General features: G+C 68.1%; 47 protein-coding genes (1 of these 47 only partly in view). 24 read left to right on the forward strand and 23 right to left on the reverse strand.

Going from position 1 to position 57,138, the window contains the following annotated elements; translation table 11 throughout:
- Window positions 1-657: 657 nt before the first annotated feature.
- The 7 genes from BW39_RS07500 to BW39_RS07530 all read right to left on the reverse strand — a co-directional run bounded on the left by BW39_RS07500 (window position 658) and on the right by BW39_RS07530 (window position 5,358).
- Complete coding sequence (locus BW39_RS07500) at window positions 658-879, reverse strand: hypothetical protein (RefSeq protein ID WP_152547188.1); 222 nt, start codon at window positions 877-879, stop codon at window positions 658-660.
- Window positions 869-1,441, reverse strand: coding sequence for an RNA polymerase sigma factor (locus BW39_RS07505; RefSeq protein ID WP_043820832.1), 573 nt, complete (start codon window positions 1,439-1,441; stop codon window positions 869-871). The genes BW39_RS07500 and BW39_RS07505 overlap by 11 nt, the downstream gene beginning before the upstream one ends.
- Complete coding sequence (locus tag BW39_RS07510; protein ID WP_043820834.1) at window positions 1,438-1,659, reverse strand: YgaP family membrane protein; 222 nt, start codon at window positions 1,657-1,659, stop codon at window positions 1,438-1,440. The genes BW39_RS07505 and BW39_RS07510 overlap by 4 nt, the downstream gene beginning before the upstream one ends.
- Before the next feature lie 117 nt (window positions 1,660-1,776).
- Complete coding sequence (locus BW39_RS07515; protein ID WP_043820836.1) at window positions 1,777-3,009, reverse strand: hypothetical protein; 1,233 nt, start codon at window positions 3,007-3,009, stop codon at window positions 1,777-1,779.
- Between the two features lie 116 nt (window positions 3,010-3,125).
- The gene (locus BW39_RS07520; RefSeq protein ID WP_043820838.1) at window positions 3,126-3,587 is read right to left on the reverse strand and encodes a hypothetical protein; all 462 of its coding nucleotides are present in this window, start codon (window positions 3,585-3,587) and stop codon (window positions 3,126-3,128) included.
- Between the two features lie 3 nt (window positions 3,588-3,590).
- Window positions 3,591-4,199, reverse strand: a complete 609-nt coding sequence (locus tag BW39_RS07525) for a peptidoglycan recognition protein family protein (protein WP_013802750.1) — start codon at window positions 4,197-4,199, stop codon at window positions 3,591-3,593.
- 211 nt (window positions 4,200-4,410) lie between these two features.
- Entirely contained in the window at window positions 4,411-5,358 is a 948-nt protein-coding gene (locus BW39_RS07530; protein ID WP_043820840.1) for a DMT family transporter, read from the reverse strand.
- A 145-nt stretch (window positions 5,359-5,503) separates the two neighbouring features.
- Here BW39_RS07530 and BW39_RS07535 point away from each other — a divergent pair, with 145 nt between their 5' ends.
- Window positions 5,504-6,427, forward strand: coding sequence for a LysR family transcriptional regulator (locus BW39_RS07535; protein WP_043820843.1), 924 nt, complete (start codon window positions 5,504-5,506; stop codon window positions 6,425-6,427).
- Here the strand turns inward: BW39_RS07535 and BW39_RS07540 are convergent.
- Genes BW39_RS07540 through BW39_RS07550 form a run of 3 tightly spaced genes read right to left on the reverse strand, consistent with a single transcriptional unit; the run spans window position 6,424 to window position 9,708 of the window.
- On the reverse strand, window positions 6,424-7,989 hold the full coding sequence (locus BW39_RS07540) for a PhnE/PtxC family ABC transporter permease (protein WP_043820845.1): 1,566 nt from the start codon (window positions 7,987-7,989) through the stop codon (window positions 6,424-6,426). The genes BW39_RS07535 and BW39_RS07540 overlap by 4 nt on opposite strands.
- Window positions 7,980-8,804 carry a phosphonate ABC transporter ATP-binding protein gene (locus tag BW39_RS07545; RefSeq protein WP_043820847.1) on the reverse strand — a complete coding sequence of 275 codons (825 nt, stop codon included), beginning with the start codon at window positions 8,802-8,804 and terminating at the stop codon, window positions 7,980-7,982. Before BW39_RS07545 ends, BW39_RS07540 begins: the two co-directional genes overlap by 10 nt.
- A 19-nt stretch (window positions 8,805-8,823) precedes the next feature.
- Complete coding sequence (locus BW39_RS07550; RefSeq protein WP_043820849.1) at window positions 8,824-9,708, reverse strand: putative selenate ABC transporter substrate-binding protein; 885 nt, start codon at window positions 9,706-9,708, stop codon at window positions 8,824-8,826.
- A gap of 584 nt (window positions 9,709-10,292) precedes the next feature.
- On the opposite strand from BW39_RS07550, the gene lldP reads away from it, so the two are divergent.
- Genes lldP through dld form a run of 4 tightly spaced genes read left to right on the forward strand, consistent with a single transcriptional unit; the run spans window position 10,293 to window position 15,709 of the window.
- Window positions 10,293-11,975 carry an L-lactate permease gene (gene lldP / locus BW39_RS07555; RefSeq protein ID WP_043820851.1) on the forward strand — a complete coding sequence of 561 codons (1,683 nt, stop codon included), beginning with the start codon at window positions 10,293-10,295 and terminating at the stop codon, window positions 11,973-11,975.
- A gap of 20 nt (window positions 11,976-11,995) precedes the next feature.
- The gene (gene lldR / locus BW39_RS07560; RefSeq protein WP_012205183.1) at window positions 11,996-12,802 is read left to right on the forward strand and encodes a transcriptional regulator LldR; all 807 of its coding nucleotides are present in this window, start codon (window positions 11,996-11,998) and stop codon (window positions 12,800-12,802) included.
- 10 nt (window positions 12,803-12,812) lie between these two features.
- Window positions 12,813-13,952, forward strand: a complete 1,140-nt coding sequence (gene lldD / locus BW39_RS07565) for an FMN-dependent L-lactate dehydrogenase LldD (RefSeq protein ID WP_012205184.1) — start codon at window positions 12,813-12,815, stop codon at window positions 13,950-13,952.
- Window positions 13,949-15,709, forward strand: a complete 1,761-nt coding sequence (gene dld / locus BW39_RS07570) for a D-lactate dehydrogenase (protein WP_043820854.1) — start codon at window positions 13,949-13,951, stop codon at window positions 15,707-15,709. The genes lldD and dld overlap by 4 nt, the downstream gene beginning before the upstream one ends.
- A 43-nt stretch (window positions 15,710-15,752) precedes the next feature.
- Here the strand turns inward: dld and BW39_RS07575 are convergent, their stop codons facing one another.
- The 4 genes from BW39_RS07575 to BW39_RS07590 form a co-directional block, all read right to left on the reverse strand.
- Entirely contained in the window at window positions 15,753-17,261 is a 1,509-nt protein-coding gene (locus tag BW39_RS07575) for an aldehyde dehydrogenase family protein (RefSeq protein WP_034392754.1), read from the reverse strand.
- A gap of 42 nt (window positions 17,262-17,303) precedes the next feature.
- Complete coding sequence (locus tag BW39_RS07580) at window positions 17,304-18,185, reverse strand: transporter (protein WP_043820855.1); 882 nt, start codon at window positions 18,183-18,185, stop codon at window positions 17,304-17,306.
- Between the two features lie 122 nt (window positions 18,186-18,307).
- Window positions 18,308-20,431 carry a PQQ-dependent dehydrogenase, methanol/ethanol family gene (locus BW39_RS07585; protein ID WP_043820856.1) on the reverse strand — a complete coding sequence of 708 codons (2,124 nt, stop codon included), beginning with the start codon at window positions 20,429-20,431 and terminating at the stop codon, window positions 18,308-18,310.
- A gap of 582 nt (window positions 20,432-21,013) precedes the next feature.
- Window positions 21,014-23,224 (reverse strand): TonB-dependent receptor domain-containing protein, encoded by a 2,211-nt coding sequence (locus BW39_RS07590; protein ID WP_043820859.1) that lies wholly within the window; start codon window positions 23,222-23,224, stop codon window positions 21,014-21,016.
- A 125-nt stretch (window positions 23,225-23,349) separates the two neighbouring features.
- On the opposite strand from BW39_RS07590, the gene BW39_RS07595 reads away from it, so the two are divergent.
- A complete protein-coding gene (locus tag BW39_RS07595; RefSeq protein ID WP_235264162.1) occupies window positions 23,350-24,516 on the forward strand; it encodes a helix-turn-helix domain-containing protein in 1,167 nt (388 codons plus the stop codon).
- A 10-nt stretch (window positions 24,517-24,526) separates the two neighbouring features.
- On the opposite strand, the gene BW39_RS07600 is transcribed toward BW39_RS07595, so the two are convergent.
- Window positions 24,527-25,444, reverse strand: a complete 918-nt coding sequence (locus BW39_RS07600) for a LysR substrate-binding domain-containing protein (RefSeq protein WP_012205193.1) — start codon at window positions 25,442-25,444, stop codon at window positions 24,527-24,529.
- 105 nt (window positions 25,445-25,549) lie between these two features.
- Here BW39_RS07600 and eno point away from each other — a divergent pair, with 105 nt between their 5' ends.
- Window positions 25,550-26,875: a phosphopyruvate hydratase gene (gene eno, locus BW39_RS07605; protein ID WP_043820863.1), complete on the forward strand. Its 1,326-nt coding sequence runs from the start codon at window positions 25,550-25,552 to the stop codon at window positions 26,873-26,875.
- On the opposite strand, the gene BW39_RS07610 is transcribed toward eno, so the two are convergent.
- On the reverse strand, window positions 26,830-27,789 hold the full coding sequence (locus BW39_RS07610) for a class I SAM-dependent methyltransferase (protein WP_043820865.1): 960 nt from the start codon (window positions 27,787-27,789) through the stop codon (window positions 26,830-26,832). The genes eno and BW39_RS07610 overlap by 46 nt on opposite strands.
- 176 nt (window positions 27,790-27,965) lie before the next feature.
- Window positions 27,966-28,280, reverse strand: a complete 315-nt coding sequence (locus BW39_RS07615; protein ID WP_013802728.1) for a hypothetical protein — start codon at window positions 28,278-28,280, stop codon at window positions 27,966-27,968.
- A 164-nt stretch (window positions 28,281-28,444) separates the two neighbouring features.
- Between BW39_RS07615 and BW39_RS07620 the strand changes: the two genes are divergently transcribed.
- From BW39_RS07620 to BW39_RS07640, 5 genes are all read left to right on the forward strand, one after another.
- Window positions 28,445-29,164, forward strand: a complete 720-nt coding sequence (locus BW39_RS07620) for a methylated-DNA--[protein]-cysteine S-methyltransferase (protein ID WP_043820867.1) — start codon at window positions 28,445-28,447, stop codon at window positions 29,162-29,164.
- 137 nt (window positions 29,165-29,301) lie between these two features.
- Entirely contained in the window at window positions 29,302-30,093 is a 792-nt protein-coding gene (locus BW39_RS07625) for an SDR family oxidoreductase (protein ID WP_012205198.1), read from the forward strand.
- A 118-nt stretch (window positions 30,094-30,211) separates the two neighbouring features.
- Window positions 30,212-30,634: a PaaI family thioesterase gene (locus BW39_RS07630; RefSeq protein ID WP_016446794.1), complete on the forward strand. Its 423-nt coding sequence runs from the start codon at window positions 30,212-30,214 to the stop codon at window positions 30,632-30,634.
- Window positions 30,635-30,732: 98 nt separating this feature from the next.
- Entirely contained in the window at window positions 30,733-31,749 is a 1,017-nt protein-coding gene (locus BW39_RS07635; RefSeq protein WP_013802725.1) for an NADP-dependent oxidoreductase, read from the forward strand.
- A 28-nt stretch (window positions 31,750-31,777) separates the two neighbouring features.
- Window positions 31,778-32,683: an SDR family oxidoreductase gene (locus BW39_RS07640; RefSeq protein ID WP_013802724.1), complete on the forward strand. Its 906-nt coding sequence runs from the start codon at window positions 31,778-31,780 to the stop codon at window positions 32,681-32,683.
- A 3-nt stretch (window positions 32,684-32,686) separates the two neighbouring features.
- Here the strand turns inward: BW39_RS07640 and BW39_RS07645 are convergent, their stop codons facing one another.
- The gene (locus BW39_RS07645; protein WP_043820868.1) at window positions 32,687-33,397 is read right to left on the reverse strand and encodes an Lcl C-terminal domain-containing protein; all 711 of its coding nucleotides are present in this window, start codon (window positions 33,395-33,397) and stop codon (window positions 32,687-32,689) included.
- A 232-nt stretch (window positions 33,398-33,629) separates the two neighbouring features.
- On the opposite strand from BW39_RS07645, the gene BW39_RS07650 reads away from it, so the two are divergent.
- From BW39_RS07650 to BW39_RS07675, 6 genes are all read left to right on the forward strand, one after another.
- Window positions 33,630-34,865, forward strand: coding sequence for a multidrug effflux MFS transporter (locus BW39_RS07650; protein WP_013802722.1), 1,236 nt, complete (start codon window positions 33,630-33,632; stop codon window positions 34,863-34,865).
- A complete protein-coding gene (locus BW39_RS07655; RefSeq protein ID WP_043820870.1) occupies window positions 34,862-36,286 on the forward strand; it encodes an MFS transporter in 1,425 nt (474 codons plus the stop codon). Before BW39_RS07650 ends, BW39_RS07655 begins: the two co-directional genes overlap by 4 nt.
- A gap of 166 nt (window positions 36,287-36,452) precedes the next feature.
- Window positions 36,453-37,814 carry an efflux RND transporter periplasmic adaptor subunit gene (locus BW39_RS07660; RefSeq protein ID WP_043820872.1) on the forward strand — a complete coding sequence of 454 codons (1,362 nt, stop codon included), beginning with the start codon at window positions 36,453-36,455 and terminating at the stop codon, window positions 37,812-37,814.
- An 18-nt stretch (window positions 37,815-37,832) separates the two neighbouring features.
- Window positions 37,833-41,030, forward strand: coding sequence for an efflux RND transporter permease subunit (locus BW39_RS07665; RefSeq protein WP_043820874.1), 3,198 nt, complete (start codon window positions 37,833-37,835; stop codon window positions 41,028-41,030).
- Window positions 41,027-42,496 (forward strand): efflux transporter outer membrane subunit, encoded by a 1,470-nt coding sequence (locus BW39_RS07670; RefSeq protein ID WP_043820876.1) that lies wholly within the window; start codon window positions 41,027-41,029, stop codon window positions 42,494-42,496. Before BW39_RS07665 ends, BW39_RS07670 begins: the two co-directional genes overlap by 4 nt.
- 50 nt (window positions 42,497-42,546) lie before the next feature.
- On the forward strand, window positions 42,547-42,876 hold the full coding sequence (locus BW39_RS07675) for an antibiotic biosynthesis monooxygenase family protein (RefSeq protein WP_016446802.1): 330 nt from the start codon (window positions 42,547-42,549) through the stop codon (window positions 42,874-42,876).
- Here BW39_RS07675 and BW39_RS07680 read toward each other — a convergent pair.
- Entirely contained in the window at window positions 42,861-43,973 is a 1,113-nt protein-coding gene (locus tag BW39_RS07680; protein WP_043821137.1) for a DUF72 domain-containing protein, read from the reverse strand. The two genes, BW39_RS07675 and BW39_RS07680, sit on opposite strands and share 16 nt — an antisense overlap.
- 297 nt (window positions 43,974-44,270) lie before the next feature.
- On the opposite strand from BW39_RS07680, the gene BW39_RS07685 reads away from it, so the two are divergent.
- From BW39_RS07685 to BW39_RS07700, 4 genes are all read left to right on the forward strand, one after another.
- Complete coding sequence (locus BW39_RS07685) at window positions 44,271-45,398, forward strand: RCC1 domain-containing protein (RefSeq protein WP_043820878.1); 1,128 nt, start codon at window positions 44,271-44,273, stop codon at window positions 45,396-45,398.
- A 23-nt stretch (window positions 45,399-45,421) separates the two neighbouring features.
- Window positions 45,422-47,158, forward strand: coding sequence for a multicopper oxidase family protein (locus BW39_RS07690; RefSeq protein WP_043821138.1), 1,737 nt, complete (start codon window positions 45,422-45,424; stop codon window positions 47,156-47,158).
- A 179-nt stretch (window positions 47,159-47,337) separates the two neighbouring features.
- Window positions 47,338-49,698, forward strand: a complete 2,361-nt coding sequence (locus BW39_RS07695) for a Tex family protein (RefSeq protein ID WP_043820880.1) — start codon at window positions 47,338-47,340, stop codon at window positions 49,696-49,698.
- A 28-nt stretch (window positions 49,699-49,726) separates the two neighbouring features.
- Entirely contained in the window at window positions 49,727-50,566 is an 840-nt protein-coding gene (locus tag BW39_RS07700) for an HDOD domain-containing protein (RefSeq protein ID WP_043820881.1), read from the forward strand.
- Window positions 50,567-50,586: 20 nt separating this feature from the next.
- Here the strand turns inward: BW39_RS07700 and BW39_RS07705 are convergent, their stop codons facing one another.
- From BW39_RS07705 to BW39_RS07720, 4 genes are all read right to left on the reverse strand, one after another.
- Entirely contained in the window at window positions 50,587-51,819 is a 1,233-nt protein-coding gene (locus BW39_RS07705) for an SEL1-like repeat protein (RefSeq protein ID WP_043820884.1), read from the reverse strand.
- A 39-nt stretch (window positions 51,820-51,858) separates the two neighbouring features.
- Window positions 51,859-53,496, reverse strand: a complete 1,638-nt coding sequence (locus BW39_RS07710; protein WP_043820886.1) for a DUF4384 domain-containing protein — start codon at window positions 53,494-53,496, stop codon at window positions 51,859-51,861.
- Window positions 53,497-53,735: 239 nt separating this feature from the next.
- On the reverse strand, window positions 53,736-54,158 hold the full coding sequence (locus BW39_RS07715) for a hypothetical protein (RefSeq protein WP_012205216.1): 423 nt from the start codon (window positions 54,156-54,158) through the stop codon (window positions 53,736-53,738).
- Between the two features lie 98 nt (window positions 54,159-54,256).
- A complete protein-coding gene (locus tag BW39_RS07720) occupies window positions 54,257-54,742 on the reverse strand; it encodes a hypothetical protein (RefSeq protein ID WP_012205217.1) in 486 nt (161 codons plus the stop codon).
- Between the two features lie 657 nt (window positions 54,743-55,399).
- On the opposite strand from BW39_RS07720, the gene BW39_RS07725 reads away from it, so the two are divergent.
- Entirely contained in the window at window positions 55,400-56,179 is a 780-nt protein-coding gene (locus BW39_RS07725; RefSeq protein WP_012205218.1) for a LuxR C-terminal-related transcriptional regulator, read from the forward strand.
- Between the two features lie 75 nt (window positions 56,180-56,254).
- Window positions 56,255-57,138: the 5' portion of a sensor histidine kinase gene (locus BW39_RS07730; protein ID WP_235264163.1), read on the forward strand. It continues 31 nt past the right edge of the window; only the first 884 of its 915 coding nucleotides appear in the window; the start codon lies at window positions 56,255-56,257; the stop codon falls past the right edge of the window.

Here is a 57,138-nt window from a genome sequence, read left to right on the forward strand (position 1 = left end):
GGCTGGCGCTGGGGGTTTTCTGAGGGTTGCCAGCATCTTGGGTGCCCTACATATTCAGTGATCGCGATGCGGTCTTCAGTTGGGACGTGGTGCGCCGGGTGAATTTTCTGAATCACGGAAAATGGATCGCCTACAACCCACGTCATGGGCAATAAATGAACGCGAACGCGCTGAAGCGTGCGGTGCTGGGCGGAATTGTCATTATTCGGCTGAATTTTCGGGGAGCATGGTGTGAAATATGCGTGTCAAGATTGCGGTGCAGTATTTTCCAGGTTGACGCAGTGGTTCGGCAGCGAGTTGAAGTGCAGGGTATGTCATGCAAAATACGCCAAGAAGATGACTTTTGTTTCTTTTTTATTTATTGGTCCTCTTGCTTGGTTTTCCATCTGGCTTGGAATATGGAATAAGAATCCGCTGGGGATAGTTATTTTTTTGTTGTCATGTATTGGTTATGAGTATTTCTGCATAATACAGAAAAAGATTGAATATGACGATTTTCTTGAAAGAAAATAGCCAAAAGGTTTATTTCTTGTGATTTACCTGCTGCTGTGGCTGGTATCAGATGAATTTCACCATGCAATCCACGGTTGGGCTCCTGGATATGGTGCGGGCACCTGATAACCAGTCTTTCAGGAGCGCTTTTAACAGGTCGGGAAATCAGCGTCCGGCGCCTTCGCCCTTGTCGGCTTCTTGCTGCCATGTCTGAAAAAGGCCCACCAGCCAACACGCAGGGCATCCGCGCATCAGCAGTAACGCACCGCCGAAGGCGGCCAGCCTGGGCAGCAGCGGCAGACCGTCCAGCAGCATGGCTGCCAGCAAAAGGGCCGTGGCGGCTGCGCCGCGCAGCAGGTGGGTGCCCACGGAGCGGCTACAGAACATCGCGTGGCTCCTGCGGCATATCGTCCTTGATCCAGTAGCCGCTGGCCAGCAGGTGCTTGCGCACCTTGGCGCGTGCGCGGTGCAGGCGGCTTTTCACTGCTTCCACACTGAGGCCGAGCTGGGCGGCGGTTTCGGGTGCGGTAAGTTCGTGCACGTCCCGCAGGATCAGCACTTCGCGGTAGGGAGGGCTCAAGCGTTCCATGGCGTGGGCCAGGTCCAGCCGCAGGTCGTGGGGGATGGGCGCTGCGGCGAGATTCATCGGCGGTGCATCGGGCGCGTCCAGCGATTCGGTGCGGCCACGGCCGCGCAGCAGGCGCCAGCATTCGCGCTCGACGATGCGGAACAGCCAGGTGGCGAAGGCTGCCGTGGCGCGCAGCGCTCCCACGCGGCGGTACAACTGCCAAAGTGCCAGTTGCACGGCGTCTTCGGCGTCCTGGGCATTGCTGCAGGTGCGCCTGGCAAAGCGCTTGAGGTCGGGTTGGCAGACCGACAGCAGGCGGACTATGGCATCCCGGTCGCCCTGGCGCGCGGCCTCGATCAGAGGGGCGTCGGCGCGGATCATGGCGCAGTGTCCACGGGCTTGCGGCCGAACAGGGCGCAGGCCGGGCAGAACCCGGCCACGCCCGTGATGGCCAGCGTCGCCGCGCCGGCGATCAGCAGCCAGAACGAGGCGCTGCCGGGTGGGGTGACGCCCAGCAGGGCCACTGCGATCAAGGCGATTGCACCGGTTGCGCGCAGTGCGCGTTCCCATGTCGGCAGGTTGCGTTTGAGATAGAACATGAACAGGCCTTCTGAAGGGTTGAGTCCTTGCCAGGAGACGCTGGCCGCCTAGAAGGATTCAACACTGCCTGATTTTTTTAGGGTGGCTGTCTTGGTGGCCCGGTCGCCCGGTGTTGTTCAGCCGAACAGGCGCGACCAGAATCCGCCTTTTCCACCCACCTGCTGCCGGGCTCCCTGCATGTGGGCGCGTATGCCGAGCAATTGGGCATCGTCCGGATCGTGGCGCAGGGCGATCTCGACCAGTTCAGGCTGAAGGTGCGAGGCCTTGAGCTGGCCCAGGGCCCTGAGGGCGGTGACCTTGTGCGCATGAACGAAGCTCATGCTGCGAACTTCCCATTGCGCTTGCTGTTGCTGCGGCGAAAGCTGCGCATAGCGGCGCTCGGCTTCGGCCACGATGTCGAGGACGTCCTGGTGGTGGCTGGTCTCGTTGAGATAGGCGCATGCGGTCTGCGCGCAGTCCAGATACAGGCCGGTATCAAGCGCGTAGTCCTCCATCAGCAGCAGTGACAGGTCGGTGGCTTGCTTGCGGTTCCCCAGTTGCCGATAGGCATGGCGCAGGTTTTCCAGCAAGGCCTGGAAACAGGTCTGCTGCAGCCCGGCTTCAAGGACGGCTGCCGCCTGCTCGTACTGTTCCTGCGCGTTGTACAGCACGCCCAGGTTGTTGCAGCACATGGCATAGGTGTGGATGTCCAGCGCGGCGGGCACGGCCTCCTGGCCGTTTGCCGGCGTGCCGGTGCTGGCGAAGCGCTCCAGACAGCGTTCGTAGAGTGTGGTCTGCAGGCGCTCGATTTCCTGCAGGGCCGCTGCATCCGTGTCGGGGCGCTTCCACTTGCCCACGGTCACGCCGGCCGTGTAGTAGTCGGGTGCCGCCGGGCTATCAGCCAACTCGGGATAGGAAAAGATGCTGCGCCAGGGCACGGCATGCTCCATCTCGAAAATGCGGGCTTGCAAGTCCACCTGGGGCAGCAAGGCATGAGACTTGCGGTAGGCGGCCAGCGCGGGCTCGGGTTCGTCCAGCCAATAGTGGGCACTGCCCAAATAGCGGTGTCCATAGGCATTGCCTGGTGACAATGCCAGTGCGCGCTGCGCCCATTCGCCGACCTGGCGCAATGCCGCACTGCGGTCCTCGGTGAATTGGTCACTGGAATCGAGATACACCAGGCACAGCATCAGCCATGACCATTCGCTACCCTGGCCTGATTCGGCAGTGACCTGAATGCTGGTCAAGAGGCTGGCAATCGCTTCGTTGTCCAGATGGCTGAAAACCGTGGTGCCGGACCATAGCGCATGCATGCGCGCGTGGTCGCCCTGGCTGAAGGAATGCATTCCTTGGGAAATCAGTCGGTCCATGGTCTGTTGGGAATATTGTGGGAGGCGCCATCGTATCCGCTGTGCTTGACAGGAGGATGGGGCACCACTCAATCGGAGTGACAAGACGCCCGTGTAGACAATGCCTGAACAACAGGTCAAAGCCCCGTCAACTGCGGCAATGCCTTCTCGCAGGCCTTGCGGCACAGGTAGCGCAGGTCGTGATCGCCATCTTCACTGCGCAGGTAGCCGGCCCCGGCTGCGTTGATGTTCCATTCATAGACCTTGCCCGAGCGCAGCAGCCGTCCGCTGAAACTGCAGGGCAGGATGATGGATTCCTCATGGAAGCTGCCAGCCGAGACTTGCTTTGCCGTCGCGAAATAGCGGGCCACGTCGGCAGCGTCCAGGCTGACTTTCTCGCATCCCATGGTCTCGCCCGTGCCCACGGAACGGGTGACCGGGCCGATGACGGAAATGGGTGCCGCCTTGGCCGCGTGTTTGGGCGTGGATGTGGAAGTAGATGAGGCTTGCAACGGCGCATGCAGGCACAGCATCACGGCAGCCCAGGCGGCAATGCGCAGGCTGCGAGAGGGATTGTTGAAAAGCGTGCTGGATGGCATGGCTCAGGCTCCCGTGAAGATGTAGCGCAGCAATTGGGCGCCTTCCGTCGCCTCCTTGCGGGCAATGGCGCCGTGGGAGTAGACATCGGACAGCAGTTTGAGCTTGTAGTGGTCCACCAATTGCTGGGTCAGCCATTTGGTCTGGAACAGCTGCGATTGGGTGGGCGCCTCGTAATCCTTGGTCGATGGCAGGAAACGGCCTACCACCTCGATGCCCACGGAGTCGCTGTTGGCCGGATAACGCAACGGATAGGCCTTTGTGTTCTCGTGCGATGACACATTCTTGGCCCGCTTGCTGAAGCTCAGGCCCTTTTGGTGCAGCAGGGCATTGATGTTCTTGAGTTCCGTGGGATCGCAGGTGCTCTCGTTGACGCAGCGCGGCTGAAGAATTCCCACATGCCAGCAGATCTTTTCCAGACTGGCGGTTTGGTAGATCTTCCCGTCCTTCTCGATCAGAAAGTGCGCCCCCGTCTTCTGGCCGCTCTTGTAGGCATTGAGCACGCTGGCGGCCGTGGACGAGTCCGTGCGGTGTAGCACGATGGATGTGACGGACAGCAAGGCGCCGTGCTCAATGGACGGATAGGTCTTGACTTCGACGCTTTTGTCTACCATCAATCCTTTTTCGATAGTGGCCAATTATTTCTCCCTCTGTATTCCGGCTGAATGAATGCGAATGGCGGAAAGCTGGGAGAGCATACGGGCGGAAGGGATGAAAATAATTCGAAATGTACTGTGTACCTCTTTATTGGAAATATCTTGAAACAATTGGGTGGAGTTCATGAAGGATGTATGAATTCCAGAAATCTCCGGAATTCACAGGGGCTCAATGGCGGCGCAATGCAATGCCTGCGCGATGGCCCACGACTGCAACGAGGATGAAGCCCATTCCCGCCCACTGTGCGGCTGACGGCACGGCGCCAAACCAGACCAGGTCCACCAGCAAGGCCATGGCGGGGTAGACGAAGGACAGTGCCGCAATGGCGGGCGCCGGCAGCCGCTGGAATGCGGCATACATCACCGTGTACATGAAGGCCGTATGGACCAGCCCCAGGGTCAGCACCATGGAAGCGGCGCGCGCTGACAGCAATTGAGGGCTGGCTGCGGCGATATGGGTGAGCAGGGGCAGGGCCCACAGGCTCAGCACCAGTCCGCCCGCCAGCATCTGCAGCATGGCGATCTGGGCCGAGGGCATGTGGCCCAGGCGGCGCGTGGCGACCGTGGTGCCTGCGTAGAGCGCGGCGGCCAGCAGGGCCAGGGCCACGCCTATCCAGGCGCCTGTTCCAGCATGCGATGCATCCATGCCATCCAGCCCGACCAGGCCGCTGCTCAGTGCCACCCCCAGCAGGGCCAGCAGCAGCCATGGCAGCTTGCGGCGTTCAACGGGCTCGCCCTGCAGCGCCGAAAGAGCCAGCAGCATGAAGGGCTGCACGTGGTAGACCACGGTGGCCACGGCGATGGAGCTGTAGTGGTAGGCGCTGAACAGGGCGACCCAGTTCAATACCAGGGCGATGCCCCCCCCGGCCAGCCACAGCCATTCCCGGCCTTGGGGTTTGACCCATTCGCGCCGCCAGGCCAGCCACAGGCCCAGGCCCAGTGCGCCCAGCACGCAGCGGGCGAATACGACCAGCAGCGGCGGCAGCGCGCTTTCCACGACGAGCAGGCCGATGGTGCCCGACAGCGCCATGGCCAGCAGCATGCGCCAGGTGCCGCCCTGGCTGGTTCGGGGCCATGTGGGTGAGGTTGCAGAGGTGAGGCTGGGGCTGTGGGACATGGTGTCGATTCCTGGGCGCGCTTCGGTATGGAGCGCATGGCCGTATCTTGCGGACCTTGCAATCAATCAACAATCCGCCAGTCATTCAAATTAATATTGCCTGCCATGCAACAAAGACCGGAGTAGCGCCTTGCCCGATACCGCCATGCCCCTGGATGAAATGCTGGTCTTCGCCCGCGTGGTGGAGCACCAGAGCTTTGCGGGCGCGGCCCGGCAATTGGGGCTGACGACTTCGGCCGTGAGCCGCAGCGTGGGGCGGCTGGAGGCGCATTTCGGGCTGCGGCTGCTGCAGCGCACCACGCGCTCGCTGTCGCTGACCGAGGCGGGAGCCGAGATCCACCAGGCCTGCCTGCGGCTGGTGGCGGATGCCCAGGCCGTGCAGGCGCTGGCCGGTCAGCTGCGCCAGCAGCCGCGCGGGCTGCTGAAGATCAGCGCGCCGGCCGTGCTGGGTGATATCTGGCTGTCGCCGCTGCTGCCGGACTTTTGCGCGCGCTGGCCCGAGGTGCAGGTGCAGGTGGACATGACGGACCGCATGGTGGACCTGGTGGCCGAGGGGCTGGACCTGGGCCTGCGCATCAGCGTGCCGGGCCAGATCGCGCCGGGGCTGGTGGCGCGGCCGCTCAAGACCATCCGCTATGTGCTGGTGGCCACGCCCGGCTATCTGGCGCGGCATGCGCAGATCACGGAGCCCGGGCAACTGCTGGCGCATCCCTTCATCAGCCTGGGCTACGGGCAGTTCCAGAACGAGGTGGAATTGCGCCCGCTCCACCCTGCGGCCGCGCCCGCCATGCGTCTGCTGGTGAATACGCCCATCACCATTGCCAGCAGCCTGGGCATCATCCACGCGCTGCAGCAGGGGCCGGGCATAGGCGTGGTGGCCGACTTTGCGGCGCAGGCGGCGCTGCAGGCCGGGCAGCTGGCGCCCGTGCTGCCGGGCTGGGCGCTGTGCGGCAAGTACGCGCCGCGCGTGGTGCATGCGGTCTATGCGCCGACGCGCCATGTGCCGCTGAAGCTGCGGGCGCTGATCGACTACCTGGTCGAGATGGAAGGGGAGGGTGCCTCGGCCTAACCCATGCGCCTGCGCAGCGCCGCGCTGGCCCAGTCCACGGCCACGGACAGCGCCAGCATGGCGATGATGACGGTGCTGGCCTGGGCATAGTGGAACAGCGACAGCTCGAAGTACAGCAGCTGCCCCAGCCCGCCCGCGCCCACGAAGCCCAGGATGGCGGCCATGCGGATGTTCATCTCCCAGCGGTACAGCGTGTAGGCCAGCAACTGCGGCGCGGCGCCGGGCAGCGTCGCGTAGAGGAAGGCCATGGCGCGGCCGCTGCCGGACAGGCGCAGCGCTTGGGTGGGGGCGGCGGGCTGGTTCTGCAGGGCCTCGGCATACAGGCGCCCCAGCACGCCGGCCGTGTGCAGCGCCAGCGCCAGCGCGCCTGCGAACGGGCCCAGGCCCACGGCCAGGGCGGTGATGGTGGCCCAGACCAGCTCGGGCACGGAGCGCAGCACGTTGAGCACCAGGCTCCAGGGAGCGCGCCAGCGCGGCAGCGCCAGCAGCAGGCCCAGTACGGCCGCCAGCAAGGTGCCGACCACGGAGATGGCCAGCGTCTCCCACACGCCCACGGCCACCTTGCGCAGCCATTCGGCGCTGGTGTCGGGCGGGAAGAAGCTGATGACGAATTCCAGCATGGACCGGCCCGCCGCGCCCGTGAACAGCGAGGGCAGGTCCATCTCCAGCATGGCAAAGCTGGCGGCCACGCCCAGCGCCAGGGCGGCGCAGGCGAGGGCGCTGCGCCAGCCCCAGGCGCTGGCGCGTGCGGCGGGTGGCGTGTCCAGCGCGTGGCGCAGGCCGCGCGAGAGCAGGTCGGCGCCCCAGACCAGCAGCATGAAGGTCAGCAAGATGGTGGAGGCCTCGCCGCCGTTGAGCATCTTCATGGCTTGGTCCATGAGCTGGCCCAGGCCGCCCGCGCCCACAAAGCCCATGACCACCGAGGCGCGTATGGCGCACTCCCAGCGGTAGACGGTGTACGAGGTCAGCTCGCGCGCGGCCTGGGGCAGCAGGCCGTAGAGCATAGCCAGCGGCCGGCGCGCGCCCGCCTGCGCCAGGGCACGTGCGGGCGCGGGGTCGGCCGACTCCAGGATTTCCGCATAGACCTTGGCCAGCATGCCGCCATAGGTCAGTCCCAGGGCCAGCACGCCAGCGGCCGGCCCCAAGCCGAAGACGCGCACGAAGACCAGGGCCCAGACCAGCTCGGGCACGCCGCGCAGGATGGTGAGCAGGCCGCGCGTGACGGGATTGAGCGCCCGCCGCTCGCGCGCGGCGCCCGTGACCAGGTAGGCCAGCGGCACGGCCAGCACAAAGGCGAGGGCCATGCCGGCCGTGGCAATGGCCAGGGTCTCCAGCGTGGCGCGGCCCAGGTAGCCGAGGAAGTCGCGCCCGGTCTCGGGCGGCAGAAACGTGGCCAGAAAGCGGCCTATGACCTGCAGGTTGCCGGGATCGAAGAGCGCGCCCAGGCTGAAGCCCGCGCCCTGGAACAGCGGCCACAGCACGACGGCGGCCAGCACCAGGGCACCGAGGCGGCGGGGCGCGGCGGGGTCACGCAGCGCGTGCAGATCGGAACTCAACGGCATGCGGATGCGGACAGCGGTGCGGCAAAGGCGGCGGGCGCGGGTGTCCATGCAGGGCGGGAGGGATCATCGCCAGGATGCTCGGACCCATACAGCGCACGCAGGTGTTCCTGCGTGACTTCAGCCGCCGGCAGGTCGAAGGCGATGGCGCCATCGCGGATGCCCACGATGCGCGCAAAGCAGGCCAGCGCCAGGTCCATGGCATGCAGGCTGGCGACCAGGGTGGCGCCGCGCGCGGCCGCTTCGTGCACCAGCAGTTGCACGGTGGACAGGGCCAGGGCCGGGTCCAGCGCGGCCACGGGCTCGTCGGCCAGGATCAGCTCGGCCTGCTGGTAGAGCACGCGGGCGATGCCCACGCGCTGCAGCTGCCCGCCAGAGAGCTGGTCGCAGCGTGCGAACAGCTTGTCTGCCAGCTGCACGCGGGCCAGGGCCTCGCGCGCGCCAGCGGTGTCCTGTGGGTACAGCAGCGAAGCCAGCGCCTTCCAGGCCGGCCACCGGCCCAGCCGCCCGGCCAGCACGGCCGTGACCACGCGCTGGCGCGGCGGGATGGGCGGCGCCTGGTGCACCGTGCCGATGCGCGCGCGCAGCAGCCGGGGAGCCCCCGCGCTGGACGCAGGCACCTCGTTGCCCAGCACGCTGCGCCGGCCCTGGCTGGGCGCCAGCGCCGTGCCGATGACGGACAGCAGCGTGGTCTTGCCCGCGCCCGAGGGGCCGATCAGCGCAATGGCCTCGCCCTGGCGTGCGGCCAGCGTCACGCCGCGCAGCGCAATGCCGCCGCCGGCGTGGGTCAGGCCCACGCCTTGCAGTTCAAAGCTCATGGATTGCGCCTGCTGCGGCTTACTTGAGCAGGCCGGCCGACTTGGCGGCGGCCTCGATGCCTTCGTAGTTCGAGGCCTGGGTGGGCACGAAGCGCGCGGCGCGCTGCAGCTCCAGGATGGCCTTGTGCTCGGGCTTGGCCGGGTCCAGCGCCAGGAAGGCGTCGGTCAGCTTCTTGACCAGGGCCGGGTCCAGGTCGCCGCGCACGGTCCAGTTGTAGTCGAAGTAGGGCGGCGTGGTGGCGAACACGCGCACCTTGCTGGTATCGACCTTCTTGCTCTCCACCAGCTTGTCCCAGACCGATGCGTTGAGCACGCCGGCCTCGGCCTTGCCTGCGGCCACGAAGGCCACGGTGGCGTCATGCGCGCCGGAGAAGGCTACGGTCTTGAAGTCCTTCTCGGGGTTGATGCCGTCCTGCTGCAGGAAAAAGCGCGGCATCAGGCTGCCCGAGGTGGACGAGGGCGCGCCAAAGGCAAAGCTCTTGCCCTTGAGGTCGGCCAGGGTCTTGATGGCGGGGTTGGCCGTGATGAACTTCGAGGTGAACTTGGCGTCTTCCTCGCGCTGCACGATGGGGATGGCCGTGCCGTTGGTGCGGATCTTGGCCTGCACGAAGGTGAAGCCGCCCAGCCAGGCCAGGTCCAGCTTGCGCGTGGCCAGCGACTCGACCACGGCGGCGTAGTCGGTCACGGGCGTGAACACCACCTTCATGCCGGTCTGGGCCGAGAGGTACTTGCCCAGCGGCTCGAACTTGCGCTGCAGCTCGGTGGGAGCTTCATCCGGGATGGCCGAGACGCGCAGCACGGCGGGTTCGGCTGCCAGCGCGGGCAGGCTGGACAGGGTGGAGGCGGCCAGCACGCAGGCAGCCGCCTGGCGCAGCGCCGAGCGGCGCGCAGGAATGTGGTTCATGGATGGGCTCCGTTCAATCAGCCACCGCCGTCCGGATACACGGCGGTTTAATGGGCGCCCGGGATGACCGGGCGCCGAAGGTACAAGGGCGGTACACCGACCGCTGAGGCTGCATTGTAGGGAGCGGGCTTTTCCGTTGGGGACGTCAGGCATGAGCGCCGGACCTGCGGGCACAGCGCTGCCGCCGATCTTTTTCCCGCGTGCGCTGCGTTTGTGCACCGCCCGGGGGCCTTGCCTGGCCGGGGACTTGAGCATGCGTTGCACCGAAACATCCATGATTGGTCTGACCAATAAACATCGTGGTGCATTATCTGCACTCTTTTAGGTGTTTACCCTGTTCATCTGCCCACTTGAAAGCTCTGAGAATCGCACCACTTCGCGCAATGGTCTGAATTTTGGTTTAATTGGTTGGACCAATTTGCCAATGGCCCACAAGGCGCCAGCGCGGGGAACACTCCCGGTCACCGTTGCAGCCAGCCAGCAGACATCCTGTGCGGATCGCACCGCATGCCAACGCTGCAACGAGAGGGAGTGGCCGACAAGGGGCGCTTACCGCGCCCTCCCCATCATCTAGAGACACGGTCATGCAAACCATCTGGCAGCAGAACTACGATCCCGCCGGGAACATCTGGATCTCGGCGCTGATCGCGCTGATTCCCATCATCTTTTTCTTCCTGGCGCTGACCAGGTTCCGTCTCAAGGGCTACCAGGCGGGCACCGTCACCGTGGCGCTGGCGCTGGGCGTGGCGCTGCTGTTCTACAAGATGCCCGTGAGCGCGGCACTGGCCTCGGCCGTGTACGGCTTCTTCTACGGCCTGTGGCCCATTGCCTGGATCATCGTGGCGGCCGTGTTCCTCTACAAGATCTCGGTCAAGACAGGGCAGTTCGACGTGATCCGCTCGTCCATCCTGTCGGTCACGCCCGACCAGCGGCTGCAGCTCATCCTGGTGGGCTTTTGCTTCGGCGCCTTCCTGGAGGGCGCGGCCGGCTTCGGCGCGCCCGTGGCCATCACGGCCGCGCTGCTGGTGGGCCTGGGCTTCAAGCCGCTGTACGCGGCCGGGCTGTGCCTGATCGCCAACACGGCGCCCGTGGCCTTCGGCGCCATGGGCATTCCCATCATCGTGGCGGGGCAGGTCTCGGGCGTGGATGCATTCGCCATCGGCCAGATGGCCGGCCGCCAGCTGCCCTTCATGACGGTGCTCGTGCTGTTCTGGCTGATGGCCATCATGGACGGCTGGCGCGGCGTCAAGGAAACCTGGCCTGCCGTGCTGGTGGGCGGCGGCTCCTTCGCCGTGGTGCAGTTCCTCACGGCCAACTACATCGGCCCCGAGCTGCCGGACATCACTTCGGCCATCGTCTCCCTGGTGGCGCTGACGCTGTTCCTCAAGGTCTGGCAACCCAAGCGCATCTTCCGTTTCGACACGGAAGGCGAGGGCGGCAAGGCTGCGGCAGTTGCAGCACCGGCCATCACCTCCGGTGCACCGCTGACAGCAGGCGCCGTCATCAAGGCCTGGTCGCCCTTCATCATCCTCACGGCCATGGTGACGATCTGGAGCATCAAGCCCTTCAAGGCGCTGTTCGCCGCAGGCGGGCCGCTGGCCTCCACCGTCATCAACATCCCCGTGCCCTTCCTGCACAACCTGGTGGAGAAGACGCCGCCCGTCGTGGCCGCCGCTGCGCCCTACGGCGCGGTCTACACCTTCAACTGGCTGCTGGCCACCGGCACGGCCATCCTGATCGCGGCGCTGATCACCATCACCTTCACGCGCCTGTCTCCCGCCAAGGCCGTGGCCACGCTGGGCGAGACCTTCAAGGAACTGGCCGTGCCGATCTACTCCATCGGCATGGTGCTGGCCTTCGCCTTCGTGGCCAACTACTCGGGCCTGTCGGCCACGCTGGCCCTGGCGCTGGCACACACGGGCCAGGCGTTCACATTCTTCTCGCCCTTCCTGGGCTGGATCGGCGTGTTCCTCACGGGCTCGGACACCTCGGCCAACGCGCTGTTCGCCGCGCTGCAGGCCACCACGGCGCAGCAGCTGGGCCTGCCCCAGGTGCTCACGGTGGCGGCCAACACCACGGGCGGCGTGACGGGCAAGATGATCTCGCCCCAGTCCATCGCCATTGCCTGCGCGGCCGTGGGCCTGGCAGGCCGCGAGTCGGACCTGTTCCGCTTCACGGTCAAGCACAGCCTGATGTTCGCCGTGATCATCGGGGTGATCACGACGCTGCAAGCCTATGTGTTTACGTGGATGATTCCTGGTCACTGAAAACACCAGAGAGTTCCCCCATGCGCGTTGCCGATCAAGTTGTCGAGAAATTGCTTGCCCTGGTGCAGGCCAGCGGAGTGCAGCCCGGACAGCGGCTGCCCGCGGAACGGCAACTGGCGGCCGAGCTGGGTGTCTCGCGCACCTCGGTGCGCGAGGCCATACAGAAACTCACCAGCCAGGGCGTGCTGGTGGCGCGGCGCGGCGATGGCACTTACCTGCAGGAGCCGGCGCCGGCTGCCGAGCCTGCGGACTGGCTCAAGGACGCCATGCGGCCGCTGGCCGGCCTGATGGAGTCCGACTCCCACTACCGCTATGACGTGCTGGAAACCCGCCATGCGCTGGAGACCAGCACGGCCTGGCTGGCCGCCCAGCGCGCCACGGAGCGCGACAAGGACCATATCCAGCGCTGCTTCGAGGTGATGATCCAGCACCAGCAAAGCGGCCACGCCGAGCTGGCGGCGCGTGCCGACGCGCAGTTCCACCTGGCCATTGCCGAGGCCTCGCACAACCTGGTGCTGGTGCAGGTCATGCACAGCCTGTTCACCGTGGTGCTGTCCACGGTGGAGCGCAACCGCCATGACATGTTCCGCCTCAGCGCGCCCCAGACCCTGCAGGAGCTGACCGTGCAGCACCAGAGCCTGATGCAGGCCATCCTGGACGGCGACCCGCAGCGCGCCCGCGAATGCATCGGCGAGCACCTGGAGCATGTGCGCACCACCATCCAGCGCCTGGACGAGGATCGCGCGCGGCGCGAGCGCTCCATGCGGCTGCCTCTGGACGCCGCGCCTGCGCTGCTGCCCACTTCAGACCTGATACGAAAGACATGAGACACCCATCATGATCATCTCCTCCACCTCCGACTACCGTGCGGCGGCGCAAAAGCGCTTGCCGCCTTTCCTGTTCCACTACATCGACGGCGGCGCCTATGCCGAGCAGACGCTGCGCCGCAACGTGGAAGACCTGGCCGCCGTGGCGCTGCGCCAGCGCGTGCTCAAGGACATGAGCCGGCTGGACACCAGCATCGAGCTGTTCGGCGAGAAGCTGTCCATCCCCGTGGCGCTGTCGCCCGTGGGCCTGACGGGCATGTACCGCCGCCGTGGCGAGGTGCAGGCCGCACGCGCGGCCGACGCCCATGGCATTCCTTTCACCATGTCCACGGTCTCGGTCTGCCCCATCGAAGAGGTGGCGCCCAAGATCAAGCGCCCCATGTGGTTCCAGCTCTATGTGCTCAAGGACCGGGGCTTCATGCAGAACGCGCTGGAGCGCGCCCAGGCGGCCGGCTGCTCCACCCTGGTCTTCACCGTGGACATGCCCGTGCCCGGCGCGCGCTACCGCGATGCGCATTCGGGCATGAGCGGCCCGAATGCCGCCATGCGCCGCTACTGGCAGTCGGTCACGCATCCGGCCTGGTCCATGGACGTGGGCCTGCTGGGCCGCCCGCATGACCTGGGCAACATCTCGGCCTACCGGGGCAGCCCCACGGGCCTGGCCGACTACATCGGCTGGCTGGGCGCCAATTTCGATCCCTCCATCTCCTGGAAGGATCTCGAATGGATACGCGCCTTCTGGAAGGGGCCCATGGTCATCAAGGGCATCCTGGACCCTGAGGACGCCAAGGACGCCGTGCGCTTTGGCGCCGACGGCATCATCGTCTCCAACCATGGCGGCCGCCAGCTCGACGGCGTGCTGTCCTCGGCCCGCGCGCTGCCTGCCATTGCCGATGCGGTCAAGGGCCAGATCAAGATCCTGGCCGACTCCGGCATCCGCAACGGCCTGGACGTGGTGCGCGCCATCGCCCTGGGCGCCGACTGCGCCATGATCGGCCGCGCCTTCATCTACGCCCTGGCCACCTCCGGCGAGGCGGGCGTCAAGCACCTGCTGGAACTATTGGAAAAGGAAATGCGCGTGGCCATGACGCTGACCAGCGTGAGCAAGGTATCCGACATCACCGGCGACCTGCTGGTGCGCCAGCCATGAGCGCGCTGCAGACCCCGGTCGTCTCCCGCGAGGCCCTGCTGCTGCAGTTGCGCGAAGCCGTGGGCGCCGCCCATGTGCTCACCGACGACCAGGCCACGCGCCGCTTCCGCAAGGGCCACCGCACGGGCGAAGGGCCGGTGCTGGCCGTGGTGCGGCCCGCGACGCTGCTGGAGCAGTGGAAGGTGGTGCAGGCCGCCGTGGCGGCCGGGCGCATCGTCATCATGCAGGCCGCTAACACGGGCCTGACGGGCGGCTCCACGCCCGACGGCGCGGACTACGACCGCGAGATCGTGCTCATCAACACCTTGCGCATCACCGGCGTGCAGGTCATTGGCGGCGGCGCCCAGGTGGTCTGCCTGCCCGGCGCCACGCTGGACCGGCTGGAGCAGGCGCTGGCACCGCTGGGGCGCGAGCCGCATTCGGTGATCGGCTCGTCGTGCATCGGCGCCTCGGTGCTGGGCGGCATCTGCAACAACTCGGGCGGTGCCCTGGTGCGGCGCGGCCCGGCTTACACCGAGCTGGCGCTGTACGCGCGCGTCTGCGACGACGGCTCGCTGGAACTCGTCAACCACCTGGGCATCGCCCTGGGCCGCACGCCCGAGGAAATCCTCACGCGGCTGCAAAACGGCGACTACACCGAAGCCGACATCGCCCATGATGCGCAGCGCGCCGCCTCCGACCCGCGCTATGCCGAGGCCGTGCGCGCCGTGGACGAGGACACGCCCGCGCGCTTCAACGCCGACTCCTCGCGCCTGTTCGAAGCCTCGGGCTCGGCCGGCAAGCTGTGCCTGTTCGCCGTGCGGCTGGACACCTTCCCCAAGGAGCCCAGCACCGTCTTCTATATAGGCAGCAATGCGCCTGACGACCTCACGGCCGTGCGCCGCGAGCTGCTGACCGCGCTGCCGCGCCTGCCGATCGCGGGCGAGTATATCCACCGCACGGCCTATGACATCGGCGAGAAATACGGCAAGGACACCTTCCTGCTGATCGACCGCTTCGGCACGGCCAGGGTGCCGGCCGCCTTCGCCCTCAAGAGCCGCGTGGACGGCTTCTTCGAGCGCTTCGGCCTGCGCGGCGTCACCGACCGCGTGATCCAGGCGCTGACCAACCTGCTGCCCAGCCACCTGCCCGCGCGCATGCGCCAGTGGCGTGACCGCTACGAGCACCATTTGCTGGTGCGCGTGTCCAACGACACGGCCGAGGCCACGCGCAACTTCCTCACGCGGCACTTCAGCGGCAGCACCACGGGCGGCTGGTTCGAGTGCGATGCCGACGAGGGGCGCAAGGCCTTCCTGCACCGCTTCGCCATCGCGGGCGCGGCCATCCGCTACCGCGCGGTGCACCGCGCCCGGGTGGAGGACATCGTCGCCCTCGATGTCGCCCTGCGCCGCAACGACCGCGAATGGGTGGAGCAGCTGCCTGCCGAGGTCGAGCGCGACATGGTCCACAAGCTCTACTACGGCCACTTCTTCTGCCATGTCTTCCACCAGGACTACATCGTCAAGAAGGGCGTGGACCCGCTGGCCATGGAGCACCGCATGTGGGAACTGCTGGACGCGCGCCGCGCCGAGTACCCGGCCGAGCACAACGTGGGCCACCTGTACGTGGCCAAGCCCGCGCTGGCGGGCTTCTACCGTGAGCTGGACCCCACCAACACCTTCAACCCCGGCATAGGCCACACCTCGCGCAAGCTGGGCTGGGAGGAATGCTGCGACCGGCCAGGGGGATGGCCCAAGGGGTATTCGGAGGCCTCCTGAAGCCAGGTGCAGGCGGGCCAGGGAGCGGCCCGCCGTATCCGACTCACAGATTGATGAACACCGACTTGGTCTCCAGATAGGCATCCAGCGCGGTGCGGCCCATGTCGCGGCCCATGCCGGACTGCTTGTAGCCGCCGAAGGGCATGCCCGGGTCCAGGGTGCTGTGGCAGTTGACCCAGACCGTGCCGGACTGGATCTTGGGGATCAGCCGGTGGACCTTGGACAGGTTGTTGGACCAGATGCTGGCCCCCAGGCCGTAGGGCGTGTCGTTGGCCCAGGCGGCGACTTCGTCGAGGTCGTCATAGGGCATGGCCACGAGCACGGGGCCGAAGATTTCCTCGCGGGCCACGCGGTGGTCGTGCTGCACGCCGGTCATCACCGTGGGCTGCACGAAGTAGCCGCGCTGGCCTGCGCGGGCGCCGCCCGTCACCACTTCGGCACCCTGGCTGCGGCCTATGTCGATGTAGCTGCAGACGCGCTCCATCTGCTCCTGCGAGACCAGCGGGCCCATCTGCGCGCTGGGGTCCAGGCCATGGCCCAGGGTGAGCTGGGCGGCCTGGTCGGCCACGTCGGCCACCACGCGGTCGAACATGCTCTTGTGCACGTACAGGCGCGAGCCCGCGCAGCAGACCTGGCCGTGGTTGAAGAAGATGGCATTGGCTGCACCCGCCGCAGCCGTGGCCGGGTCGCAGTCGTCCAGCACGATGACGGGGGACTTGCCGCCCAGCTCCAGCGTGATGCGCGTCATGTTGTCCATGCAGGCATGGCCGATGAGCTTGCCCACCTCGGTAGAGCCCGTGAAGCTGACCTTGTTGACCAGCGGGTGCGAGACCAGGGGCGCACCCGTGCCGGGGCCGTCGCCCGTGACCACGTTGAACACGCCGGGCGGAAAACCCGCTTCCTGGATCAGCTCGGCCAGCATCAGCGCGGTCAGCGGCGTCTGCTCGGCGGGCTTGAGCACCAGGGTGCAGCCGGCGGCCAGCGCGGGCGCCAGCTTCCAGGTGGCCATGAGCAGGGGGAAGTTCCAGGGCACGACGGCGGCGACCACGCCCACGGGCTCGCGCCGGGTGTAGGTGAACATCTGGGCCTCGGGCGCGAAGGGCACGGAGTGCTCGTGCGTCATGCCTTCGATCTTGGTGGCCCAGCCGGCCATGTAGCGGATGGAGTCGATGGCCATGGCGATGTCCACGGCGCGCGCAATGGCGGCGGACTTGCCGTTGTCCAGCGATTCGACCTCGGCCAGGGCCTGGGCATGGGTCTCCATGAGGTCGGCCAGGCGCAGCATCAGGCGCTCGCGCTCCACGGGGCGCATGCGGCCCCAGGGGCCCAGGTGCAGCGCGCGGTGCGCGGCGCGCACGGCCAGGTCCACGTCGGCCGGGCCGGCGCTGGCGACTTCGGCGATCACGGCCTCGGTGGCCGGGTTGACGGTGGACAGGCGCTGGCCGGTCTGGGCCGCCACCCATTGGCCGTCGATGAAGAGGTCGTGCGTACCCCGGTTGAGGAAGGCGCTGGCGCGCTCGGTGATCTGGTGCTGGATGTCGCTGAGGTTCATGGTGTGCTCCTTGGTGGTGGACAGGGGACAGGGGGTGTGGATTCAGAAAACCTGCAGCAGGCGCAGGTTGATGCGGGCGTTCTCCTTGAAGCCCTGGCGCACATGCAGATCGCGGCCCACGGTGGCCAGCAACTGCGTCTTGGGCGCGACAAAGACCGCGCCGCCGAATGAGACCTTGGTGGTGGACTGGCGGTCGCTTTGCGCCACGCCGTTGACCTGTGTCTCGCCGCCCGTCAGGTGCGACAGGCCCAGGCGCAGGTCCGAGGTGTCCGACAGGTGGTAGCGCAGCAGGCCCTGGAACTGGAACTGCGCCTTTTGCTTGAGCGTGGCGCTGTGGGCGCCGAAGTCGTCGTTCTTGCCGAAGACGGTGACATCGGCCGCCAGGTCCATGGTCACGCTCTTGCCCAGCGGCTTGATCCAGCCGGCCTGCAGGGCCGCCTTCCAGCGGTTCTCGCCCAGGCTCAGCGGGTCGTTGCGGCTGTACTGGCCCGTGGGCAGCCAGACAAAGGGGGTGATGCCGAAGTGCTCCTTGTCGCCGGGCTTGGTCAGCCACAGGGTGGCGGCCAGCATCAGGTCGCCCACGCCGGTATTGCTGCCCATGGCCGCGATATCGCGCGAGGCCGACAGGCGCCCGAAGGGCAGCAGGAACTGCGGGTCGATCACATAGTCGCCCAGCTTCATGAAGTGCACGCCGCGCGCAATGCCGATGTCCGAGGTCAGCTTCGGCCGTATCGGCGCCTGCTCGCCATTGGCATAGAGGCTGTCGCGCGTGGCGTGCTGGTAATAGACCATGCCCAGTGTGGTGCCCGGAGGCAGGGCGGTGTAGTCGCCTGCGTCGATGTCGACGGCCTGGGCGTGGAAGCTGGCGCAGGCGGCCATGGCCGCCAGGGCCAGGGATGCGCGTTGACGGGGGATGGATCGCATGGTGGGATTCCTGTCGGGGGTTTTTCAGGCAAAGGCCGTCCCTGGCCTGCTGCAGGGCAGCAGGGCCGGGGAGGTGCCTGTGAGGGTTGTGGGGGAGAGAGAGAAAGCGGGGCGGGAGCCGCTTACTTGGGCCGCACCGCGTCGGCCGTGCCCTGGATGAAGGCCTTGATCTTTTCCACGTCTTCCATGCTCAGCTTGCCCGTGAAGTCCGGCATGCCGCGCGACATGGCCGGGCCCTTGAAGATGAACTTGTCCAGGTGCTCGATATAGGCCGGGTCCAGGTATCCCAGGTTGGGCAGGTTGCCGCCCCGGTCCACGCCGGGCACGCCGTGGCAGAAGGCGCAGTTGCTGACATACAGGGCCGTGCCTTCGGCCACCAGGCTCTTGTCGTAGGGCACGCCCTGCAGCAGCTTGCCCTGCTGGTAGGCGACGAAGGCAGGCGCCTCGGCCTTGCCGTCCAGCGCGAAGGTGTAGACCGTGCCCGGGCCCTTGCGCTCGGTGTGGCGCGCGGCCAGGCCGTAGACGCCGCCCCAGCCCACGGCGATGGAGACGTACTGCCGGCCATCGACCTCATAGGTGATGGGTGCGGCCACCACGCCCGTGCCTGTGGGCTTTTCCCAGAGCTTCTTGCCGTTGCGCGCGTCATAGGCCACGAAGCGGCCGTCGGCCGTGCCCTGGAACACCAGGTTGCCCGCCGTGGCCAGCGTGCCGCCGTTCCAGGGCGAGGCATGCTCCACGCGCCAGCGCTCCTTTTGCGCCACCGGGTCCCAGGCAATCAGGCGGCCGAAGGGCGTGCTCTTGGGCGGCTCCATGTTGACCAGCGTGGCCGTATTCCAGCCGATGTTGCTGTGCGGCTCGGGCAGGGAGCCACCGTTGAACTTCCAGTTCTTGTTGTCCTGCAGGGTCAGCGGCACATGCTGGGCCGGCAGGTAGGCCAGGCCCGTGTCGGGGCTGTAGGACATGGAGTGCCAGTTGTGCGCGCCGAAGGGGCTGGGGATCACGTCGCGCGCGCGGTCGCCGCTGCGCGCAATCGGCGTCTCGATGGGCCGGCCCTTGGCGTCGTAGCCGCTGGCCCAGTTCACATCGACGAAGTTCTTGGCCGAGATGAACTGGCCGTTGGTGCGGTCGATCACGAAGAAGAAGCCGTTCTTGGGCGCATGCAGGATGACCTTGCGCGGCTTGCCGCCCACCTTGATGTCGGCCAGCACCATGGGCTGGGTGGAGGTGAAGTCCCAGCTGTCGCCCGGTGTTTCCTGGTAGTGCCAGACGTACTCGCCCGTATCGGGGTTCAGCGCCACGATGCTGGCCAGGTACAGGTTGTCGCCACCGGCCGGGCTGCGCTTGGCTTGCGCCCAGGGCGAGCCGTTGCCCGTGCCGATGTACATGAGGTTGAGCTCGGGGTCATAGGCCATGGTGTCCCAGGCCGTGCCGCCGCCACCGGCCTCCCACCACTTGCCGGCCGGGTCCCAGGTCTTGGCGGCGCGGGCCATGGCCTCGTTCTCGAACGGCTTGGACGGATCGCCGGGCACGGTGAACCAGCGCCACTGCTGCGCGCCGGTCTCGGCGTCATAGGCCGTGACATAGCCGCGCACGCCGTACTCGGCGCCGCCGTTTCCGATCAGCACCTTGCCCTTGATGACGCGCGGCGCGCCCGTGATGGTGTACGAGTAGGCGCGGTCGATGATGGTGTCCTGCTCCCAGACCTTCTGGCCCGTGGCCGCGTCCAGCGCCACCAGGCGGCCATCGAAGGCGCCCACATACACCCTGCCCTTGTAGACCGCCACGCCCCGGTTGACCACGTCGCAGCAGCCCTTGAAGCCGTTGGCACGGTCCACGCCGGGGTCGTAGCTCCACAGGCGCTTGCCGGTGCGCACGTCCACCGCATGCACCACGCTCCAGCTGGCCGTGACGTACATGATTCCATCGACCACCACGGGCGTGGACTCCACGCCGCGCGTGGATTCCAGGTCATACGACCAGACCAGGCCCAGCCGCTTCACATTGGCCGTGTCCAGCTGCCTGAGTTTGGAAAAGCGCGTCTCGCTGTAGTCCATGCCGTAGCTGGGCCAGTCCTTGGAGCTGCGTGCGTTGTCGCGGATGCTCTGCGAGTCGATGCGCGAGGTGACGGCGCGTATGTGCTCGGGCGAGCCTTTGCTTGGCAGGCCTGCCTGCGCCAGCGCGGCGCCCGGCAGGGCCAGCACCAGGCCGGCGGCCAGCAGCGTGGAGGAAAGCACGTGGGTCTTCATGTTGTCTCGTCTCCTGTGTGGTTTGTTTTTGCGTGCATGGCGCTGGGGGCAAGGGCACCATGTGGGAGACGATAAAAAAAGCGACCTCGGGTCACAACATTCGGATTTACCCGGGGGCGGATCTGTACCGCGATGGAACAGGTTTGTGTCGGTTTTTCGTGGGCTGGTTTTTTGACCCTGCCGGGTGGTTGTTTTTCGAGGCCGGGTCTCGGCCCGGCAGCCGACCTACCTTCTTTTGCTTCGCCAAAAGAACGTAGGCCAAGAAAAGGCGACCCCACTGCCCGCGACCCCTTCGCTGCGCTGCGGGGCAACCTGCGTTGAACGGGATGCCGGGTGCGCCGTGAAACTCGTTACGCGCTGCGCGCTTCACTCAAACATCACGGCGAGTCAGATGACGAAGCAGCCCTGTCCTTCGGCAGGGCTGCCACCCCGCATCCCGTTCAACGCAGGCGCAGTCAGAGGGGCAGGGCCGGAACATCCAATACCGGGCGCGGCCGGCCTCTGAAAGCCGCCGCGCAGCGGAATCAAAAAATCGCCCGAAGGCTCAATAAATCAGCAAATCAACGACCCATACATGAAAACCTAGAACGTCCGGCTGACCGTCACCCCGGCCGACAGCCCGCGTCCCGCACCCGGCTCGAAGTACCGCTGGTTGCCCTCGTTGACGATGACCGACCCTGCAAAGCGCCGTTCGAACAGGTTGTCCAGGCGCACAAAGGTCTGGGCGCTCCACTGCTGCCATTGCCGTGACCAGCGCAGGCTGGAGCCCCAGACGGTGTAGCCGGCCGCGCGGTCGGTGTTGCGGTCGTTCACGGCCACGGGGCCGCTGTGCAGCATGTCCACGGTCCAGGTCCATTGCGGCGACAGCTGCCAGGCCAGCTCGCTCCACAGGCGGCGCGGCGCGGTGCCGGCCAGGCGCGCGCCGGCATCCACCGGGGCGGTGGGCGTGGTGCAGGGCGTGGCCTCGCAGGTCAGGAAGCTGTCGCGGTAGCGGGCCTGCAGCAGGGTCAGGGCGGTGCTGGCCGTGAGCGGCCCCCATTGGGCATTGCCCGAGAATTCCAGCCCCCGGCGCAGCGTGCGGCCTGCGTTCTGGTAGGTGGCGCGCCCGCCCGTGTTGGACAGCACGGTGAGTTCGCGCTGGGTATGGGTCTCGAACAGCGTGAGGTTCCAGCCCGCGTTGCCGTGGCGCCCGCGCAGGCCGACCTCAACGGTGTTGTGGGCGCTGGCGGCCAGGCCGGTGTTCAGGCCGCTGTTCATGCCATTTTGGCCACCGGGCCGGTAGGCCACTTCGTTGAGCGTGGGCGTTTCCATGCCCCGGCCCACCGATGCGTGCGCCACCAGGTCCGGCAGCAGGTTCACGCGCAGGCCCAGCGAGGGCAGCCAGCCGCGCCAGGCCATGCTGCCGCTGTCGTCGCCATTGCCGGCTGCGATGTAGTGGTCCTCGGAGCGGTAGCGCACGCGCGCCTGGCGCAGGCCGGCGCTCAGGGCCAGGCTCTGCGTGCTCCACTCGGCCTGCAGGTAGGGGTCGGCGGAGCGCGCCTGGTTGCGTTCGTCGCGGCGCAGCCGGCCCTGCACGCCGAGCTGGCTGCCGATGAAGTTCTCGTAGCCGCGCCGGGTCTCGCCCTGCCAGTCGTAGGCCAGGCCCGCCGACCAGTCCAGCCGGCCGCCGGCCACATCCTCATGGGTGCTGCGCCAGCGCAGGTTCATGCCTGCGTAGTCGCGGTCCAGGTCGATCACGCCGCCTGAATGCGAGGGCGGCGCCTGCGTCGCCACGGGAATGGACTGGTACTGCAGCACGGAGCGCGTACCCGCATAGGCCATGAGTTCCAGGCGCTGGCCCGCGCCGAACTGGTGCTGCCAGGCGGCGCCCAGCTGGCGCTGGCGCACGCTTTTGCGCGTGTTGAAACGCAGCGCGCTGGCCGTGGTCTGGCCGGGGTCGGCCTCGAACTCGGCGCGTGTCAGGCCCAGCGGGTCCTGGGCGCTGGCGCGCTGCTCCTGGTACTGCAGCAGCCACTGGTCGTCGCCCTGCTTGCGTGACAGCTTCATGTGGGCCGTGCTGCGGTCGGCGGCCGACTGGGGGCGCATGCCGTCGGTGGCGAAGCGCTCGATGTGGATGGCATAGCGCCATGGGGCGGAGCCGCCATCCGCCTGGTCCGGCTTTCCGCCCCCGATCGTGCCGCGCAGCTGGGTGGACAGGCGCCACAGACCGTCCGGCCCCACGGCCATGCCGCTGCGCCACAGGCCCGGTTCCTCGCCATCTTCGGTGTAGAGCAGCAGCGCACCGCCTGCGCTGTTGCCGTAGAGCACGGCGGCCGGGCCGCGCACCACGTCCAGGCGCGCGGCGTTGCCCAGCGTGAAGTTGGCGGCCTGGCCCTGGCCGTCGGGCGCGCCTGCCGGAATGCCGTCCACGTACAGGCGCAGCCCGCGCACGCCAAAGGTGGAGCGCGCACCGAAGCCGCGCACCGAGATCTGCAGGTCCTGGGCGAAGTTCTGGCGGTTCAGCACCACCAGGCCCGGCACGCGCGCCAGGCTCTCGGACAGGTTGATCTGCATCTGCCCGTCTCGCAGCACGGCGCCTTCCACGCTGTCGATGGCGGCCGTGGCACGCCACAGGTCGGGGCCGGCACCGGGCTGGCTGGCCGTGATGACCACGGGGGCGAGCAGGGCCTCGCTGGAGTCCTGCGCTGCGTTTGCCGCGTGGGCGGGCAGGGCGTGCAGCGTACAGGCCAGTGCGGCGCCCAGGGTGGACAGGGCGGGCCGGGTGTGTCTTGTGCTGTGTGGGGAGCGTGTCATTGCGGGCGGGCCTGTGGCGATGCCCGAGGTTACCGAGCCCGGGAACCTGTTCCAACACGGGTGATTTCCCTAGTGCTGTCCTGTGCCGTGGCGGAACAACAATCGCGGCAGTTTTGATGTCCGTCATGCAACAGCCGCCTCCCGCCCCACTGCCCTCCAACCCCTTCTATGCCACGCGCCAGGACCGGGTGGCGCTGGCGCGCGAGCGCTATTTCGAGCGTGGCGAGCGCCCCTCGGGCCTGGTGTCCGAGCCCGTGCTGCAGTCCTGGACGCGCTGCCTGGGCGCCAGCCGCAGCCCCGACGAGAAGATCAGCTTCGACCCGGTCAGCAAGATCCGCACGGCCACCTTGCTGACCCACAACCGCGCGCTGATCGAGGCGGCGCGCGACCCCATCGCCGAACTCGAGACCGTGATCGCGGGCAGCCAGGCGCGCGCCATGCTGACCTGCAGCGAGGGCGTGGTGCTGATGGCCTCGCGCCCCACGCCGGGCGACGGCCCGCTGCTGCTGACGGCCGCACGCGTGGGCGTGAACATCGCCGAGGATGCCGTGGGCACGGGCGCACCCGGCGTGGCCGTGCGCACGGGCGAGGTCTGCCATGTGCGTGGCGGCGAGCATTTCTTTCGCTGCCTGGCCTCGCTGCACTGCGCGGCCGCGCCCGTGCGCGACGCCAGCGGGCGCACCGTGGCCATGCTGGACCTGAGCAGCGAGGCGGGCCCCTTTCGCTTCGATGCGGGCGCCATGGCCCACATGTACGCCACCTGCATCGAGAACCGGCTGCTGGTGGGCGCTGCCCGCATGCACCTGCTGCTGCGCTTCCAGTCCAGCCGCAGCATGTTCGGCACGCCGCTGGAAGGGCTGGCCGCCGTGGATGGCGACGGCATGGTGCGCTGGTTCAACGGCGTGGGTGCCCAGTTGTTCGACTGCCCGCGCAGGCCCGCCGAAGGGCTTGCGGCCGAAGAGGTCTTCGGCCTGGGCCTGAACCAGTTGCTGGAGCTGGCCCACCACGGCCAGGCGCGCCCGCAGATGCTGCCCACGGGGCTGACGCTGTGGATGGAGGCGAGGCTGGATGAGGCATCTTCCCAGGTCGAGGAGGTGCTGCCGGCCATCGAGGCCCTGCCACCGCCCGCCGAGGCGCCGTCCGAGGCACCGTCCTCCCTGGGCGAGGCCAGCCGCGAGCTGATCGAGCAGGCCCTGGCCCGCTGCCAGGGCAATATCTCGCAGGCTGCCCGCATGCTGGGCGTCTCGCGCGGGCTGCTGTACCGGCGCCTGCGCGAATGGGGCAGGGCCTAGGCCGTCTGGCCTATGCCGGCACGGCGGCCAGCGCGCCGCGCATCCATTCGATGAAGACCCCCGCCTGTGCCGGCAGCGCACGCCCTGCAGCTGGCACGGCGCGCAGGCCGCCCTCGAAGGGTACGAAGCCATGGGGCGCCACCAGCAGCCCCTCCTTGAGCTCGCGTGCGATCAGCCGCTGCTCCACCAGGGCAACGCCCAGGCCCGACAGTGCCGCCTCTATGCACAGGTGGGTGTGCGGGAACGCCAGCGTCTCGCCCAGGGCCACGGGCTGGCCCGTGAGGGCTTCCCACTGGTTCCAGGCGCTGGCCGTGTACTCATGTGCAATGCGCGCGCGATTGGCGGGCCGGCGCCGGGCATAGGCCGGCGTGCAGACGGCGCCGAAGTGCACGGGCGCCAGTTCGATGGCGCGGCGGCGGTCGGCCTCGGCGTAGGTGGACAGGTCCCAGGCAATGATCAGGTCGGCGCCCTCGTGGCGCATCTCGCGTGCCGAGGTCATGGACAGGCGGATGCGGATATGCGGGTGGCTGCGGTAGAACACCGCCAGCTGCGGCACCAGCCAGCGCATGGCAAAGGTGGCGCTGCAGGCCACATGCAGCCCCGGTGCCTGGGCGTCGCGCGCCAGCTGGGCATAGGCGGCCTCCAGCTGGTCGAAGGCCGTGCGCACCGAGGCATGGAAGGCGGCGCCGGCCTCGGTCAGGCGCAGGCCCGTGCCTTCTTTCTCGAACAGCGCCGCGCCCGCGTGCTCCTGCAGCAGGCGCAGGTGGCGGCTGATGGCACCGTGGCTGCGGCACAGTTCCTCGGCCGCGCGGGTCACCGAGCCGGTACGGGCAATGGCCTCGAAGGCGCGCAGGGCGGCCAGCGGTGGCAGTTGTCTCATGGCAATCAATTCGTCAGAAAAGCTGACGCATGGGCAGAAAAACTGCATTGTCCCGCATCGCCGTGATTTCTAGCATGGAGGCCTGTTCATTGGAGTTGTGCGGGCTTGCCAACTCCTTTGCACAGTTCAATTTATTGACGAAAAGGAGTTTCCATGCAGATCACCGATATCGCGGCCCATGAGGCGCTGGACAGCCGGGGCCACCCCACCGTGGAGGTTGAGGTCGAACTGGAGGACGGCGCGCGCGGCCTGGCCCTGGTGCCCTCGGGCGCTTCCACGGGGCGGCATGAGGCGCTGGAGCGGCGCGACGGCGATGCCTCGCGCCACCTGGGCAAGGGCGTGCTGGGGGCGGTGCAGGCCGTCAACACCGAGCTGCGCGATCTGCTGCGCGGCATGCGGGCCGACGCCCAGGGCCGCATCGACACGGCCATGATGGCGCTGGACGGCACGCCCGGCAAAAGCCGGCTGGGCGCTAACGCGCTGCTGGGCGTGTCGCTGGCCGTGGCCCGCGCGGCGGCGGCCAGCCAGCGCATGCCGCTGTGGCGGCACATGGGCGGCGCCCAGGCGCGCGTGCTGCCCGTGCCCATGATCAATGTCATCAACGGCGGCGCCCATGCCGACAATCCGCTGGACTTCCAGGAGTTCATGCTGCTGCCGGTGGGGGCGGACAGCTTCGGTGAAGCGCTGCGCATGGGCGCCGAGGTCTTTCACACGCTGCGCCATGCGCTCAAGGCCACAGGCCACAGCGTCAACGTGGGCGACGAGGGCGGCTTTGCGCCCGCCCTGCGCAGCGCGCCCGAGGCGCTGGACCACCTGATGGCCGCCATCGAGCGGGCCGGCCTGCGCCCCGGCAGGGACATCGCCCTGGCGCTGGACCCTGCGGCCAGCGAATTCCATGGCGAGGACGGCTACCGCTACGCGGGCGAGGGCCTGGTGCGCAGCCGCCAGCAGCAGGTGGACTACCTGGCGCAACTGGTGGAGCACTACCCCATCGTCTCCATCGAGGACGGCATGGCCGAGGACGATATCGAGGGCTGGCAGGCCCTGGGCCGGCGCCTGGGCGGACGCTGCCAGCTGGTGGGCGACGATGTGTTCTGCACGAACCCCGGCCTGTTCGAGGGCGGCATTGCCCGGGGCGTGGGCAACGCCATCCTGGTCAAGATCAACCAGATCGGCACGCTGACCGAGACCTGGGACGTGCTGCGCCTGGCGCATGGCGCCGGCTACGGCGTGGTGATGTCGCACCGCTCGGGCGAGACCGAGGACACCAGCATTGCCGACCTGGCCGTGGCGGCCCAGTGCGCCATGATCAAGACCGGCTCGCTGTCGCGCGCCGATCGCACGGCCAAGTACAACCGGCTGCTGCGCATCGAGCGCGAACTGGGCTCGGCCGCCGTCTATGCGGGGCGCCGTGCGCTCAAGGGCCGGGCGGGTCAGGAAGCCGTGTCGGCCGCTGCGGATGTTGCGGGTGCCCTGTAGACCAGCACCTTGAGACTGCGCTCGGCGTCGATGTCGGCGAAGGTGGCCGGATTGGCCAGGCGCTCGACGAATTCCAGCTCGGGCGCCACTTCCTGCATCTGCGATGTCAGGAACTGCGTGCCCATCTCGGGCGCGTTCAGGCACAGCAGCACATGGCCGCCGGGGCGCAGCAGGTCGGGCAGGCGGCGCATCAGGCGGGCATAGTCCTTGGTGGCGACGAAGCTGCCCTTCTGGTAGCTGGGCGGGTCCACCACGATCAGGTGGTAGGGCCCGCCGCGCGTGATCTTGCCCCAGCTGCTGAAGATGTCGTGGGCCAGGAAGCTGGCGCCCGACAGATCGTTGAGCCGGTGGTTCTGCTGGCCCGTGGCCAGCGCGCCCTGGGCCATGTCCATGTTCATCACATGGCGCGCCCCGGCCTGCAGGGCCACCACCGAAAAGGCGCAGGTATAGGCGAACAGGTTGAGCACCTTGATGCCGTGGCGGTGCTCGGGATGGTTGGCGACATGCGCGTGCACCCAGCGCCGGCCTTCGGCCATGTCCAGGAACAGGCCGTGGTTCTGGCCGCGCAGCACCTGCACGCGGTAGCGCGTGCCGGCCTCGGTGACGATGTGGGGGTCGGGCACCTCGCCGGCCATGAGCCGCGTTTCGGCGGGCGCGGCGGGCTGGCGCAGCTGGTAGACCCAGTTCAGGGGCTGGTCCGGTGCCAGTTCGCTCCAGCGCAGTGACAGCGCTGTGCCGATGGCGGCCAGGGCGTCATCGTCCAGCGGCTGGAAGCTGGTGAGCACCAGCACGGGCGGGAAGGCGTCGAGCACCAGATGCTCGCAGCCCGGGTACAGGCCGCCACGGCCGTGGAAGATGCGTTGGGCGTCGGAGGGCAGGGCCATCCGGGCGATGGCGTCGAGCAGGGCTTGCATGGGAGAGGCTGGATCTGGCAGGGGCGCCGGGTGTGCCTGGTGGAACCGTATGGGACCGTATGGTTCCAGGCAGGGGTCGACGAAAAGGTCTGCCAGTGTATGCAGTTTGGGGCCTTGCCCAGGCAAACCCGGGCAAACCTGGTTTCAGGCCCCATTCAGCGGTGCTGTGGGCAGGCTCAATGCCGCCAGCCGCGCCGCACCTCGAAGAAACTGCATTCGCCGTCGCCCAGGCCCTGCATGCCGGCCTCGGTGGCGGCGCGCGCAGCCTTCATCCAGCGGGCGAAGGCGAGCTTGGCGTCGTCGCTGATTTCTTCAGGGGGCGTGTCTTCCAGGCCCTCTACCAGGTACAGGGTTTCACTGACCTGCTCGGCGCTGCCGAGCTGGCGTTCGAGCACGCGGGCATAGCGTGCCTCGGCCTTGTTGCGTTCCTGCTCGGGCAGGTTGGGGTAGTCACACAAGGTGACGGTGAAGGCGGCTTCTTGCATGTCCATGGTTCACGAGATGAGGATGATGACTGGCGAAATATACAGTATTAACTGGCTGCACATCCAGTATTTTTCCGGTGTTTTTTTACAGTGTTATCCCGGTGGGGTCGCTACCGGGCAGCGGCTGCAGCCATGCGGCCACAATCGCCTGCAAGGAGAAAACCATCGCCATGACGAACGAATCGACCATGGGCAGCCCGGCCTGGGACCCCGAAGCCACGGGCCACGCGCTGTTTGCCACGCGCGTGGGGCCCTGCGGCGTGGCCTGGGGCGCCTGCGGCCTGGTGGCCTTTCAGTTGCCTGAGGTGGACGGCCCGGCCGCCACGCGCACGCGCATGCTGCGCGGCGTGCAATTGCGCAGACCGGGCAGCTACGCCGCAGCGGCGCGGGCCGAGGACCTGCCGGCCAGCGTGGCACAGGCCATCGCCGGCGTGCAGGTGCTCATGGCGGGCCATGGCGAATGGACTGTGGAGCCTTCCGCGCCCAGCGCGCGGCAGTTGCGTGACGGCCCGGTGCTGCCCGATCTGCGATCACGGCGCATGCTGCCCGCAGGCGAGGCACTGCCGGATCTGGCCGGGCTGGCGCTGGACTGGCACGGCGTGTCGGACTTTCACCGCCGCGTCTATGACCTGACGCGCGCCATTGCGCCCGGCCATACGCGCACCTATGGCGAGATCGCGCGCGAGTTGGGCGAGGTGGGCCTGTCGCGCGCCGTGGGACAGGCGCTGGGCCTCAACCCTTTTGCGCCCGTGATTCCCTGCCACCGCGTGCTGGCTGCCGGCGCCCAGCCGGGCGGTTTTTCGGGCGGCGGCGGCGCGCTGACCAAGCTGCGCATGCTGGAGATCGAGGGTGCGGCCTGGGGCGGCACGCGCTCGCTGTTCGGGGATTGACGGGCCGGACACGCATGTGACATGCGGCACGGCGGGGCGGCTTGCACAATCGCCGCTGCAGGCTGTTCCGCTTGGGGATGGCCGCCCTCCATTCCAACCATGACCGGAACACAAGACCCGGCGCAGGAGACAGACGAATGACTCGCAATGTGCAGCAACTTTTCGACCTCACCGGCAAGACGGCCCTGGTGACCGGCGGCTCGCGCGGCCTGGGCCTGCAGATGGCCCATGCGCTGGGCGAGGCGGGCGCCAGGATCATGCTGAGTTCGCGCAAGGCCGCCGACCTGGAGGAAGCCGCTGCCGAGCTGCAGGCCGCAGGCATCGACGCCCGCTGGATCGCCGCCGACTGCGCCAACGAGGCCGACATCGAGCGCCTGGCCGCCGAGACCCTGGAGCGCCTGGGCCAGGTGGACATCCTCATCAACAACGCAGGCGCCAGCTGGGGCGCGCCGGCCGAGGAGCACCCGGTGGCCGCCTGGGACAAGGTGATGAATCTCAACGTGCGCGGCTACTTCCTGCTGAGCCAGCAGATCGCGCGGCGCAGCATGATCCCGCGCAAGACCGGGCGCATCATCAACCTGGCCTCCATCGCAGGGCTGGGCGGCAACCCGCTGGGCATGAAGACCATTGCCTACAACACCTCCAAGGGCGCGGTCATCAACTTCACGCGCGCGCTGGCCGGCGAGTGGGGCGTGCACGGCATCAACGTCAACGCCATCTGCCCGGGCTTTTTCAAGACCAAGATGGCCAGCGTGCTGATCGAGACCCTGGGCGAGGATGAAATGAAATCCCACGCCCCGCTGCGCCGCCTGGGCGACGACGAGGACCTCAAGGGCCTGACCCTGCTGTACGCCAGCGACGCGGGCAAGCACATCACGGGCCAGTGGGTGGCCGTGGACGGCGGCGTCAGCGCCCTGGTGGGCGGTTGAGCCGCAGCGGCGCTGCTGCCGAGGTGACAGTTTTTCCCGCAGATCGGGCCGCCGCGCGCCATGGTGCCTTCGGGCGCCCTTATGCTCGCCTGCATTGCGATCTGAACTGGAGAATTTCGTGCTGGATTTTGGCCACCCCATCCCCTTCGTCGACCACCTGGGTTTCACCCTGCACCGCATGGAGGACGGGGAGTCCGAACTGCGCTTCGAGGCGCGTCCCGAGCACCTGAACACCTTTGACGTGACCCACGGCGGCGCCACCATGACCCTGCTGGACGTGACCATGGCCGTGGCAGCACGCAGCCTGCAGCGCGACATGGGCTGCGTGACCATCGAGATGAAGACCAGCTTCATGCAGCCCGCGCGCGGCCCCCTGGTGGCCAAGGGCGTGGTGCTGCACCGCACGCGTTCCATGGCCTATACCGAGGCGCGCGTGTTCGATGCCTCGGGCCGGCTGTGCAGCCATGCGACCGGAACGTTCAAGTACATGCCGCGCGTGGCCAAGCCGGCCGCCGCCGAGACAACCCTCGCCACGGACTGATCCGCACGGCGAATCTGCCAGATACCCAATGCCACACGCCAGCCCCGGCAGCACCGGGAACTGGTTCCATTGTTTGTGATGCCACCGGAGGTTTTCCCATGCCCGTGAACCAGCAGATCCTGCTCGACAACCGCCCCGAGGGCGAAGCCGTGGAAAGCAATTTCCGCCTCGCCAAGACCGAGACCCCGGCGCTGGCCGAAGGCCAGGTGCTGGTGCGCCACCACTACCTGAGCCTGGACCCCTACATGCGCGGCCGCATGAATGACAGCAAGAGCTACGCCCAGCCACAGCCGCTGGGCGAGGTGATGATCGGCGGCACCGTGGGCGAGGTGGTGGAAAGCCGTCATCCCAAGTTTGCCGTTGGCGACAAGGTCGTGGGCATGGGTGGCTGGCAGGAATACAGCGTGGTCGATGGCGATGCTCCCGGCATGCTGCGCAAGGTGGACACCACCCACGTGCCGCTGTCGCACTACCTGGGCGCCGTGGGCATGCCCGGCGTGACGGCCTGGTACGGCCTGGTGAAGATCATCGCCCCCAAGGCCGGTGAGACCGTGGTGGTCAGCGCCGCCACGGGCGCCGTGGGCAGCGCCTTCGCGGCCCTGGCCAAGGCACGCGGCTGCCGCGTGGTGGGCATTGCGGGCGGCCCCGAGAAGTGCCGCTACGCCACCGAGGAGCTGGGCTTCGACGCCTGCATCGACTACCGCGAGCACCCCGACACCAAGACCATGGCCAAGGCGCTCAAGGATGCCTGCCCGCAGGGCATCGACGGCTACTTCGAGAACGTGGGCGGCTACATCCTCGACGCCGTGCTGCTGCGCACCAACGCCTTTGCGCGCATCGCGCTGTGCGGAATGATCGCCGGCTACGACGGCACGCCGCTGCCCATGACCAATCCCGCGCTCATCCTGATCAACCGCATCCGCATCGAAGGCTTCATCGTCAGCGAGCACATGGAAGTCTGGCCCGAGGCGCTGCAGGAACTGGGCCGCCTGGTGGGCACCGGCAAGCTGCGCCCGCGCGAGAGCATTGCCGAAGGCATTGCCTCCGCGCCCTCGGCCTTCCTGGGCTTGCTCAAGGGCAAGAACTTTGGAAAGCAACTCGTCAAATTGATCTGAACCACCACAAAAACCAGGAGACAAGGGAATGATCAAGAACTTCAAGGGCAAGACGGCGGTGCTGACGGGCGCAGGCTCGGGCTTCGGCCTGGAGTGCGCGCGCATCGGCGCGAAGCTGGGCATGAACCTGGTGCTGGTCGATGTGCAGCAGGAAGCGCTGGACAGGGCCGCCGCCGAGTTCGAAGGGCAGGGCGTGCGCGTGCTGGCGCGCCGCGTGGATGTGTCCGACGCAGCCCAGATGCAGGCCCTGGCCGATGAGGTGCGCCAGCAGTTCGGCGCGCCGCACTTCGTGTTCAACAACGCAGGCGTGGGTGCGGGCGGGCTGGTCTGGGAGAACACGCTGGAAGATTGGCAGTGGGTGCTGGGCGTCAACCTCTGGGGCGTGATCCACGGCGTGCGGCTGTTCACGCCCATGATGCTGGAGGCGGCCAAGGCCGACCCGTCCTTCGAGGGCCACATCGTCAACACGGCCAGCATGGCCGGCCTGCTGGCGCCGCCCAATATGGGCATCTACAACGTCAGCAAGCATGCCGTGGTGAGCCTGACCGAGACGCTCTACCAGGACCTGGCCCTGGTCTCCGACCAGATCAGCGCCAGCGTGCTGTGCCCCTTCTTCGTTCCCACGGGCATCAGCCACAGCGAGCGCAACCGGCCCAGCCATCTGGCCGCCCAGCCGCTGACGGCCAGCCAGAAGATCGGCCAGGCCATGAGCGAGAAGGCCGTGGGCTCGGGCAAGGTCACGGCCCCCGATGTGGCGCAGAAGGTCTTCGACGCCATTGCGGCCAACCAGTTCTACATCTACAGCCATCCGCAGGCCCTGGGCTCGGTCCAGACCCGCATGGAAGATGTGGTGCAGGGGCGCAATCCCACCGATCCGTTCGCGCACAAGCCCGAACTGGGCGCCAGCTTGAAGGCCTCGCTGCGCGCGGCCTGAGCGTCAGTCCTCCTCGTCCGGGTCCGGCCTGTGGGGGGCCGGCCTGGCGGGAGCCTCGGCCTTTTCATCGGGCGGCGCGGAGGGCAGGGGCCGCACCAGCCGCACCATGAGCTGGTTGCCGCGCCCCATGTCGGGCCGCGTCTCCAGGCTGTCGAGGTCAATCGCCCAGGCCTGCTGGGCCGACAGCTGCGTACCGGCGCTGCCCGAGATGTTGCTGTAGTTGTAGGGATTGACGGGCCGCGCGTTCACGGCTGCCGTGCCCGTCCAGTGCCAGCCGCGCGGCGCGCCCGGAAACAGCTCGGGCGACAGGCCTTGCGGCCGTATATCGCGCGAGATCAGCCGGCGCATCTCGTTGACGCGCGGCAGGCGCCAGCGCACGCCGTCCTGCTTGGCCCGTTCGGCGGCCAGGGCCTGCGCCTGCTTGTGCGTGAACAGCTCCGGCAGGCCCGTGCAGGTCTTGCCATTCCACTGCATGCCTTCCACGCAGCGCGGCCACAGCAGGCGGGCGCGCCGGTCGATCACGTCGCGACCGTCTTCGGATACTTCCAGCACAGGAGCGGCGCCGGGCCTGGGGCCGCGCTGTGCCTCCTGCTGTGTCTCTCGCTGCGCTGCCTGGGCAGAACCCAGCGTGCAGACACCCAGCAGCAGGGCGGCGAGCAGGGGCCCTGGCAATGCATTCAGGGCCGGTGGAAGGGAAGGCAGGGATGGGCGCATGGTGTGTTGCAGTGGCGATGGCGATGGCGATGGCAGTTGCAGCGATGAAAAGGTGGGTTGGCCTCTTGGGTGGCAATCTCGTATCAGAGCGTAACAGGATTGCGGGCTTCTGAATTTGTGCCACGGCAAGCCGCCACCGCCAGGTGCGCGGGGCTGCATGCCCAGGAAATGTGAGCAGCCTCCTGCAGCCCCGCGCGCTTGCCGCCACAATGGCGCGTCTATGTCTGCGTCTATGCCTTCCTCTTCTCCCGCTTCCCCTGATTCCCACACACTGCGCCTGGTGCTGATCCTGGGTCTGCTCTCGGCCATCGGTCCGTTTGCCATCGACATGTACCTGCCCGCGCTGCCCCAGATCGGCAGCAGCCTGGGCGCCCAGGTGGGCGCGGTGCAGGCCAGCCTGACTGCCTTCTTCCTCTCGCTGGGCGTGGGCCAGCTGCTGTACGGGCCGGTCTCGGACATGGTGGGGCGCAAGCCGCCGCTTTACTTCGGCCTGACCGTGTTCGCGCTGGCCAGCGTGGGCTGCGCCATGGCCACCAGCATCGAGACGCTGGTGGTGCTGCGCTTCATCCAGGGCCTGGGCGCGGCCGCCGGAATGGCCGTGCCGCGCGCCGTGGTGCGCGACCTGCACACCGGCCACGCGGCGGCCCGCATGATGTCGCTGCTGATGCTGGTGTTCAGCGTCTCTCCCATCCTGGCGCCGCTGGCCGGCAGCGGCGTGATTGCCGTGAGCAGCTGGCGCGGCGTGTTCTGGGCCGTGGCCGTGGCGGCCGTGATCGGCCTGGTGGCCGTGTTCATGGGCCTGAAGGAAACGCGCGGGGCCGCCGCGCGGCTGGACAGCAGCGTGGCCGGCGCACTGCGCGCCTACGGCGTGCTGCTGCGCGACTGGCATTACCTGGGCCTGGTCTTCATCGGCGGCTGCGCCATGGCGGGCTTTTTCGTCTACCTGGCTGGCTCCCCCTTTGTGCTGATCAACTACTACGGACTGAGCTCCACCCAGTACAGCCTGGCCTTCGGGCTGAACGCCATCGCCTTCATCGGCGCGGCGCAGTTCACGGGCTGGCTGGGCCAGCGTTTCGGCCTGGTGCGCGTGGTCAAGGTGGCGGCCACCGGCTCGGGCCTGGTGATGCTGTCGCTGCTTTCGTACTACCTGCTGGGCGGTGAGCGGCTGGCCGTGCTGATCGGCCTGTACTTCGTGGCCAGCGCGCTGATGGGGCTGGTGATTCCGACGACCTCGGTGCTGGCGCTGGAGGAGCACGGCGCCATTGCCGGCACGGCCTCGGCGCTGCTGGGCACGCTGCAGATGCTGTCGGGCGCTGCGGCCATGCAGATCGTGGGCCTGTTCTCCACGGGCAAGCCCCTGCCCATGGTGGTGGGCATGGCCACGGGCGCACTGATCGGTGTGGCGCTGGCCTGGATCACGCTGGGCGGTGCGCGTGCCCATCGCGTGGGCGCAAAGGACCATTCATGAGCCTGGCACCCGCGGCAGAGGCTGCGCCTGTCCACGATGGACTTCCGTCAGGCCCTCGCGGCCAGGCGATGCTGGTCATCATCCTGGGGCTGACGCTGTCGGTGCTGGACAGCACCCTGGTCAATCTGGCACTGCCTGCCATGGCGCGCGAGCTGCAGGCCAGCTCGGCCCATACGCTGTGGGTGGTCAATTCCTACCAGCTTGCCAGCCTGGTGCTGCTGCTGCCGCTGGCGGCCCTGGGCGAACGCCTGGGCTACCGCCGTGTGTACCTGGTGGGCATGCTGGTGTTCTCCCTGGCCTCGCTGGCGGCCATGCTGGCCACGTCGCTGCCCACGCTGGTGGCGGCGCGGGCGCTGCAGGGCCTGGGCGCTGCGGGTGTGATGAGCGTCAACGCCGCCCTGGTGCGGCTGATCTATCCGCGTGCACTGCTGGGCCGGGGCATGGCCGTGAATTCGCTGGTGGTGGCGACGGCATCCATGGCCGGGCCCTCGGTGGCGGCGGCGATTCTGTCAGTGGCCAGCTGGCCCTGGCTGTTTGCGGCCAATCTGCCGCTGGGCCTGTTCACGCTGTGGCTGGGGCGCCGCGCGCTGCCGGCCAATGCCGTGGCCGGCCATGCAGGGGCGCGGCTGTCGCCGCTGGATGTGCTGCTCAACATCCTCATGTTCAGCCTGATCTTCCTGGGCGGCGAGCAGCTGGGCGTGCGCGCCGGCGGTGCCGATTCTTCCCTGCCTTCGGGCTGGTGGCTGCTGGGCGCGGGCCTGCTGGTGGGCGCCTGGTATGTGCGCCGCCAGTGGCGCCTGCCCGCGCCGCTGCTGCCGGTGGACCTGCTGCGCATTCCGGTGTTTGCGCTGTCCATGTGCGGATCGGTCAGCGCCTTTTGCGCGCAGATGCTGGCCTACCTGGCGCTGCCGTTCCTGCTGCTGGAGTCGCACGGCATGTCGCCCATCGAGGCCGGGCTGCTGATCACGGCCTGGCCGCTGGCCACGGTGCTGACGGCGCCCATCGCGGGCCGGCTCATCGGCCGCTATGCGGACGGGCTGCTGGGCGGCATCGGCATGGCCATGTTCGCCTGCGGGCTGTGGGCGCTGGCGGCCATGCCCGATGCGCCTTCGACCGTGGACATGGTCTGGCGCATGCTGCTGGCGGGCAGCGGCTTTGCGCTGTACCAGTCGCCCAACAACCACACCATCGTGACCACGGCGCCCCTGGCGCGCAGCGGCGCGGCCGGCGGCATGCTGAGTTCGGCGCGGCTCACGGGGCAGACCCTGGGCGCCGTGGTGCTGGCCACCATCTTCACCTTCGCGGGCGGGCATGGCGGCCATGCCGAAATCGTGGCCCTGGCCGTAGCGGGCTGCTTTGCGGCCATGGCGGGCGTGTTCAGCCTGCTGCGCGTGCGCACGGCGCCTGTGCCTAAGCACTGAACAGGCCCGTAAATGGCATTGAACTTGCATGTGTCGGCGCGCTCCGACACATGCATCATCCTGGATGGACTTGCCAGGAGATTTCGGTGGCATGCCATCCGCTTTACAAACAAGAAATATGGGCACTGCACAATCGTGCGATGCCCCCAACGACTTCGCTGCTCCCATGATTTCTGACGTGCCCTTTTCGCCGAGCCCGCGCCTTGCTGCGCCTTCCGATTCCCAGCCCGGCGCAGGGCACGTACAAGCTTCCGCCTCGCCGGCCGGCGGCCGGCGCATCGGCACCGCCGTGCTGTGCGCACTGGCGCTGGCCGCAAGCCTTGCGGCCTGCTCCAAGAAGGATGCCGCACCTGCCGCCACGGCCAAGGCCGCGACCGAGGTGGGCGTGGTCACGCTGCAAAAGCAAAGCCAGCAGCTGGACGCCACGCTGCCGGGCCGCACGCGCGCCTCGCTGACCGCCGAAGTGCGGCCCCAGGTATCGGGCATCGTGCAAAAGCGCTTGTTCACCGAGGGCGCCCTGGTGCGCCAGGGCCAGCAGCTCTACCAGATCGACGCGGCCTCGCTGCGCGCCACCGAGGCCAGCGCCCAGGCGGCCGTGGCCAAGTCCGAGGCCAGCGCCCGCACGCTGGAGGCCACAGCGCGGCGCAATGCCGAGCTGGTCAAGATCGATGCCATCAGCCAGCAGGCCTTCGAGGAAAGCCAGGCCGCCGCAGCCCAGTCGCGCTCTGACGTGGCCGTGGCCAAGGCCAATCTGGAGACCGCGCGCATCAACCTCAAGTACAGCCGCATCGAGGCGCCCATCAGCGGGCGCATCAGCCTGTCCACCGTGACGCCGGGCGCGCTGGTGACGGCCAACCAGACCGAGGCGCTGACCTCCATCGTGCAGCTGGACCCCATGTATGTGGACTTCACCCAGTCCACCAGCGAGCTGCTGCAGCTCAAGCGCGACTGGGATGCCGGGCGCTTCCAGAAGGTGGAGGGCGACAAGGTGGCCGTGCGCATCCGCCTGGACGATGGCACGGACTACAGCCACCAGGGCAAGCTGCAGTTTGCCGGCGTGATCGTCAATGCCACCACGGGCAGCGTGACGCTGCGCGCCGTGGTGCCCAACCCGCAGGGCGTTCTCATGCCGGGCATGTATGTGCAGGCGCTGCTGCCCACGGGCCTGGCGCCCGAGGCGCTGCTGGTGCCCCAGCAGTCGGTGACGCGCGATCTGACCGGCAAGGCCAGCGTGCTGGTGGCCAAGGCTGACGACGTGATCGAGCGCCGGCCCGTGAACATCGACCGTGCCGTGGGCAACATGTGGCTGCTGCAGGACGGCCTGTCGGCCGGCGAACGCGTGGTGGTCGATGGCTTCCAGCGCATCAAGCCCGGCGACAAGGTGCGCGCCGTGGAGGTGGACCTGCGCGCCAAGGCCCAGGCCCGCAAGGGCAAGCCGGCCGACGGGCCGGCAGCACCTGGCGCTGCGGAGAAGGCGCCTGCTCCAGCTCCTGCACCGGCAGCGGCTCCTGCTCCGGCCGCCGGCTAAGCCGCAGGAACCCGTCACATGGCTCAGTTCTTCATCAACCGGCCCATCTTCGCGTGGGTCATCGCCATCGTCATCATGCTGGGCGGCGCGCTGTCCATCTTCACGCTGCCGCTGGAGCAATACCCCGACATCGCGCCGCCGCGCGTGACCATCGGCGCGCAGTACACGGGCGCCTCGGCCGAGACGGTCGAGAACTCGGTGACCCAGATCATCGAGCAGCAGCTCAAGGGCATCGACAACATGCTCTACATGAGCTCCACGTCCGACGCCTCGGGCCGCGCGCGCACCACGCTGACCTTTGCGCCGGGCACCAACATCGACGTGGCCCAGGTGCAGGTGCAAAACAAGCTGCAGTCCGCCGTGAACCGCCTGCCCGATGCCGTCAAGAGCCGGGGTGTGTTCGTGAACAAGGGCGGCCAGGACTTCCTGGTCACCTACAGCTTCTTCTCCAAGGACCCGGCCATGACCGCGGTCGATATCGGCGACTACCTGACCAGCAACCTGGTCGATGTGATCGGCCGCCTCGACGGCGTGGGCGATGTCAACGTCTTCGGCACCAACTATGCGATGCGCATCTGGATGGACCCGGCCAAGATGGAGAAGTACGCGCTGATGCCGTCGGACCTGGTCAATGCGCTGAACTCGCAGAACGCCCAGGTCTCGGCCGGCCAGCTGGGCGCGCTGCCCGCCGTCTCCGACCAGCAGCTCAACGCCACCATCACGGCGCGCACCAAGCTCAAGACGGTGGAGCAGTTCGAAGATATCGTGCTCAAGTCCTCGCTGGACGGCTCGGTGGTGCTCATGAAGGACGTGGCCCGCGTGGAGCTGGGCGCCGACAACCTGACCATCAAGGCCAAGCTCAACGGCCTGCCCGGCGCGGGCATGGGCATCGTGCTGGCCGATGGCGCCAATGCCATGCAGGTGGCCGACACCATCGCCGCCAAGCTGGCCGAGCTCAAGCCGTTCTTCCCCAACGAGATCGACTACTTCGTCAGCTCGGACTCCACGCCCTTCGTGCGCGCCTCCATCAAGGAAGTGGTCAGCGCGCTGGGCGAGGCCATGATCCTCGTGGTCATCGTGATGTTCATCTTCCTGCAGAACTTCCGCGCCACGATGATCCCCGCCATCGCCGTGCCCGTGGTGCTGCTGGGCACCTTCGGTGTGCTGTCGCTGGCCGGGTACTCGATCAATACGCTGACCATGTTCGCCATGGTGCTGGCCATCGGCCTGCTGGTGGACGATGCCATCGTCGTGGTGGAGAACGTCGAGCGCGTGATGCACGAGACGGGCATGTCGCCCAAGCAGGCCACGCGCCAGTCCATGCGCGAGATCACGCCGGCCCTGGTGGGCATCGGCGTGACGCTGTCGGCCGTGTTCGTGCCCATGGCCTTCTTCGGCGGCTCCACGGGCGTGATCTACCGGCAGTTCTCCATCACCATCGTCGCGGCCATGGCGCTGTCGGTGTTCGTGGCGCTGACGCTGACGCCGGCGCTGTGCGCCACGCTGCTCAAGCCGCCCGCAGGGGGCGGGGCAGGGCATGACCGCCCCATCCGCAGCGGCATCCTGGGGGTGAATGACAGGTTCTTTCGCTGGTTCAACCACCATTTCGACGCCACGGCTGCGCGCTACCAGGGCACGGTGGCCTACTCGCTGCGCCGCGCCAAGCGCATGATGCTGATCTTCCTGGCCGTCTGCGGCGTGGTCTGGCTGCTGATGGCGCGCCTGCCCACTTCCTTCCTGCCGGACGAGGACCAGGGCTTCGTCTTCGTCAACATCAACCTGCCTTCGGGCGCGGCCGATACGCGGCTGCAGGGTGTGCTCGACGAGGTGCGCGACTACTTTGCCAAGCAGCCCGACGTGGTGAGCTTCTACCAGGTCTCGGGCCTGAACGGCGACCAGGCCTCGGCACGCGCCTTCGTGCGGCTGAAGACCTGGGAGGAGCGGCCGCTGCCCGGCCAGTCGGCCTCCGAGATCGCGCACCGCGCGACCAAAGACCTGTCCGCCATCCGCGATGCGCGCGTGCTGGTCGTGCTGCCGCCGGCCGTGCGCGGCCTGGGCTCCAGCTCGGGCTTCAACTTCATGATCAAGGACATGAACGGCCTGGGCCACCAGGCGCTGCTGGAGGCCAAGGAGAAATTCCTGACCGAGGCCCGCAAGCGCCCCGAGCTCACCAATCTGCGCATGACCAACCTGGAAGACGCCAGCGAGCTGCGCCTGGACATCGACGACCGCAAGGCCGCCGCGCTCGGCCTGTCGTACACCGACATCAACAGCGTGCTGTCCAGCGCCATGGGCGGCACCTATGTCAACGACTTCCTGAACAACGAGCGCGTCAAGCGCGTCTACATCCAGGGCGATGCGCCGCACCGCATGCTGCCCCAGGACATCGCCAAATGGACGGTGCGCAACGCCAAGGGCGAGATGGTGCCGTTCAGTTCGTTCTCCAGCAGCTACTGGGCCTACGGCTCGCCCCAGCTCATGCGCTACAACGGCAACCCGGCCTACGAAATGGAAGGCCGCGCCGCCTCCGGCGTCAGCTCGGGCACGGCCATGCAGATCGTGGAGGACATCCTGCGCACCCTGCCGGCCGGCATAGGCTACGAGTGGACCGGCGCCTCGCTGCAGGAGCGTCAGTCCGGCGCCCAGGCGCCGCTGCTGTACGCCATCTCCATCCTCTTCGTGTTCCTGTGCCTGGCGGCGCTGTACGAAAGCTGGACCGTGCCGCTGTCGGTGATGCTGGCCGTGCCGCTGGGCGTGGTGGGCGCGCTGGCCGCCACCTACACGCGCGGGCTGACCAACGACGTGTACTTCCAGGTGGGCCTGCTGACCACGGTGGGCCTGGCGTCCAAGAACGCCATCCTGATCGTGGAATTTGCGGTGCAGCTGCAGGAGCAGGGCAAGAGCATCTTCGACGCCGTGGTCTCGGCCGTGCGCCTGCGCCTGCGGCCCATCTTGATGACCTCGCTGGCCTTCGGCTTCGGCGTCATCCCGCTGGCCATCGGCACGGGGGCCGGCGCGGGCGGGCGCAATGCCATCGGCACGGCCGTCCTCGGAGGCATGCTGGCCTCCACGGTGCTGGGCATCTTCCTGGTGCCTGTGTTCTTCCTGCTGATCCGCAGCTGGTTCAAGAGCCATTCGCGCACCGAGGACGACGCGCCCCAGCCCACTGCCGGATCACCTGATTCACCGCATACCGCAAAGGAGAGCGCAGCATGAGGCGCCCAACGAATGTCTCCGCACTGGCCGCAGCGGCGGCGCTGGCGGCGCTGCTGACTGGCTGCAACCTCGCGCCGCAGCACCGCACGCCCGACATGCCCGTGCCCGACACTGTCGGCAGCACGGCCGCAACTCCGGCCCAGGCCGACGAGGCCAGCCTGCAGGCTGCCGCCGCGCTGGGCTGGGTGCAGTCCCAGCAGCTGCGCGAGGTCATTGCGCTGGCCCTGGCCAACAACCGCGACCTGCGCGTGGCCGTGGAAAGCATTGAGCGCGCGCGTGCCCAATACGGCATCACGCGCGCCGACCTGCTGCCCAGCGTCACCGCTCAGGCCCAGGCCAGCCGTGCGCGCACGGCCGCCGGCATGACCAGCGCCACCCAGGCAGCCTCGGTCAGCACCCAGTACACGGCCCAACTGGGCTTTGCCAGCTATGAGATCGACCTGTGGGGCCGCGTGCGCAACCTCAGCGAGGCGGCGCTGCAGCAGTTCCTGCAAAGCGAGCAGAACCGGCGCAATGTGCAGATCGGCCTGGTGGCCGATGTGGCCAACGGCTGGCTCACGCTGGCGGCCGACCAGGCCCGCCTGCAACTGGCGCGCGACACCCTGGCCAGCCGCGAGAAGGCCTACGAGCTGACACGGCGCATGCACGAGATTGGCTCCACATCGGGCCTGGTGCTGGCACAGAACCAGACCACGGTGGACACGGCGCGCGGCGACGTGGCCAGCTTCACCTCCCAGGTGGAGCGTGACCGCAACGCCCTGCAATTGCTGGTGGGCGGCCCGCTGCCCGAGGCCCTGCTGCCCGGCGCCGCCACGCTGCGCGCCGATGCCCGGCCCGCGGCCGCGCTGCAGCCCGTGCCTGCACCGCTGCCCTCCAGCGTGCTGCTGGTGCGCCCCGACATCCAGGCCGCCGAGAACAACCTGCGCGCCATGGAGGCCAACATCGGCGCCGCACGCGCTGCCATGTTCCCCACCATCAGCCTCACGGCCAGCGTGGGATCGGGCAGCCGCGAGCTCGATGGCCTCTTTGGCGGCAGCAGCAGCACCTGGAGCTTCATCCCCCTGGTGCGCCTGCCCATCTTCGACGGTGGCCGCAACCGTGCGGGCGTGCAGGTGGCCGAGGCCAACCAGCGCATCGCCATCGCCCAGTACGAGAAGGCCGTGCAGACGGCCTTCCGCGAAACCGCCGACGTGCTGGCCGACCGCGCGCAGTGGGACGAGCGCCTGGCCGCCCAGACCAGCATGGTCGCCGCCACGCAAAAGGCCTTCGACCTGTCCGAGGCCCGCTTCAAGGCCGGCGTGGACAACTACCTGACCGTGCTGGATGCGCAGCGCAGCCTCTACACGGCCCAGCAGACCCTGATCGGCCTGCGCCTGTCCGAGCAGCTCAACCGCGTCACGCTGTGGAAGGTGCTGGGCGGCGAGCAGGTGCAGGCGTCGTCCGCCTCGGCACCGGCGAATTCCTGAGCGCGGGCGGTGTATTGCGCGGTCCCGCAGAACATGCCGCCCCGACCACGATGAGCCCCTTTGCCAACACCCCCGAGCCGCCTTACTACGCCGTCATCTTCTCGTCGCGCAGGACGCCGGACGACGATGATGGCTACGGCCTCATGGCCCAGCGCATGGTGGACCTGGCCGCGCAGCAGCAAGGCTTCCTGGGCGCGGAAAGCACGCGCGGCGAGGACGGTTTCGGCATCACCGTGTCGTACTGGTCCACGGCCGAATCCATTGCGCGCTGGAAGCAGGATGCCGAGCACCTGGTCGCCCAGCAACTGGGCAAGGACGCCTGGTACGAGCACTATGAGTTGCGCGTGGCCCGCGTGGAGCGTGCCTACGGCAAGCGCTGAATCCGGGCCGCCTCCGCTTGCACCACGGCCTCGGCCAGCAGCGCGATGGAGCGCGGCGCGCAGCCTTCGGCATCGTTGCTCACCGTCACAAAGGCGGGCAGCCCGCGGCTGGTGATGCCATCGATGGTCTTGGCTAGGATGGAGCGCGTGTGCACATCGGGCGTGCGGATCTCGTCAAAGGGATCGTGCTTGGTTTGCGCATCGGGGTAGCCGTAGGCCCCGAACTCGCGGTTCAGGTTCCAGCGGCAGACCAGGGGGCTGGGCCACAGCCGCCGCAGAAAAACCAATTGCTCTTCGATGGGCGGCATCTTGCCGTGCAGCCCCAGGCAGAAGGTGGCGCCTGCAGCGCGCAGCGTGTCCGCCAGCTCGGGCGTCAAAAGCTCTGGGTCGCGCACTTCCACCGCCACGATGATCTGTGCGCCCAGCGGATGGGCGGCCAGCGCCGCTCGCACCGCGTCCAGCATGGCCTGCAGTCGCGCCAGCAGTTCGGTGGGGCGGCTCAGCAGGCCCCAGGTCATGGGACTGAGCTGGAACACCAGCACGCCGAGCTGCTCGCCCAGCCCTTCGAGCGTGGGCTCGACGAAGCTGGTCACGGCCAGATCGGGTTGAAGGAACACGGGGTTCAGCGACATGCCCTTGCCATCCTCGTCGCGGACCTGCGCATCGGTGACCACCGAAGGGCACTTGACCACGAAGCGGAAATCGGCCGGTACCTGGCCCGCGAAGGCCAGGTACTGGCTGGCCGTCAACGGCCTCCAGAAGCTGCGGTCCACGCAGACCGTTCGCATCAGCGGATGCCGGCCATAGGCCTCCAGTCCCTTCTTGGCGAGCACGCTTTTGTCATAGGCGCCATCCCAGATCAGACCTTCCCAGCCCGGGTAGGACCAGGTGGAGACCCCCATGCGCAAGCCCTGCGGAAGCTGGTCCGCCAGCGCCTGCCACTGCAGGGCCTGGGGCGGCAGCTGCACGGCGCCGACGGCCTTGCGGGATGCCGGCTTGCGGCCGCCAGGCGCCGCGCTGGCGGCAGGCGGGGCCGGAGCGGAAGAGGGTGGGGACGGCGGCGGTGAGGGCGGCGCGCCAAACAGATCGTCTTGCATGGGCTGGAGCATGGATTGTCCATGATGCCGCTGCGCCAGCGCAGCCCGCGTAGGCACTCAGGCCACGCAGGCCCCGGCCGCACTGGCGATGTGCCTGGAGGCCAATGCCGCGTCGCAGGCCTGGGGCGGGATCGATTGACAGAGCCTAAGGCGCTCTTGAGGAATCACAGTTTTCAGTGATTGCCACCCACCCGCTTCCTTTGAACAATCCGCACTGACACCTCACGGGCAGCTGTACCGCCGTGTCGGGGTGCCCCAAGACACGCGAAACACGCAAAACACGCAAAGGAGAGGGTGATGCTGACCATAGAACAGGTAGTGGCGGGCTCGCAGCGGTCCGTGCTCATCACATCGGAGGGCGTATTCGCCTGGGGCAATCTGGAGGTGTTGCGCACCCTGCCCGAAGGCGTGGACGCTGCCGAGGTCTGTGCGCCCGATGCCACGCGCATCGGCCACCGCAGCTTTTCCCAGCCCGTGCCCCAGCGCCTGAGCCCCCGTGGCACGCGTTGGGAGGGGCTGGTGGATGCGGGCCATTCGCTGCTGGCCTGGGCGGATGGCCAGGCCTATGCCGTTGCGCCCCAGGTCCGCGATGCCGCGGGCGCCGTGCCCAGGCCTTTGGCCTTGGGCCGGCAGGATGCCGGGGTGCGGCGCATCTGGGCGGGTGAGCAGCAGGCCTATGTGCAGGACCACGAAGGCGCACTCTGGGGATGGTCGGATGCCATGCCCGGTGCGCAGCGCGTGCAGGGCCTGCCCTCCGTGCGCAACGTGTCCGTGGGCATGGGCCATGCGCTGGCGCTGGACGCCAGGGGGCAGGTCTGGTCCTGGGGCGCCAATGCGGCTGGCCAACTGGGGCAGGGCGATCTGGTGCAGCGCAGCCGTGCGCAGCGCGTGGTGCTGCCGCAGGGCGCTGCGGCCGTGGTGGCGGTGGCGGCGGGGGCCACGCACAGCCTGGCGCTGGATGAGAAGGGGCGGCTGTGGGGCTGGGGCTCCAACCACCAGGGCCAGCTGGACCAGGGGCTGCAGGCGGCCTACAGTCCCGGCCCCGTGCGCATTGCCGTGCCTGGGCGCCTCAGCAGTCTGGCGGCGGGCCTGCATTTTTCGGCGGCGACCACGCAGGGCGGGCAGGTGCTGGCCTGGGGCTGGAATGGCCTGGGCCAGCTGGGCCAGGGCGATGCGGCACCCCGCGCGGGCTTTCACACCGTGCCCGGCCTGACGGCGGTGCAGCAGATCAGCGTGGGCGGCACGCATGTGCTGGCGCTGGAGCGCGGAGGGCGCTGCTGGGCCTGGGGCGACAACCGCCATGGCGCCTGCCAGGGCGAGGACGGGGCACAGGCCCAGTCCCGCCCCCATGCGCTGGCCTTGCACGCCCTCAATGACCTGACCGAAACCAACGCATTCGCCGGCACGGCAAAGGAGGCCCTGTGAAGCATCTGCACCAGGAACATTCAATGCCAGCCCCGGGCCTGAACCGCAGGGCGCTGCTGCAATGGGGCGCCCTGCTGACGGCGGGCGCCGTGTTGCCCGGCTGCGGCGGTGGAGGCGGGCCGCGCGACGATCTGCCCGAGCCGCAGGCGCTGCGCTCCGTCAACGGCGTGCTGGAGCTGCACCTGAACGTGGGCTATGCGTCCATGGACATGGACCTGCCGGACAGCGACATCGCGCGCTGGGCCCGCTATCCGGCCGATCGGCAGCCCGGGCGGCGTCTGGAGCTGCGCAGCTTCAATGGGCGATACACGGCGCCCACGCTGTGGCTGCGCCCCGGCGACACGCTGAAGATGTGGGTGCACAACCAGCTGCCGGCCTCGCCCCAGGGCTCGGACTGGGCGCTGCTCAACCACCAGAACAGCACCAACATGCATTTCCACGGCCTGCACGTGGACCCGCGCGAGATACGGCCCGGCGTGTTTGGCGACTACGTGGTGGACGGGCCGGATGCCGGCATCGCGCCCGGCGCCACGCGCTACCACGAGATCCATCTGCCCGACGACCACAGTTGCGGCATCTACTGGTACCACCCGCATCTGCACGGCGCCACCAATGCCCAGGTCTCCAGCGGCATGTTCGGCGCCATCATCGTGGCCGATGCGCAGGACCCGTTCCGTGCCAGCGTGAACATGCGCGAGCGCGTGCTGTTCGCCCACAAGCTCACCGTCAACGCCAAGGGCCGCACCGATACGCTGGAAGACTCGATGCAGAATCCGGCCGGCGCCTTTTTGCTCAACGGCGCCTACCAGCCCACCATCGTGATGCGGCCCGGCGAGGTGCAGCATTGGCACATCGTCAATCCTTCATCGTTCTACCCGCTGCATCCCGTGCTCGACGGGCATGTGATGAATGTCTATGGCCGCGACGGCAACCATTACGGCGGCATCTACCGGCCGCTGAGCCGGCAGACGGCCGGGCAGCCGCTGGACATGCGCGACTGGCCCGGCAACTACATCTACCCGGGCGGGCGCCTGTCCATGGTGGTGCAGGCATCGATGGCGCCGGGCGAGTATTTCCTGCGCGCGGCCGCGTGCCCGTCCTTTCACCGGCCAAGCGGCAACGAGCCCTTCGAGGAGGTGCTGGCCCGGGTGGTGGTCCAGGGCGAGCCCGTGCAGGCCCGCGTGCCCGACCCGGCCCTGCTGCGCCGGCCCGGCGACTACACGCCCATCACCGATGCCGAACTGGCCAGCCATGGTGGCGTGCAGCGCGTCCTGCGCCTGGCCGTGCTGGCCGACGACGCGGACAAGGGCGTGCGCGACCCGGCCCTGGCGCCCATGCCGGCCGGCGAGAGCTGGGTGCTGAAGGTGGGCGGCAACCGATCGGTGTTTGCGGTGGGCACCGAGGCCATGCCGCTGGGCATGTCGCCCATCCATTCCAGCCTCACGCCTGTGCAGACCGTGCCCTTCAATGCGGTGGAGGAGTGGACGATCTACAACTACAACGGCTACCCGCATCCCTTTCACATCCACGTCAACGACTGCTATGTGGTCAGGGTCAACGGCGCGCCGGTGACGCCGTTCTGGGCCGACACCCTGCCCGTGCCGCCGGGCACGGGCAGCAGCGGGGCGGCGGGGGTCACCAAGGGCAGCATCACCTTTCGCATGCGGTTCGCGGATTTCCACGGCAAGTTCGTCTGGCATTGCCATGCGCTGGACCATGAGGACCTGGGAATGATGCAGATCGTGGATGTGCGGCCCTGAAAGCCGGGCTTGTCCGATCGGCCATTCCCGTGCCCTTCCGGCTTCATGCTGCAAGCCCTTGAATTCATTGGACTGCAAGAAATGCTTGCATTTGCGGGCGGGCCGTGAGCGGCCCGGCCCGAATCGCGTGTGGCACACTTGGCCGCTTTCCGGATTCCACGCCACGGGGCGCCTCTCGAATGCAAAAAATCATTGGCCAAATCGCCGCAGAACTGAATGTCAAGCCGCAGCAAGTGGGTGCTGCGGTCGAATTGCTTGATGGCGGAGCCACGGTTCCGTTCGTCGCCCGCTACCGCAAGGAAGTGACCGGCGGCCTGGACGACGCGCAATTGCGCCAGCTCGACGAACGCCTGGGCTATCTGCGTGAGCTGGAAGACCGCCGGGGCACGGTGCTCAAGGCCATCGACGAGCAGGGCAAGCTGACCGATGCGCTGCGCCTGGCCATTGCCAATGCGCCGACCAAGCAGGAGCTGGAGGACATCTACCTGCCCTTCAAGCAAAAGCGCCGCACCAAGGGCCAGATTGCCAAGGAATTCGGCATCGAGCCGCTGGCCGACAAGCTGTTTGCCGACCCCACGCTGGACCCGCACAAGGAGGCCGAGGCCTTCTGCAAGCCCGCCACCACCCTGGACGACGGCAAGCCGGGCCCCGATTTCTCCACCACCTTCGCCGTGCTCGATGGCGTGCGCGACATCCTGTCCGAGCGCTGGGCCGAAGACCCGGCGCTGGTGCAGAAGCTGCGCGAATGGCTGTGGGAAGACGGCCTGCTGCGTTCCAAGAAGATCGAGGCCAAGAACGAGAACGACCCCGAGGTCGCCAAGTTCCGCGACTATTTCGAGTACGACGAACCGATTGGCCGCGTGCCCTCGCACCGCGCCCTGGCCGTGTTCCGCGGCCGCGCGCTGGAGATCCTTGAAGCCAAGCTGGTTCTTCCCGTGGAGCCCGAGCCCGGCCAGCCCAGCCTGGCCGAAGGCAAGATCGCCCTGCACCTGGGCTGGAGCCACGCCAAGCGCGCCAGCGACGACCTGATCCGCAAGTGCGTGGCCTGGACCTGGCGCGTCAAGCTGAGCCTGTCCACCGAGCGCGACCTGTTCTCGCGCCTGCGCGAAGATGCCGAGAAGGTGGCCATCAAGGTCTTTGGCGACAACCTGCGCGACCTGCTGCTGGCCGCGCCTGCGGGCCAGCGCGCCGTCATCGGCCTGGACCCGGGCATCCGCACGGGCGTCAAGGTGGCCGTGGTGGACAGCACGGGCAAGCTGGTGGACACCACCACCATCTACCCGCATGAGCCGCGCCGCGACTGGGACGGCTCCCTGGCCGTGCTGGCCCGCCTGGTCGAAAAGCACCAGATCAACCTGATTGCCATCGGCAACGGCACGGCCAGCCGCGAGACGGACAAGCTGGCGGCCGACCTGATCAAGATCGCCAGCAAGGCCGATCGCCAGATCGAGAAGGTCGTGGTCAGCGAGGCCGGCGCTTCCGTGTATTCCGCCAGCGAGTTCGCCTCGCAGGAAATGCCCGATGTGGACGTGAGCCTGCGCGGCGCCGCCAGCATTGCGCGCCGCCTGCAGGACCCGCTGGCCGAGCTGGTCAAGATCGACCCCAAGAGCATCGGCGTGGGCCAGTACCAGCACGACGTGAACCAAAGCGAGCTGGCGCGCCAGCTCGACGCCGTGGTCGAGGACTGCGTGAACTCCGTGGGCGTGGACCTGAACACGGCCTCGGCGCCGCTGCTGTCGCGCGTCTCGGGCCTGTCGGGCAGTGTGGCCAAGTCGGTGGTGCGCTGGCGCGATGCCAACGGCTCCTTCAAGAGCCGCAAGCAGCTGATGGACGTGGCCGGCCTGGGCGCCAAGACCTTCGAGCAGTCCGCAGGCTTTCTGCGCATCCGCGGCGGCGACAACCCGCTGGACATGACGGGCGTCCACCCGGAAACCTATCCCGTGGTCGAACGCATCATTGCCACCACGGGCAAGAGCGTGGACCAGCTCATGGGCCGCTCCGAGGTGCTCAAGGGCCTGAAGGCCGAGCAGTTCGTGAACGAGCAGTTCGGTGCCATCACCATCAAGGACATCCTGGGCGAGCTGGAAAAGCCCGGCCGCGATCCGCGCCCGGACTTCGTCGTCGCCCGCTTCAATGACGGCGTGGAAGACATCAAGGACCTCAAGGAAGGCATGACGCTGGAGGGCACGGTCAGCAACGTGGCCCAGTTCGGCGCCTTCGTGGACCTGGGCGTGCACCAGGACGGCCTGGTCCACGTCAGCCAGATGAGCCACAAGTTCATCGAGGACGCGCGCGAGGTCGTCAAGACCGGCCAGATCGTCAAGGTCAAGGTGCTGGAGGTCGATGTGGCGCGCAAGCGCATCAGCCTGACCATGAAGCTGGATGCGGCGCCCGCGCGCCGCGACGGCCCCCGTGACAACCGCTTCGAGAGCGCAGGCCGGGGCAGCCAGGGCCATCAGGGCGGCCAGCGCCGCGCGCCCGAGCCGGCGCAGCAGTCGGCCATGGCCTCGGCCTTCGCCAAGCTGCAGACCCGCAAGTAAGGCCGGGCAGGGCAAGGCAGGAAACGCGATGGCTGCGCACGCACTGGATCTGCAGACGCTGTTGACCCAGACGCTGGCCCTGCCGGCGCAGCCGCGCATTGTGGCCCTGCTGCTGCGCGAGCTGGTGCCCGAGCAGCCCAGCCTGCGCCGGCTGAGCCAGCTGTTCGCGGCCGATCCCGCGCTGGCTGCCGGGCTGCTGGCGCAGGCCAACGGCCCGGTCTTCGGCATGGCGGGCCGTGTCACCGGCATTCCGGAGGCGCTGGCCCTGCTGGCGCCCGCGCAGTTGCGCCAGATCGTGCGGGGCATGCCGCTGGGTGTGGGCACCCATGCCGTGCCGGGCGTGGCCATGCCGGCCTTCTGGCGCTACAGCGTGGATGCCGCACGCGTGGCCCGCGCGCTGGCCGGCACGGTGCAGGCCAGCCCCACGGCGGCCTATGCGGCAGGCCTGCTGCACGGGCTGGGCGAGCTGGCCATGCACATGATCGATCCCGGCCGCGCGGCCACCATCTCCGAGCTGGTCGGCCCGCTGGACCCGCGCCGTGCCGAACTGGAGATGCGGCTGTGCGGCTACGCATACAGCCATGTCAGCGCAGGCCTGGCCCGGCGCTGGAATCTTCCGCCGCTGCTGGCCGACGCGCTGCAGCACCTGCACGCGCCGCTGGCCCAGCCTGGCTTCGATCCCCTGGCCTGTGTGCTGCACATCGCCGCCTGGCGCGCCCGATCGCGCGAGGCGCAATGGGGCGAGCGCGCGCTGGCCGTGAGCTTTCCCGGTGAAGTGGGGGTGGCTCTGGGCCTGGACATCGACATGGTGCTGCGCCAGGATCCGGTGGACTGGATGGCCGACACGGGCCTGGATGTGCTGCTTTAGGGCAGGACCGGGGGCCAGCGTCAGTTCCGGTGCCAGGGCGCCGGCACCATGTCGAAAAGCGGCGTGGGGTCGCGCCGGTAGGGCGCGGGGCTGATGGGCGCCATGGGCTGCATGGTCATGGGGTCGATGCGTGCCAGCTGCTGCATCCAGCCAATGTCCACACCGCCGCCCTGTGCGGGGCGCGAATAGATCAACTCCAGCATGCGCCGCGATGCCACATGGCCGTGGGACGCCGCCTGCTGGTACAGGCGCAGGGCCTCGGTGTAGTTGGCCGGCACGCCTTCGCCACGGTGATAGCGCTGGGCCTGCTCCCACTGCTGCTGGGCCGTGATGGGCTGGCGCACCTGGATGTCCTGCTCGCTGGGCGAGCCCCGCAACTCCGGCGTGCGCTGCAGCCGTTGCGGCCCCTGCGCCGCAGGCGGGGCAGACGTGCCCTGGGCCGACACCAGCTGGCCCGCGGGCCGCATGCGGTCGCCCAGCATCTGCGCATTGGTCGCCGCGCTGGATGAGCGTGGCGCCGCCGCGCGGAACTGGCGCAGGGCGGCCTCGGGCTCGTCCTGCGAGAGCAGGGCCAGGCCCCATTCCAGCTGGGCGCCGGGGCTGCCCGAACGCGCCGCGCGCTGCAGCAGTTCCTGGTCGGGCGTGCCTGCCACGGTCAAGGCCTCGCCCACAGGCTCGGCCGTGGACAGCGGCGCCAGGCGCCGGGCCAGCAGCCATTCCAGGTATTGCGCACGGGCCGGGTCGGTCTTGGCCAGCTGGGCGATCCAGGGCCTGGCGGCCGGTGGATCGGGGGGCTGGCCGCAACCGTCCATGGCGCACCAGGCCAGTCCAGCGCTGGCCAGCGGATGGCCGGCGCGCTGCGCGCGCTCGAACCATTGCCTGGCCTGCGGCCCGTCCTGCGCCATGGCAATGCCATGCAGTGCCAGCAGGCCCATGACCCATTGCGCCTCGCGCTGCGTGGCCGGGCTCACGCCCTTGCCTTCGGCGCGGCTGCGCAGTTGGGACAGGGCCCGTTGCTGGGCGGTATCCGAGGTCGAAGTGATATTGCTGGTGCCCGGCTGGGAGCCGTACACGCTGGCCGTCGCCACCCGGATGGGCATGACCGGCGTGAAGCGGGCTGCCGCCTGCACATGCGGCAGCACGGCGGGCGCCAGACCGGGCAGCACCACCAGCAGCCCGGGCAGCACAAGCCTGGCGGTCAGGCGCAGCCCGCGGCGCCGCCGCGGCGAGGTTTCATGAGCGCTGGAGGGCATGGCAGGTGCCTCTGGTTGGCTTGTGGTCCGCACCGTGCATCAGCGCTTGGCCTGGGCCGGTACCACCTGCCAGAAGCGGGCCGAGCCGGTGTACCCGTCTGCGCCCAGCGAGCTGGCCATGTACTGGTTGACATCCTCCAGGGAGCGCATGCCCGGGATGGCGATGAAGGCCTTGCCCTGCAGCAGCGTGGGCAGCTTGTCGGTCATGTTCTGCTCGGTAGCGAAGCAGGCCACGCCTTCCTTGCCGGGAGGGCCGGCGTTGATCACATAGCCGGGGTTGGGGCTCATCCAGTCGGGCAGGCGCACGGACTGGGCGGCGGTGATCCAGCCCGAGCGGTTCACGTCGTTGGGCACCAGCCGGGTGACCTCGCCATCGGCGCCAGCCATGAAGCACGACAGGTAGGAGGCACGCGACACGGTGGTGGACAGGAAGAGCTGCTCACCCGTCTCGAAGGAGGTGCGGGTGGGCGTGATGTTCTCCACCCACAGGTCCAGCTTGCGGTCGGGCGCGGGGGCGCCGTAGCGGTAGTCGCCCGTGCCCACGGCCACGTTCTCGGAGGCGGTGGTGACCGGCGCTGCGCTCTTGGTGTTCCAGCCAATGCGCGTGATGTGCCCATCGGCGCCCACGGCCACGAAGTCGCGCAGTGCGCGCTCGTAGGTGTTGAAGTCCACCACACCGTTGACCACCATGCCGCTGTCGGCCTGGAAGCGCCCTATGGCCTCGCGCCACTGCGGGTTGCCTGCGGTGAAGGCCGGGGCGTCCGGCGGCAGATAGCCCTTGCTGATCAGCGACTGGCGCACCAGTTCCTGGTGGATGCCGGCTTCGCCTTCCTCGTACCAGTCGCGCAGCTGGCGCTGGAAGTCGGGGTGGGTCTGGTCCAGCGTCAGGCACTGCCAGTAGGGCAGGCGCGACCATTTGCCCAGCAGCTCGATCATGCCCAGCTCGACCAGGGTGCGCACGGCCGGGCCCGAGCCCTGGGCATAGTCGCGGCCCACGCTGAACTGCACGCCGTAGGTGCCGATGCGGCCGGACAGGTCCAGCCCCTGGCTGCCGTTGCCGATGACGACCTCGTTGGCCGAATCCAGGCCCGGGATGATGGTGCGCGTGCGGAAGTCGCCCAGGTGCAGCTCCATGCCCAGCACGGCACCGCTGCGGTTGGCGCTGTAGCCGGTTTCCAGGCGCGAGGCGCTGGTGCCTATGTCCACGTTGTTGCGCAGCACGTTCTGGTCCATGAAGGACACGGCGCCCGACACATACAGGGCAGGGCGCTGCAGCTGGATCTGGTTGTTGTTGAGCAAGATGGTGGTGAGGTTCTGCACCGTATCCTGGCGGGCGATGTCCACCTCATAGTCCACGTAGCGGAAGGCACTGCTGACGCGCGACATCTGGGACAGGGCGGTGACCACCATCTCCTTGGCGGCCACGGCCACGCGGCCCGAGTAGTCGGGCAGCTGCTTGCTGGTGATCAGCACCGTGGGCATGTGGCTGTTGCGGAACATCCTGTCCATGCACATCAGCGAGTCGGAAAAGCTCGATATCGAGCGCACCGGCCGCACCACGGGGCGGTCGGCCGCATAGACCTTGTCCAGGTACTTGGCGTCCTTGCGCGCATCCAGCGGCGCGCAGCCCGACAGCAGCACGATGGAGGCAGAGACGGCGCAGGCAATGGCCCGCATGCAACCCTGTCTGCCGGACCATCGCTGGCGGAAAGTCCCACGGTCGTCCGCATGGCCGCCGAGTGCCGGCTGCAGCGCGGCATCGGGGCGGGGAAGTCCTGGCGATGGAAGGCGGTTGCGCATGATGGACCTCTGCTGGAAAACGGCGAGCCAGGGCACAGGCGCGCACGGGCGTCGGCGCCGGAAATGGGGGATCGAGAAATGGTGGGCGGCCCGAAGGCTGGCCGCCCGGTGTCGCGCTAGCGGCAGACGTTGACCAGGTCGCCCTTGAGGACCACGATCTGGTCCTTGGTCTGGGGCCCGTAGCGGTTGAATGCGCTGGCGTTGGTGTTGCTGGCCAGGTCCTGGGTGCAGGTGCGCTGCATGCCCGTGCTGCTCGTCGTGGTCGTGGTCACCACGTTCGCCTCGGTGGAGATACCGGGCGCATTGGTCATGGACATGGCTTCGTAGCGCGCGATCTTGGCCTTGACATTGATGGGGATGTCGGTGACGGTGTCCAGCCCTGACGATGTCGGCTGCTTGGCCGTGGGCAGCCTGAGGTAGTCGACGGGCTTGTTCAGCACCACCGGGTCTTCGCCGGGGGCCGCTGCATGAAGGGGGTTCGCTCCGAGGGCGAGCCAGGCCAATAGGGCAGCCGAACAGAGATGGGCGGCGGTGTGCATGGTGGGCTCTCCTGGTGCGGTGAGCTGGGTCTTCGCCGGGAAGGTGCCGCCGGGTGGCCTGGGGCCGCCCGGCAGTTTCCTTCGTCCGGCAGCCAGGCTCAGTGGTTGTTGTAGCAGGTCACGCAGCCGTTGTTGCTGGAGATGTTCTGCACTGCCATGGAACCGTTGCCGGCGTAGTTGATGATGCCGGAGTTCTTGGCAGCCACCACCTGGATCGAAGTGCTCTTCACGTCCACTTCGCCATAGTTGGAGGCCAGGTTGTTGACGGCCACTGCGCTATAGCCATCGGCCTTGTTCAGGATGCCGCTGCCGGTGGCTGCGACGACCTGCAGCGAGCTGCCACTGCGATCGATGGTCACGTTGCCTGCATTGCTGGCCAGGTTCTGGGAGGCCTTGCCACCACCCGTTGCCACGTTCAGCACGCCGCTCCTGTTCAGCAGGGTGACCTGAACGCTGGGGCCATTGATTTCGATCTGGGAGCTGCTGCTGCCGCCGCCGCTGCCGCCACCGCCGCCACCACCCATGGGGCCTGCCATGGCAGCTGTTGCGATCAAGCTCAGGGAAAGAATTGCAAGCGATTTCATGATGGCTCCTTGATGAAGAATCGGACTATCAGGAAGAGGTGTGTAAGCACCCGTTTTGCAGACACTTTGCGGAGGTTTCCGGCTTTGTCTCCCTGGACCCCTGCTCGTTGTCTGGACTCCAATGTGCTCGGGGAGATCCGTCCGTTCCATCTCTTGTCCGGGGTAGCCATGAGCGCTGATCCACTTGCCGGGTACTTACCCACCCAAGCCGTTTGCAGGCAGGCTGCATCGCGTTAAAGCGGCAGCCGTGCGCAATGAGTGGATCTGGGTAGTTTCAAGGTGTAACGACAGAAAATTTACGGTTGCAGCTTTGCTTGGGGTCGCCGTTTCGGCGGGTGCGGGGGTTTTTGGGCAACCTGGTGTATCGAAGTGCACGCAACTGAGGCCGGCGGCGGCAGCAAAGGCAGGATCGGCCTTTGTCACAGGGCGGGATTGAAGGCGCGGTGCGTGGTGTCTGGATCCGCAAGATCTGCCGGACCGGCGCTCAGGAAACTCCGTAGTCGATTCCTCACACAAAGGTGTTAATTTGTAATCTACGCAATCTTTCACAAACTTCGTCAAAGATTGTGGATATCGGTTGCGATTTCTCTTAATGTGGAAAGGCAAGTCTGTGATCGGTTGCGTCATACACATGGCGTGACATTTGAGGAGAGCAGCATGAATCCATCCGACGTTCCCGCCGATGCCCGTCCCCTGATCGCCGAGTCCCCTCGCGCCCAGGGCATGCTGGGCACAGGTCTGAGCTCTGCCATGTGGCCCGACTACCTGGCGGGCCAGCCCGACAAGCCCGTGCGGGTGCTGCTGGTGGACGACGATGCCCATATCCGCATGGTCATTGCGCAGGAAATCATGAACGACCCGCGCACCCTGGTCGTGGCCCAGGCCGGCAGCGTGCGCGACGGGCGCAAGGCCATCCGCCAGCATGAATTCGACGTGATGCTGGTGGACCTGAACCTGGGTGACGGCGAGGGCTTCGAGCTGCTGGACATGATGAAGACCGTGCGGCCCACGGCCGAGGCCGTCATCATCTCCGTGATGGAAAACGACGAACAGGTGCTGCGCGCCTTCGAGCTGGGCGCCACGGGCTACCTCGTCAAGAACTCCTGGTTCGGCAACTATCCGCAGGCCGTGCTGCAGGTGGCCAATGGCGGCGCATCCGTCACCCCCAGCCTGGCGCGCAGGTTGCTGCAGCGCTTCGACAAGACCCAGGGCGCCGAGCCCAAGCGCCGCACGCCCGACGAGGCAGACCGCCTGTCCACCCGCGAGCGCGAGGTGCTGCGCATGGTGGCCAGCGGCTACACCAGCGCCGAGATCGGCTCGCGCCTGATGATCAGCGCCATGACGGTCAACACGCACATCAAGAACATCTACCGCAAGCTGCAGGTGCGCACACGCGCCCAGGCGGTACGCTTTGCATCGCTGCGCGGCCTGTTCTGATCCTGGGGCGGCGTCCTGCCCGCAGCGGCCTGCCGCCGCCCGGGCCATGGCGGCCGCGCCTGGCACGGCTTGGCCATGAAAGATCCCCTTCGCACGCTGGCCATCTGCCTGGCCCTGGGCCTGCTGCAGATGCTGGGCCTGTGCGCCTGGCTCTGGCAGGCGGGCGCACGGGCCCCGCCGTGGCTGAGCCTGGTCAGCCTGGCCCTGCTGGTATCCACGGCGCTGCTGTGCGCTATGGGCGCCCGGCGACTGCACAGGCTGCTGCTGTGGCGGCGCCGGCGCAGTCCCCGGCCCTCGCGCGAAGTGCAGGCCGAGCGCCGGCGCATTGCCGCCGACCTGCACGACGGCGTGGGCGGGCTGCTGGTGCATGCCATGGCCTTGCTGGACCCGCGCGAGACCCGCCAGCGCCAGGCGCAGGAATTGCTGGAGCAGGGCTTGCTGGACCTGCGGCTCATGGTGGATGCCATGGACGCCATGGAAGACGCCTTGCCCGTGCGGCTGGCGCGCCTGCGCCACCGGCTGCAGCCCGTGCTGGACCGGCGCGGCATGCGCATCTGCTGGAGCGTGGCCGATCCGCATGCCGCCGCCGGGCTGCGCGGGGTGCCAGACCTGCCCGACCTGCCAGACCTGCCGCGTGGCCAGCCTTCCCAGCAGTTGCTGGCCATCGCCCAGGAGGCCGTGAGCAATGCGCTGCAGCATGCGCGCGCCACCACGCTGTGGCTGGTGCTGGAGCCGGTGGATCGTGCAGATGCTGCAAGCCCTGGCCGCGATGCCCGGCGTGCATTGCACTGGGAACTGCGCGTGGAAGATGACGGCTGCGGCCTGCCTTCCGGCCCTGGCCCTGACCCTGGCCCTGCGCAGGGTGCCATCCCGCCTGGCCTGCAGGGCATGGGCCTGGCAGGCATGCATCGCCGCGCCCATGCCATCGGGGCTGTGCTGGACATCCTGCCGCGGGCCGG

Origin of the sequence: Delftia sp. RIT313 (genome assembly GCF_000632165.1) — a bacterium.
GTDB lineage: Bacteria > Pseudomonadota > Gammaproteobacteria > Burkholderiales > Burkholderiaceae_C > Comamonas > Comamonas acidovorans.

Excerpts from the sequence above, each read along its gene's own strand:
- BW39_RS07620 (WP_043820867.1), top strand. The coding sequence starts at position 28,445 with ATGACGAACGAATCGACCATGGGCAGCCCGGCCTGGGACCCCGAAGCC.
- BW39_RS07615 (WP_013802728.1), bottom strand. The coding sequence starts at position 28,280 with ATGGACATGCAAGAAGCCGCCTTCACCGTCACCTTGTGTGACTACCCC.
- BW39_RS07725 (WP_012205218.1), top strand. The coding sequence starts at position 55,400 with ATGAATCCATCCGACGTTCCCGCCGATGCCCGTCCCCTGATCGCCGAG.
- lldP (WP_043820851.1), top strand. The coding sequence starts at position 10,293 with ATGCAAACCATCTGGCAGCAGAACTACGATCCCGCCGGGAACATCTGG.
- dld (WP_043820854.1), top strand. The coding sequence starts at position 13,949 with ATGAGCGCGCTGCAGACCCCGGTCGTCTCCCGCGAGGCCCTGCTGCTG.
- BW39_RS07640 (WP_013802724.1), top strand. The coding sequence starts at position 31,778 with ATGATCAAGAACTTCAAGGGCAAGACGGCGGTGCTGACGGGCGCAGGC.
- BW39_RS07680 (WP_043821137.1), bottom strand. The coding sequence starts at position 43,973 with ATGCAAGACGATCTGTTTGGCGCGCCGCCCTCACCGCCGCCGTCCCCA.
- BW39_RS07665 (WP_043820874.1), top strand. The coding sequence starts at position 37,833 with ATGGCTCAGTTCTTCATCAACCGGCCCATCTTCGCGTGGGTCATCGCC.
- BW39_RS07715 (WP_012205216.1), bottom strand. The coding sequence starts at position 54,158 with ATGCACACCGCCGCCCATCTCTGTTCGGCTGCCCTATTGGCCTGGCTC.
- BW39_RS07700 (WP_043820881.1), top strand. The coding sequence starts at position 49,727 with ATGGCTGCGCACGCACTGGATCTGCAGACGCTGTTGACCCAGACGCTG.
- BW39_RS07720 (WP_012205217.1), bottom strand. The coding sequence starts at position 54,742 with ATGAAATCGCTTGCAATTCTTTCCCTGAGCTTGATCGCAACAGCTGCC.
- BW39_RS07610 (WP_043820865.1), bottom strand. The coding sequence starts at position 27,789 with ATGCAAGCCCTGCTCGACGCCATCGCCCGGATGGCCCTGCCCTCCGAC.
- BW39_RS07655 (WP_043820870.1), top strand. The coding sequence starts at position 34,862 with ATGAGCCTGGCACCCGCGGCAGAGGCTGCGCCTGTCCACGATGGACTT.
- BW39_RS07650 (WP_013802722.1), top strand. The coding sequence starts at position 33,630 with ATGCCTTCCTCTTCTCCCGCTTCCCCTGATTCCCACACACTGCGCCTG.
- BW39_RS07705 (WP_043820884.1), bottom strand. The coding sequence starts at position 51,819 with ATGCCCTCCAGCGCTCATGAAACCTCGCCGCGGCGGCGCCGCGGGCTG.
- BW39_RS07500 (WP_152547188.1), bottom strand. The coding sequence starts at position 879 with ATGTTCTGTAGCCGCTCCGTGGGCACCCACCTGCTGCGCGGCGCAGCC.
- BW39_RS07675 (WP_016446802.1), top strand. The coding sequence starts at position 42,547 with ATGAGCCCCTTTGCCAACACCCCCGAGCCGCCTTACTACGCCGTCATC.
- BW39_RS07590 (WP_043820859.1), bottom strand. The coding sequence starts at position 23,224 with ATGACACGCTCCCCACACAGCACAAGACACACCCGGCCCGCCCTGTCC.
- BW39_RS07670 (WP_043820876.1), top strand. The coding sequence starts at position 41,027 with ATGAGGCGCCCAACGAATGTCTCCGCACTGGCCGCAGCGGCGGCGCTG.
- BW39_RS07635 (WP_013802725.1), top strand. The coding sequence starts at position 30,733 with ATGCCCGTGAACCAGCAGATCCTGCTCGACAACCGCCCCGAGGGCGAA.
- lldD (WP_012205184.1), top strand. The coding sequence starts at position 12,813 with ATGATCATCTCCTCCACCTCCGACTACCGTGCGGCGGCGCAAAAGCGC.
- BW39_RS07690 (WP_043821138.1), top strand. The coding sequence starts at position 45,422 with ATGCCAGCCCCGGGCCTGAACCGCAGGGCGCTGCTGCAATGGGGCGCC.
- BW39_RS07540 (WP_043820845.1), bottom strand. The coding sequence starts at position 7,989 with ATGCCGTTGAGTTCCGATCTGCACGCGCTGCGTGACCCCGCCGCGCCC.
- BW39_RS07550 (WP_043820849.1), bottom strand. The coding sequence starts at position 9,708 with ATGAACCACATTCCTGCGCGCCGCTCGGCGCTGCGCCAGGCGGCTGCC.
- BW39_RS07515 (WP_043820836.1), bottom strand. The coding sequence starts at position 3,009 with ATGGACCGACTGATTTCCCAAGGAATGCATTCCTTCAGCCAGGGCGAC.
- BW39_RS07575 (WP_034392754.1), bottom strand. The coding sequence starts at position 17,261 with ATGAACCTCAGCGACATCCAGCACCAGATCACCGAGCGCGCCAGCGCC.
- BW39_RS07510 (WP_043820834.1), bottom strand. The coding sequence starts at position 1,659 with ATGTTCTATCTCAAACGCAACCTGCCGACATGGGAACGCGCACTGCGC.
- BW39_RS07530 (WP_043820840.1), bottom strand. The coding sequence starts at position 5,358 with ATGTCCCACAGCCCCAGCCTCACCTCTGCAACCTCACCCACATGGCCC.
- BW39_RS07695 (WP_043820880.1), top strand. The coding sequence starts at position 47,338 with ATGCAAAAAATCATTGGCCAAATCGCCGCAGAACTGAATGTCAAGCCG.
- BW39_RS07520 (WP_043820838.1), bottom strand. The coding sequence starts at position 3,587 with ATGCCATCCAGCACGCTTTTCAACAATCCCTCTCGCAGCCTGCGCATT.
- BW39_RS07505 (WP_043820832.1), bottom strand. The coding sequence starts at position 1,441 with ATGATCCGCGCCGACGCCCCTCTGATCGAGGCCGCGCGCCAGGGCGAC.
- BW39_RS07600 (WP_012205193.1), bottom strand. The coding sequence starts at position 25,444 with ATGCAGTTTTTCTGCCCATGCGTCAGCTTTTCTGACGAATTGATTGCC.
- BW39_RS07660 (WP_043820872.1), top strand. The coding sequence starts at position 36,453 with ATGATTTCTGACGTGCCCTTTTCGCCGAGCCCGCGCCTTGCTGCGCCT.
- BW39_RS07625 (WP_012205198.1), top strand. The coding sequence starts at position 29,302 with ATGACTCGCAATGTGCAGCAACTTTTCGACCTCACCGGCAAGACGGCC.
- BW39_RS07685 (WP_043820878.1), top strand. The coding sequence starts at position 44,271 with ATGCTGACCATAGAACAGGTAGTGGCGGGCTCGCAGCGGTCCGTGCTC.
- BW39_RS07535 (WP_043820843.1), top strand. The coding sequence starts at position 5,504 with ATGCCCCTGGATGAAATGCTGGTCTTCGCCCGCGTGGTGGAGCACCAG.
- BW39_RS07580 (WP_043820855.1), bottom strand. The coding sequence starts at position 18,185 with ATGCGATCCATCCCCCGTCAACGCGCATCCCTGGCCCTGGCGGCCATG.
- lldR (WP_012205183.1), top strand. The coding sequence starts at position 11,996 with ATGCGCGTTGCCGATCAAGTTGTCGAGAAATTGCTTGCCCTGGTGCAG.
- eno (WP_043820863.1), top strand. The coding sequence starts at position 25,550 with ATGCAGATCACCGATATCGCGGCCCATGAGGCGCTGGACAGCCGGGGC.
- BW39_RS07710 (WP_043820886.1), bottom strand. The coding sequence starts at position 53,496 with ATGCGGGCCATTGCCTGCGCCGTCTCTGCCTCCATCGTGCTGCTGTCG.
- BW39_RS07585 (WP_043820856.1), bottom strand. The coding sequence starts at position 20,431 with ATGAAGACCCACGTGCTTTCCTCCACGCTGCTGGCCGCCGGCCTGGTG.
- BW39_RS07545 (WP_043820847.1), bottom strand. The coding sequence starts at position 8,804 with ATGAGCTTTGAACTGCAAGGCGTGGGCCTGACCCACGCCGGCGGCGGC.
- BW39_RS07525 (WP_013802750.1), bottom strand. The coding sequence starts at position 4,199 with ATGGTAGACAAAAGCGTCGAAGTCAAGACCTATCCGTCCATTGAGCAC.
- BW39_RS07595 (WP_235264162.1), top strand. The coding sequence starts at position 23,350 with ATGCAACAGCCGCCTCCCGCCCCACTGCCCTCCAACCCCTTCTATGCC.
- BW39_RS07645 (WP_043820868.1), bottom strand. The coding sequence starts at position 33,397 with ATGCGCCCATCCCTGCCTTCCCTTCCACCGGCCCTGAATGCATTGCCA.